The 57,671-nt window shown below is 65.9% G+C and carries 48 protein-coding genes and 2 tRNA genes (2 of these 50 running past the window's edge); 39 read left to right on the forward strand and 11 right to left on the reverse strand.

All coding sequences use genetic code 11. The features are described 5' to 3' along the window. The 3 genes from CK498_RS14755 to CK498_RS14765 all read right to left on the reverse strand — a co-directional run. Position 1: a 1-nt sliver of a hypothetical protein gene (locus tag CK498_RS14755; RefSeq protein WP_095621615.1), read on the reverse strand. The gene continues 266 nt to the left of window position 1, outside the view; a 1-nt sliver of its 267-nt coding sequence is all that appears in the window; the start codon is cut by the window's left edge — 1 of its three bases falls inside, at position 1; the stop codon falls past the left edge of the window. A gap of 116 nt (positions 2–117) precedes the next feature. Next, positions 118–1,953 carry a sensor domain-containing diguanylate cyclase gene (locus tag CK498_RS14760; RefSeq protein WP_229359089.1) on the reverse strand — a complete coding sequence of 612 codons (1,836 nt, stop codon included), beginning with the start codon at positions 1,951–1,953 and terminating at the stop codon, positions 118–120. 188 nt (positions 1,954–2,141) lie between these two features. Continuing rightward, on the reverse strand, positions 2,142–2,453 hold the full coding sequence (locus CK498_RS14765) for a hypothetical protein (RefSeq protein WP_095621616.1): 312 nt from the start codon (positions 2,451–2,453) through the stop codon (positions 2,142–2,144). 399 nt (positions 2,454–2,852) lie between these two features. Here CK498_RS14765 and dbpA point away from each other — a divergent pair, with 399 nt between their 5' ends. The 8 genes from dbpA (at position 2,853) to CK498_RS14805 (ending at position 11,309) form a co-directional block, all read left to right on the forward strand. After that, positions 2,853–4,253, forward strand: a complete 1,401-nt coding sequence (gene dbpA / locus CK498_RS14770) for an ATP-dependent RNA helicase DbpA (protein ID WP_229359090.1) — start codon at positions 2,853–2,855, stop codon at positions 4,251–4,253. A gap of 18 nt (positions 4,254–4,271) precedes the next feature. Continuing rightward, positions 4,272–5,132, forward strand: a complete 861-nt coding sequence (locus CK498_RS14775) for a PA4780 family RIO1-like protein kinase (protein ID WP_095621618.1) — start codon at positions 4,272–4,274, stop codon at positions 5,130–5,132. A gap of 259 nt (positions 5,133–5,391) precedes the next feature. After that, the gene (locus CK498_RS14780; RefSeq protein ID WP_229359091.1) at positions 5,392–7,341 is read left to right on the forward strand and encodes a methyl-accepting chemotaxis protein; all 1,950 of its coding nucleotides are present in this window, start codon (positions 5,392–5,394) and stop codon (positions 7,339–7,341) included. A 247-nt stretch (positions 7,342–7,588) separates the two neighbouring features. Continuing rightward, entirely contained in the window at positions 7,589–8,326 is a 738-nt protein-coding gene (locus CK498_RS14785) for a creatininase family protein (RefSeq protein ID WP_095621619.1), read from the forward strand. A 66-nt stretch (positions 8,327–8,392) separates the two neighbouring features. After that, positions 8,393–8,584, forward strand: coding sequence for a tautomerase family protein (locus CK498_RS14790; RefSeq protein WP_095621620.1), 192 nt, complete (start codon positions 8,393–8,395; stop codon positions 8,582–8,584). A 64-nt stretch (positions 8,585–8,648) separates the two neighbouring features. Continuing rightward, the gene (locus CK498_RS14795; RefSeq protein WP_095621621.1) at positions 8,649–9,230 is read left to right on the forward strand and encodes a rhomboid family intramembrane serine protease; all 582 of its coding nucleotides are present in this window, start codon (positions 8,649–8,651) and stop codon (positions 9,228–9,230) included. Beyond that, on the forward strand, positions 9,230–10,072 hold the full coding sequence (locus CK498_RS14800) for an alpha/beta hydrolase (protein WP_095621622.1): 843 nt from the start codon (positions 9,230–9,232) through the stop codon (positions 10,070–10,072). Before CK498_RS14795 ends, CK498_RS14800 begins: the two co-directional genes overlap by 1 nt. Before the next feature lie 49 nt (positions 10,073–10,121). Continuing rightward, the gene (locus CK498_RS14805) at positions 10,122–11,309 is read left to right on the forward strand and encodes a M24 family metallopeptidase (protein WP_095621623.1); all 1,188 of its coding nucleotides are present in this window, start codon (positions 10,122–10,124) and stop codon (positions 11,307–11,309) included. A gap of 31 nt (positions 11,310–11,340) precedes the next feature. Here CK498_RS14805 and CK498_RS14810 read toward each other — a convergent pair whose 3' ends face one another. Then, positions 11,341–12,069: a YebC/PmpR family DNA-binding transcriptional regulator gene (locus CK498_RS14810; protein WP_095621624.1), complete on the reverse strand. Its 729-nt coding sequence runs from the start codon at positions 12,067–12,069 to the stop codon at positions 11,341–11,343. Positions 12,070–12,233: 164 nt separating this feature from the next. Between CK498_RS14810 and CK498_RS14815 the strand changes: the two genes are divergently transcribed. Together CK498_RS14815 and CK498_RS14820 are read left to right on the forward strand one after the other, a co-directional pair. After that, a complete protein-coding gene (locus CK498_RS14815) occupies positions 12,234–13,115 on the forward strand; it encodes a bifunctional nuclease domain-containing protein (protein ID WP_095621625.1) in 882 nt (293 codons plus the stop codon). A 244-nt stretch (positions 13,116–13,359) separates the two neighbouring features. Then, positions 13,360–14,097 (forward strand): sulfite exporter TauE/SafE family protein, encoded by a 738-nt coding sequence (locus CK498_RS14820; protein WP_229359103.1) that lies wholly within the window; start codon positions 13,360–13,362, stop codon positions 14,095–14,097. Position 14,098: 1 nt separating this feature from the next. Here the strand turns inward: CK498_RS14820 and CK498_RS14825 are convergent, their stop codons facing one another. Then, complete coding sequence (locus CK498_RS14825; RefSeq protein ID WP_095621627.1) at positions 14,099–14,911, reverse strand: acyl-CoA thioesterase; 813 nt, start codon at positions 14,909–14,911, stop codon at positions 14,099–14,101. Positions 14,912–15,007: 96 nt separating this feature from the next. Between CK498_RS14825 and tadA the strand changes: the two genes are divergently transcribed. Beyond that, positions 15,008–15,475 carry a tRNA adenosine(34) deaminase TadA gene (gene tadA, locus CK498_RS14830; RefSeq protein ID WP_095621783.1) on the forward strand — a complete coding sequence of 156 codons (468 nt, stop codon included), beginning with the start codon at positions 15,008–15,010 and terminating at the stop codon, positions 15,473–15,475. Here the strand turns inward: tadA and CK498_RS14835 are convergent. Together CK498_RS14835 and mltF are read right to left on the reverse strand one after the other, a co-directional pair. After that, complete coding sequence (locus CK498_RS14835) at positions 15,472–17,445, reverse strand: GGDEF domain-containing protein (RefSeq protein ID WP_095621628.1); 1,974 nt, start codon at positions 17,443–17,445, stop codon at positions 15,472–15,474. The genes tadA and CK498_RS14835 overlap by 4 nt on opposite strands. Positions 17,446–17,469: 24 nt before the next feature. Further along, positions 17,470–18,939 carry a membrane-bound lytic murein transglycosylase MltF gene (gene mltF / locus CK498_RS14840; RefSeq protein ID WP_095621629.1) on the reverse strand — a complete coding sequence of 490 codons (1,470 nt, stop codon included), beginning with the start codon at positions 18,937–18,939 and terminating at the stop codon, positions 17,470–17,472. A gap of 157 nt (positions 18,940–19,096) precedes the next feature. Between mltF and purL the strand changes: the two genes are divergently transcribed. From purL to nadA, 12 genes are all read left to right on the forward strand, one after another. Then, positions 19,097–23,026, forward strand: coding sequence for a phosphoribosylformylglycinamidine synthase (gene purL / locus CK498_RS14845; RefSeq protein ID WP_095621630.1), 3,930 nt, complete (start codon positions 19,097–19,099; stop codon positions 23,024–23,026). 8 nt (positions 23,027–23,034) lie between these two features. Further along, the gene (locus CK498_RS14850) at positions 23,035–24,909 is read left to right on the forward strand and encodes a DEAD/DEAH box helicase family protein (RefSeq protein WP_407645858.1); all 1,875 of its coding nucleotides are present in this window, start codon (positions 23,035–23,037) and stop codon (positions 24,907–24,909) included. A 51-nt stretch (positions 24,910–24,960) separates the two neighbouring features. Then, positions 24,961–25,941, forward strand: coding sequence for a helix-turn-helix transcriptional regulator (locus CK498_RS14855; protein WP_095621631.1), 981 nt, complete (start codon positions 24,961–24,963; stop codon positions 25,939–25,941). Between the two features lie 124 nt (positions 25,942–26,065). Beyond that, positions 26,066–30,934 (forward strand): autotransporter domain-containing protein, encoded by a 4,869-nt coding sequence (locus CK498_RS14860; RefSeq protein WP_095621632.1) that lies wholly within the window; start codon positions 26,066–26,068, stop codon positions 30,932–30,934. Between the two features lie 111 nt (positions 30,935–31,045). Further along, positions 31,046–31,474 (forward strand): MarR family winged helix-turn-helix transcriptional regulator, encoded by a 429-nt coding sequence (locus CK498_RS14865; protein WP_095621633.1) that lies wholly within the window; start codon positions 31,046–31,048, stop codon positions 31,472–31,474. Beyond that, positions 31,474–32,790, forward strand: coding sequence for an MATE family efflux transporter (locus tag CK498_RS14870; RefSeq protein ID WP_095621634.1), 1,317 nt, complete (start codon positions 31,474–31,476; stop codon positions 32,788–32,790). The genes CK498_RS14865 and CK498_RS14870 overlap by 1 nt, the downstream gene beginning before the upstream one ends. An 80-nt stretch (positions 32,791–32,870) precedes the next feature. Continuing rightward, a complete protein-coding gene (locus tag CK498_RS14875; protein WP_095621635.1) occupies positions 32,871–33,785 on the forward strand; it encodes a segregation and condensation protein A in 915 nt (304 codons plus the stop codon). Continuing rightward, the gene (gene scpB, locus CK498_RS14880; protein ID WP_095621636.1) at positions 33,782–34,585 is read left to right on the forward strand and encodes an SMC-Scp complex subunit ScpB; all 804 of its coding nucleotides are present in this window, start codon (positions 33,782–33,784) and stop codon (positions 34,583–34,585) included. Before CK498_RS14875 ends, scpB begins: the two co-directional genes overlap by 4 nt. Beyond that, positions 34,582–35,439 (forward strand): 23S rRNA pseudouridine(2605) synthase RluB, encoded by an 858-nt coding sequence (rluB, locus tag CK498_RS14885; protein ID WP_095621637.1) that lies wholly within the window; start codon positions 34,582–34,584, stop codon positions 35,437–35,439. Before scpB ends, rluB begins: the two co-directional genes overlap by 4 nt. A 123-nt stretch (positions 35,440–35,562) precedes the next feature. Next, a tRNA-Lys gene (locus CK498_RS14890) sits at positions 35,563–35,638 on the forward strand. A gap of 38 nt (positions 35,639–35,676) precedes the next feature. Further along, positions 35,677–35,752, forward strand: a tRNA-Lys gene (locus CK498_RS14895). 235 nt (positions 35,753–35,987) lie between these two features. Beyond that, a complete protein-coding gene (gene nadA / locus CK498_RS14900) occupies positions 35,988–37,016 on the forward strand; it encodes a quinolinate synthase NadA (protein ID WP_095621638.1) in 1,029 nt (342 codons plus the stop codon). Between the two features lie 115 nt (positions 37,017–37,131). Here the strand turns inward: nadA and CK498_RS14905 are convergent, their stop codons facing one another. Beyond that, positions 37,132–38,583, reverse strand: coding sequence for a M48 family metalloprotease (locus CK498_RS14905; RefSeq protein WP_229359092.1), 1,452 nt, complete (start codon positions 38,581–38,583; stop codon positions 37,132–37,134). 108 nt (positions 38,584–38,691) lie between these two features. Here CK498_RS14905 and CK498_RS14910 point away from each other — a divergent pair, with 108 nt between their 5' ends. Continuing rightward, complete coding sequence (locus tag CK498_RS14910) at positions 38,692–38,943, forward strand: sulfurtransferase TusA family protein (RefSeq protein ID WP_095621640.1); 252 nt, start codon at positions 38,692–38,694, stop codon at positions 38,941–38,943. Then, positions 38,940–40,040, forward strand: a complete 1,101-nt coding sequence (locus CK498_RS14915; RefSeq protein ID WP_095621641.1) for an AI-2E family transporter — start codon at positions 38,940–38,942, stop codon at positions 40,038–40,040. The genes CK498_RS14910 and CK498_RS14915 overlap by 4 nt, the downstream gene beginning before the upstream one ends. A gap of 26 nt (positions 40,041–40,066) precedes the next feature. Here the strand turns inward: CK498_RS14915 and CK498_RS14920 are convergent, their stop codons facing one another. Further along, positions 40,067–40,540 carry a peroxiredoxin gene (locus CK498_RS14920; protein WP_095621642.1) on the reverse strand — a complete coding sequence of 158 codons (474 nt, stop codon included), beginning with the start codon at positions 40,538–40,540 and terminating at the stop codon, positions 40,067–40,069. 215 nt (positions 40,541–40,755) lie between these two features. Between CK498_RS14920 and dapA the strand changes: the two genes are divergently transcribed. The 12 genes from dapA to CK498_RS14980 all read left to right on the forward strand — a co-directional run bounded on the left by dapA (position 40,756) and on the right by CK498_RS14980 (position 54,477). Then, on the forward strand, positions 40,756–41,640 hold the full coding sequence (gene dapA / locus CK498_RS14925) for a 4-hydroxy-tetrahydrodipicolinate synthase (RefSeq protein ID WP_095621643.1): 885 nt from the start codon (positions 40,756–40,758) through the stop codon (positions 41,638–41,640). A gap of 47 nt (positions 41,641–41,687) precedes the next feature. Continuing rightward, positions 41,688–42,653, forward strand: coding sequence for a lipoprotein, NlpB (locus CK498_RS14930; protein ID WP_095621644.1), 966 nt, complete (start codon positions 41,688–41,690; stop codon positions 42,651–42,653). Positions 42,654–42,684: 31 nt separating this feature from the next. Then, positions 42,685–43,458: an MBL fold metallo-hydrolase gene (locus CK498_RS14935; protein WP_229359093.1), complete on the forward strand. Its 774-nt coding sequence runs from the start codon at positions 42,685–42,687 to the stop codon at positions 43,456–43,458. A gap of 43 nt (positions 43,459–43,501) precedes the next feature. Continuing rightward, a complete protein-coding gene (gene purC, locus CK498_RS14940) occupies positions 43,502–44,215 on the forward strand; it encodes a phosphoribosylaminoimidazolesuccinocarboxamide synthase (RefSeq protein ID WP_095621645.1) in 714 nt (237 codons plus the stop codon). Positions 44,216–44,464: 249 nt separating this feature from the next. Continuing rightward, positions 44,465–47,455: a xanthine dehydrogenase family protein molybdopterin-binding subunit gene (locus tag CK498_RS14945; protein WP_095621646.1), complete on the forward strand. Its 2,991-nt coding sequence runs from the start codon at positions 44,465–44,467 to the stop codon at positions 47,453–47,455. After that, positions 47,452–48,297, forward strand: coding sequence for an FAD binding domain-containing protein (locus CK498_RS14950; protein WP_095621647.1), 846 nt, complete (start codon positions 47,452–47,454; stop codon positions 48,295–48,297). Before CK498_RS14945 ends, CK498_RS14950 begins: the two co-directional genes overlap by 4 nt. Beyond that, positions 48,281–48,808 carry a (2Fe-2S)-binding protein gene (locus tag CK498_RS14955; RefSeq protein ID WP_095621648.1) on the forward strand — a complete coding sequence of 176 codons (528 nt, stop codon included), beginning with the start codon at positions 48,281–48,283 and terminating at the stop codon, positions 48,806–48,808. The genes CK498_RS14950 and CK498_RS14955 overlap by 17 nt, the downstream gene beginning before the upstream one ends. Then, positions 48,801–50,330: an AMP-binding protein gene (locus CK498_RS14960; RefSeq protein ID WP_095621649.1), complete on the forward strand. Its 1,530-nt coding sequence runs from the start codon at positions 48,801–48,803 to the stop codon at positions 50,328–50,330. The genes CK498_RS14955 and CK498_RS14960 overlap by 8 nt, the downstream gene beginning before the upstream one ends. Positions 50,331–50,356: 26 nt before the next feature. After that, positions 50,357–51,154: an enoyl-CoA hydratase/isomerase family protein gene (locus CK498_RS14965; protein WP_095621650.1), complete on the forward strand. Its 798-nt coding sequence runs from the start codon at positions 50,357–50,359 to the stop codon at positions 51,152–51,154. 42 nt (positions 51,155–51,196) lie between these two features. Next, complete coding sequence (locus CK498_RS14970; protein WP_095621651.1) at positions 51,197–52,474, forward strand: benzoate/H(+) symporter BenE family transporter; 1,278 nt, start codon at positions 51,197–51,199, stop codon at positions 52,472–52,474. 39 nt (positions 52,475–52,513) lie between these two features. After that, positions 52,514–53,488, forward strand: coding sequence for an XdhC family protein (locus tag CK498_RS14975; protein WP_095621652.1), 975 nt, complete (start codon positions 52,514–52,516; stop codon positions 53,486–53,488). 125 nt (positions 53,489–53,613) lie between these two features. Further along, entirely contained in the window at positions 53,614–54,477 is an 864-nt protein-coding gene (locus CK498_RS14980) for a helix-turn-helix transcriptional regulator (protein ID WP_095621653.1), read from the forward strand. Between the two features lie 28 nt (positions 54,478–54,505). On the opposite strand, the gene tsaA is transcribed toward CK498_RS14980, so the two are convergent. Continuing rightward, positions 54,506–55,225: a tRNA (N6-threonylcarbamoyladenosine(37)-N6)-methyltransferase TrmO gene (tsaA, locus tag CK498_RS14985; RefSeq protein ID WP_095621654.1), complete on the reverse strand. Its 720-nt coding sequence runs from the start codon at positions 55,223–55,225 to the stop codon at positions 54,506–54,508. A 1-nt stretch (position 55,226) separates the two neighbouring features. Beyond that, the gene (nadC, locus tag CK498_RS14990) at positions 55,227–56,081 is read right to left on the reverse strand and encodes a carboxylating nicotinate-nucleotide diphosphorylase (protein WP_095621655.1); all 855 of its coding nucleotides are present in this window, start codon (positions 56,079–56,081) and stop codon (positions 55,227–55,229) included. A gap of 87 nt (positions 56,082–56,168) precedes the next feature. Here nadC and ampD point away from each other — a divergent pair, with 87 nt between their 5' ends. Together ampD and aceE are read left to right on the forward strand one after the other, a co-directional pair. Next, the gene (gene ampD / locus CK498_RS14995; protein WP_229359094.1) at positions 56,169–56,747 is read left to right on the forward strand and encodes a 1,6-anhydro-N-acetylmuramyl-L-alanine amidase AmpD; all 579 of its coding nucleotides are present in this window, start codon (positions 56,169–56,171) and stop codon (positions 56,745–56,747) included. A gap of 306 nt (positions 56,748–57,053) precedes the next feature. Continuing rightward, positions 57,054–57,671: the 5' end (the start) of a pyruvate dehydrogenase (acetyl-transferring), homodimeric type gene (gene aceE, locus CK498_RS15000; RefSeq protein ID WP_095621656.1), read on the forward strand. Its footprint extends 2,055 nt past the window's final position; 618 of the gene's 2,673 nt are visible here — the first part of the coding sequence; the start codon lies at positions 57,054–57,056; its stop codon lies beyond the right edge, outside the window.

The raw sequence follows: 57,671 nt of genomic DNA on the forward strand, positions 1-57,671 counted from the left end.
TGGTTAAGTCACTCCTGAAAGTAACGGCGTTACAGTGGTAGTAGGTGAGGCGCAAGTCGTTACCTCAATCTTCACTATAGTGTGGTGTAGGGAGTTTCAATAGAGCCATCAGGGCGATTATTCAGCGCTATTTCCCGGGTTTTCAGGCGTCCCGGCCTGTTCTTGACGGCCATCGTTGGCCTGGCGCTTGGTGCGATACATGGCGATGTCGGCCTGACGCAGTAGCTCTTCGAAGTCCGGCGTGCCACCGTTATAGCAGCTACTGCCTATGCTCACGCCGACGCTGACGCGGCTGCCGTTGGGTAGCGCGATGGGCGCGGTGATGGCTTCGGTGAGACGCTGTCGGATCTCGGCCAAGTCGTCTTCATCACCGCAGTTTTCGGCAAGCACGATGAACTCGTCGCCGCCGAAGCGCGCGCAGTGGTCGCCGGCACGGGCCTGGACGGCGATTCGGCGCGCCACGCGCTGCAGCACTTGGTCGCCGACGGCGTGGCCAAAGCGGTCATTGATCGGCTTGAAGTCGTCGAGGTCGAGCATCAGTAGCGCCAGTGGCTGTTGCATGCGGCGGCTACGCTCTAGTGCCGAGGCCGCGCACTGTGCCAGGCCATTGCGATTCAGGAGTCCGGTGAGCATGTCGCGTGAAGCCATGGTCTCGAGCTCGGCGGTACGCTCGGCCACCTTCTGCTCGAGGGCGGCCTCATGGCGCTTGAGGGAGGCGAGCATCTCGGCCTGGGCCTGCTCCTTCTGTCGCTTGAGTTTGTTGAAGCGCGCCGCCAGGGCGAAGGAGAGCAGCAGCATCTCCAGTGCCGAGCCGATCTGGATGCCGTGAAGGGTGATGAAGTTGGACGGCAGGATGCCGAGATTGCGTAGCGCGAATACCGAAGCGCCGAGCAGGAATATCGACCAGGCCAGCACGAACAGCCGTGCGCCGGGAACCTTGCGCAGGCTGCTGCTGATGGCGCAGCTCAGTAACAATAGCGCCGCGCAGAACCCGGTGACGTCCATGACCTGCAGTGCGACTTGCATCGGCAGCAGCAGCGCCATGGCCACCGCCAGCCAGCACCACAGCCGGAACGCGCCGAGCACGCGATGCCAGCGCGGGCTGTAGTTAGCAGTGTCGAGGAAGCTTTGGGCGAACAGTGTGGCCATCGCCGAGGCCAGGGTGAAGCCCAGCGTGACCAGGCGGCCGCTGTGCTCGCCGAGCGCGCTCCAGAAGATCAGCGTGCCGGTGCCGTTGAAGGTGAGGATCGCCAGGGTAAAGCTACACACGAACAGCGCATAGTGCAGGAAGACCCGTTCTCTGAGGCCGAAGTACAGCAGCAGATTGTAGGATCCGAGTGCCAGCAGCATGCCGAAGTAGGTCGCCAGCCAGAAGTTCTGGCGGTCGTTGCTGGTGTAGAAGCGCTCGGGGCTGAGCAGGTTGGCGCTAAGCATCTTGCTGCCGTGAGACTCCACCCGCGCCAGCAGGGTGACGTCTTCTCCTGCTGCCAGCGTCAGTGGGAATACCGCTTGGCGGTGGGCCATGGCGCGCTGCCCAACGGGTACGGCGCTGCCACTCTTCAGCACCTCGGTGGTCTGGTGGCGTACGATGTGCAGCGTGACGTAGTCGAGGAAGGGGTACTCGAACTGCACGATCCACTGCTGCGCCGCGTCGCTCGCGTTACGCAGCTCGCTGCGCAGCCATACCGGTGCTTGGGTATAGCCGAGGTGCAGGTCGCTGCGCTGCTGGGCCAATGTGACGTCGATGGGCTCTGTGAGCAGGGCGTCGGGCGTCAGGTCGCCTTGGGCGTCGGCCACGAGCGCGGTATAGGGATCGAGCGCATAGCGGTCCTGCGCCTCGCTGAGGACAAGCGTCGGGACATCGGCCAGCGCTGCCTGGGTGAGCCAGCAGAGCCCCAATAGCACGCCGGCCAGCAGGCGTGAGGGCAGTCGAAAGCGCACGGCGGGCTTCAATAGGCAGTCTCGTGTTATGGGGATGCGGCATCCATACAGGGATTAACGGTCGCCGGCACGATACCTTTAGCACTTTTTGCACTGCCGGGATGCCGTGGAGCCGTTCGCCGGGGCCATAAACGAAACACCCCACGCTGCCGGGGCAGGGTGGGGTGATATCACCGCGTTACATCGGACAATGACAGAAGTCAGTGCTGGCAGTCTTCCTCGAACAGCTCCGCCTTGGCATCGCGCATGACGTCTTCACATGCCGCTTGATGGGCGAGTTGCATTAACAGGCTCTGCGTCACTTCGAAGCCCTTGCCGAGGCAGCTATCCACGTCCTGACGACTCACCCCGGGGGTGACGTCACAGTCAATCTTGATCGTTCTACCGCTTCCGTCCAGCCTGTCTGCGATATCTCGCATCAGCCAGGCGATGCGCTCTTTCCAGCTGGCGGATTGTTCTGCGCTCTCGTTTACGCTAAACGTACAGTGCCACTCAGGTTTATAGACCTTCATGAGAACCTCCGGTAGGGCTTGGAAAGAATGATCGATCGTGGTCTCTTCTCCGTGCATGACGATGTTACCGGGCCATCATAGCAGGCTTTGCGCACCCAGCGCTTGCCCGAGCGGTATCAGTCGAGATATTCACTCAGTGCATCGGTAGCGGCGCGCAGATGCTCGGCGTGATGGAGCCAGTGGTCGAAAACGTCCTGATCTGCGGGATGGGTAATGGTTGAAGTAACGTGCATGGCGTTGACCCTCCTGTGGGCTACACCCGTTATATTCTAGTTCTGATTTTGCTGCAATGCAGCAAAATCTTGTGTGCCAGACTAAATGAAGTCTGGTATGCCATGGGAGAGTGGATGCGCTTTCTGGTATTCTCGCCGCCCGCATTCTCGCTGCAGGTACTTCTCCGTGTCCGATGCCCCCGCCGACGCTGATTTCAGCGCGCTGCCGCTGGCCCCCGAACTGCTCGCCAACCTCGAGGCGCTGGGCTATCAGCGCATGACGCCGGTACAGGCCGAGGGCCTACCGCCGATGCTGGCCGGACGCGACCTGATCGCCCAGGCCCAGACCGGTTCTGGCAAGACCGCGGCGTTCGGCCTGGGGCTGCTATCGCGGCTCGAGGTGACGAGCTTTCGCGTGCAGGCGCTGGTGCTGTGCCCGACCCGCGAGCTGGCCGATCAGGTCGCCGAGGAGCTGCGCCGCCTGGCGCGGCTGCTGGCCAACGTCAAGGTGCTGACGCTGTGCGGCGGGGCGGCACTGGGCCCGCAGCTCAGTTCGCTGGCCCACGGCGCGCACATCGTGGTGGGTACCCCGGGGCGCGTCGAGGAGCATCTGCGCAAGGGCTCGCTGAACCTGCGCGGCCTCGAAACGCTGGTGCTGGACGAAGCCGACCGCATGCTCGACATGGGCTTTCAGACGTCGCTCGAGGCGATCGTTGCCGAGACCCCGCCGCGCCGCCAGACCTGGCTGTTCAGCGCCACCTACAGCGAGGCGGTCAAGGCGGTGGCCGAGGCGCTGCTGCGCGAGCCGGCCCGCGTCGAGATCGCCTCGACCCATGATGCCGGCAGCATCGACCAGCGTGTCTATCGTGTCGCCGATGAGGCGGCGCGCTTCGACGCCTTGCGACGCCTGCTGCTGGCGCTGCGCCCCACCTCGAGCGTGGTGTTCTGCAACACCAAGCGCGAGACCGATGAGGTGGCCGCGGCACTGTGCGACGCCGGGTTCAGCGCCCTGGCGCTGCACGGCGACCTCGAGCAGGCCGACCGCGACCGGCTGCTGGTGCTGTTTGCCAACCGCAGCGCCTCGATCCTGGTGGCCACCGACGTGGCGGCCCGCGGGCTGGATATCGCCGCGCTGGACGCGGTCTTCAACTACCAGATCGCCCGCGACCTGGAGGTGCATGTCCACCGGGTCGGGCGCACCGGGCGCGCAGGAGACTCCGGCGTCGCCTGCACGTTGGTCAGCGAGGCCGAAAGCTACCGTCTCGAGCGCCTCGTCGAGTTTCTCGGCGCGCCCCTCGAGGAGGCGACGTTGCCGCCGCGCAGCGTGCTCGAGCGCGAGCCGGCGGCGCCGCCAATGGCCACCCTGCAGCTCGGCAGTGGCAAGCAGCAAAAGCTGCGCCCCGGCGATATACTGGGTGCACTGACCGGGGAGGGCGGCATCAGCGGCGACCAGGTCGGCAAGATTAAGGTGCTGGCGCGCAGCGCCTATGTCGCGGTCAGCCGCGAGGTGGTCGAGCAGGCCCTGGTCAAGCTGAGCGCCGACCCGCTCAAGGGGCGTCGCGTTCGCGTACGCCGAATTCGCCACTGAATATGCCACACTAGGGCCATGAAAATACCCAAACGTCTACAGCCGCTGATCGAGGATGGGATGATCGATGAGGTCGTCACCCAGCTGATGAGCGGCAAGGAAGCCCAGGTCTACGTGGTGCGCTGCGGTGAGGCGCTGCGCTGTGCCAAGGTCTTCAAGGAAGCCAAGCAGCGCAGTTTCAAGCAGGCGGCGCAGTATCAGGAGGGGCGCCGCGATCGCAACAGCCGCCGCACGCGCGCCATGGCCAAGAAGACCCGCTACGGCCAGAAGGAGCAGGAGCAGGCCTGGCTGAACGCCGAGGTCGATGCACTCTACCGGCTGGCGGCGGCCGAGGTGCGCGTGCCGCAGCCGTTTGGCTTCGTCGACGGCGTGCTGCTGATGGAGATGATCCAGGACGCCGAAGGCTACGCCGCCCCGCGCCTGGACGATGTGAGCCTGAGCGCCGAGCAGGCCATCGACTATCATGCCCAGGTGATGCGCGACGTGGTACGCATGCTGTGTGCCGGCCTGGTGCACGGCGACCTCTCCGAGTTCAACGTACTGGTCGATGCCCACGGTCCGGTGATCATCGACCTGCCCCAGGCGGTAGACGCCGCTGGCAATAACAGCGCGGCGAGCATGCTCGAGCGTGACGTCGACAACATGCGCCGCTACTTCGGGCGCTTCGCGCCGGCGCTGCTCGACACCGACTACGGCAAGGAGATCTGGGCGCTGTATGCCGCCGGCGAGCTGCAACCGGACACGCCGCTGACCGGCTGTTTTACCCCCGATACCCGCGCGGTCGACGTCGACCAGTTGCTCGAGGTCATCGAAGACGCTCGCGAGGCCCACGCCGAGCGCATGGCGGCGCTGGCCGACGAGCAGCAAGACGAGCAGTGAGCCCTGCAATTAGATGCCGGATTAAGTGATATTCTAATATTTATAATAGTAATGTTTAATATGAGGCTTAATCGTTTGCGACGGCCGCTATAACGATTAAGCGTTATGCATATGACTCTTTCTGGTGTACGCCTAAAGTCTGCGCGGTGAGTGCCGATAATCAAAGAAGGCAAGATCATCATCACTCGATAATAACGACCCGGCAGCCTGACGCGCTCAGGCCTGCCGGCGCCTCGCCGACTCGCAGAGGAACTACGCCATGAATCAAATGCTGACGCCGTCTCCCGATGATTATCACCATGATCGGGGTAATCAGCACGCTGTTAATGAAAGAAAGTCTAATAAAGGCCGCCGCCTGGGGTTCAGCGGGCGCCTGACGTTGATGATCGTGTCACTGGTGCTGGTCTCGGTGATCGTAGTCGCCAGCCTGATATATCTTCAATATCGCCAGTCCTATACCCAGGCGACCATCAATCAGCTGCAGGGCACCGGCGAGATGATGAGCGAGTCGTTCAGCCAATGGCTCGATGCGCGTCAGGACGACATGCGCTATATCGCCGGTCTCGATCCGGTGCGCCAGGTCGAGGTCGAACAGATCGATCACCTGCTGGCACAGATCGCCGCCCAGGACGGCTTCTACGACACCATCTTCTTCGTCGGTCCGGACGGCCACGGGGTATCCGGGGTGAGCTATGACGACGGCGTCGAGGTAATGTCGCCGAGCGTTGCAGCCGAGTTCGCGGTGGCCGATCGCGCCTGGTTCCAGCAGGCGATACAGGGCGAGATGGTGTTCTCGCAGCCACTGGTGTCGCGGGCCACCGGCAATCAGGTCAGCAACGTGGTGGTGCCGGTCTACGACGGCGGTGAGGTGGTCGGCGTGGTGCGTGCCGCGGTGCGTCTCGGCGTACTGTTCGAGCGCATGGCCGAGATGTCGCTGGGTGGCAACTCGGACACCTTCCTGTTGGCCAGTGACGGCACCCCGGTGACACCGGTGGCGTCGCTGGGCGAGGGCGAGAGCACCCTTGCTACCCGCGCTGCCGAAGCGGTGGCCGCGGGCGAAGCAGGGGTTGGTCAGTATCGCGACGCCGCCGGCACGCCGGTGATCGGCAGCTTCAGCTATCTGCCACGGCTCGACTGGGGGCTGGTAGTCGAGATGCCCGAGCGCGAGGCGCTGGCCGAGGTGAACCGGGTGTTCTGGCTGCTGGTGGCGATGACCGCGGTGATTGCTGTAGTGGCGGTGCTGTTCAGCCTCGGTGTGGTGCGTTCGGTGGTCAGGACCCTGGGTGGTGACCCCCAGCAGGCCAGTGACGTGGTGCGCCGGGTGGTCGACGGCGACCTGACCATGCGGGTGCCGGTCAAGCCCGGCGATACCACCAGCCTGCTGGCGCATATCGATGAGATGCAGACCAACCTGCGGCGCATGATGCACGACATCAAGGGCACCGCCGAGTCGGTAAGTACCGCCAGTGGCGAGATCGCCCAGGGCAATGAGGACCTGGCCAGCCGCACCGAGGAGCAGTCCTCGTCGCTGGTCGAGACCGCCACCAGCATCGAGCAGATGACCGCCACCGTGCGCCAGACCGCCGATTCCGCCGCCCAGGCTGAGCGTTTGTCGCGGGAGCTCGACGACAAGGCACGCCAGGCCGGCAGCGTGGGCACCGAGGCGGCGGCCGCCATGCAGGCGATCAAGGATGCCAACCAGCGGGTGGTGAGCATTATCGAAGCGATCGATGCGATTGCCTTCCAGACCAACCTGCTGGCACTGAATGCCTCGGTAGAGGCGGCGCGTGCCGGCGAGCACGGCCGCGGCTTCGCGGTGGTGGCTTCCGAGGTGCGCCAGCTGGCCGGGCGCTGCGCCGACGAGGCCAACCAGATCCGCGCAGTGGTCAACGCCAGCGTCGAGAAGGTCGACGAGGGCGAGACACTGGTCGCCGACGCCAGCCAGCAGCTGTTGGCCATCGCCGACGGCGTCAAGCAGGTCACCAGCTTGGTTGGCGAGATCGCCACCGCGGCCACCGAGCAGTCCACCGGGATCGAGCAGATCAACCAGGCGGTCAGTCAGCTCGAGGAGGTCACCCAGCAGAATGCCGCGCTGGTCGAACAGGCCTCGACCTCGAGCCAGTCGCTCAAGGACCAGGCCCGCGAGCTGGCGCAGCTGATTCAGCGCTTCAAGGTCGAGGAGGGCCAGGCGGCACTGCCGAGCTACTGAGCGAGGCACGACGCGTGGCGGTTTGCTGCTAAGGTAGGGGTATCACCACAGTGCTATCGCAGTTGCCCCTGAGCGAAGGACGCCGGGGACAGGCCGAAGAGGAGGTTCTACGCCATGGATGGCGTAGGTAGCGCCCAGGGAGGGTTTACAGCGCCTCCTCGCAGGCCTGTCGACGGATCAGTTCCGAGCGATGCTGCCTATCTGCACTTGTCCTGATATTACTTGCCAACCTTGTCGAGGAGCCGCCATGCGACTGCAGCACGCCACCTGGCAGGAGGTCGAGGCCTACCTGAGCCGCCACACGGGGATCATCGTACCGATCGGCTCCACCGAGCAGCATGGCCCCAACGGCCTGATCGGCACCGATGCGATCTGCCCCGAGGCGATCGCCTGGGCCCTGGGGGAGCGCCACGACGTGCTGGTGGCGCCGACCCAGAATATCGGCATGGCCCAGCATCACCTGGCCTTTCCCGGTACGCTGAGCCTCACCCCCAGTACCCTGATCGCGGTGCTGCATGACACCATCGAGTCGCTTTCCCGCCACGGCTTCACCCATGTGTTCTTCCTCAATGGCCATGGCGGCAACATCGCCACCGTCAAGGCCGCCTTCGCCGAGGTCTATACCACGCGCAGCCTGGCCGGCGACGACCGGCCGCTGAACCTGTCGCTGTACAGCTGGTTCAGCGGGCGGCGTGGGCGCGATCTGGCGCAGTCGCTGTACGGCGATGCCGAGGGCAGCCACGCCACCGCTTCCGAGGTGGCGCTGTCGTGGTACGCCGCCGGGGTCGAGAAGTCGGTGGCGATGTCGCCGCGGCTGGCACCCAAGGGCAGCGCCGATTGCGATGCCGATACCTTTCGCAGGCGCTTCCCCGACGGGCGCATGGGCTCCGACCCCACACTGGCCAGGGTCGAGCACGGCAAGGATTTCCTCGACACCGGCGTGGAGGATGCCTGGGAGGCCTATCGGGCGTTCCTGGCCGAGTGAGCGGAGATTGCCAGGCGGCACCTTTTCGTCGGACCATGGCGTTTTGCCCGCCTCGAGGAGCCCCGCATGCCGATCGTCACCATCCAGCAATTTCCCCGCGACCTGGCGCAGAAGCGCGAACTCGCCCGGCGCGTTACCGAAGCCTTCGTCGAGGTCTATGACCTCAAGCCGGAGTCGGTGCAGGTGTTCTTCAATGAGATCGACGGCGAAGGATGGGCCAAGGGCGGGGTGATGGGCTGCGACCGTTCGCCTACTTGAGCGATTCGGCACCTAATGCGGCTGATGCGGTCACAGCGGTCATGGTTATCTTGCTAACAGACCCATGAACGTGACCCTGACGCTGGTCACCCTGACGGTGCTCGTCTCGGCGCTGGGTTGGATGCTGCCGGCACTCAAGCGGGCGCTGATCTACTGGCCGCCCGGCGTGGTGAGGGGGCAGTGGTGGCGCTTGGTCAGCCATGGGCTGATACACGCCGACCTCATGCACCTGGCCTTCAACATGATCACCCTCTACGTGTTCGGCACGGTGATGGAGCTGGTGCTGGTGCCGCATATCGGGGTGCTGGGGTTCGTGCTGTTTTATATCGCCGGGCTGCTGGTGGCGATCTTGCCGACCCACCTGCGCCACCGAGGTGATGCCAGCTACCTGAGCCTGGGCGCCTCCGGGGCGGTGGCGGCGATGCTGTTCGCCTACATTCTACTGCGGCCCTGGTCGCTGCTGTTCGTGTTCGTGGTGCCGGTGCCGGCGATCGCCTTCGCCGCGCTCTACGTGTTCTACTCACTGTGGGCGCAGCGTCATGTCGACGACAACGTTAATCACAGTGCCCATCTGTGGGGTGGTGCCTGGGGGGTAATCTTCATGCTCGGGCTGATGGCCTCGACCTATCCCGGTGAGCTGATCTGATGATACGTGTCCTGCTCTCGCTGGTAGCGGTCTATCTACTGGTGGTGGCACTGATGTGGGCCTTCCAGGAGCGCCTGCTGTATCTGCCCCACGCCGGCCGCGAGCATGTCGCCACCCCGGCCGAGCGCGGCCTGGCGTGGGAAGAGGTGACGCTGACCACCGAGGATGACCTGGCCCTCGATGCCTGGTGGATACCGGCAGCGGAGGCGCGCGGCAGCCTGCTGTTCTTCCATGGTAACGCCGGCAATATCTCCCATCGGCTGGAGAGCATCACCCAGTTTCAGCGCTTGGGGCTCTCGGTGCTGATCATCGACTACCGCGGCTACGGCCGCAGCGAGGGCCGGCCGTCCGAAGCCGGTACGGCGCTGGATGCCCGCGCCGCCTGGCAGTGGCTGCGCGATGCGGCGAGAGTGGCGCCCGATGAGGTCGTGGTGTTCGGCCGCTCACTGGGCGCGGCGGTGGCCGCCGAGCTCGCGGCGAGCCTGGAACAACAGCAGGCAGCCCCCGCAGCGGTGATCCTCGAGTCGCCATTTCGCTCGGTGCCGGAGCTTGCCCAGCGGCTCTATCCGTTCCTGCCGGCGCGCTGGCTGGCGCGCATCGACTACCCGGTAGAGCGCTACGTGACGCGTATCTCGGCGCCGCTGCTGGTGATCCACAGCCGCGACGACGAGGTAATCCCCTACGCAGAAGGTGAGGCGGTGTACCGCGCCGCCAACGCCCCCAAGCAGTTGCTGACGATCAGCGGCGGCCACAACACCGGCTTCGTGGATAGCGAGGCCGACTACCTGGAGGGCATCGACGCCTTCCTGGCCGGCGCCGCCGGCCTGTCACGCCCCCGCTGAGCTTCTACACTCTAGGTTCGTCTGAACAGATGGACCACCGGAGACCGCCATGGATTACACCGCCTATCGCCACACGCTTGCCGAAACCCTGGCGTGCAGCGAACTGCCCTTCAGCGCCGATGAGTATGAGGCGCGGCTAGGTAAGGTGCGCGCGGCGATGCAGCGCCAGGGCTTCGAGGCGCTGCTGCTCACCGACCCCGCCGATATCAACTACCTCACCGGCTACCACACCTTCGAGGTCTCGGTGCACGCCTGCCTGGTGTGTACCGCCCAGCGGCTGGTACTGCAGGTGGCCTCCATCGAGACCGGCGCGGCGGTGGTCTCGGCCCGCGCCGACGAGATTCTTGGCTACCGCTGGGAGAATCCCGACGAGGTCATCGGTCCGCTCTGCGACTTGTTGGCGCCGTGCGCGCGGGTGGGGATCGATGGCTGGCATGCGAGCTTGCGACAGGGCGTGATGGCGGCGCTGACGGCGCGGCTCGGGGCCGGGCGATTCCAGGAGGCGGGGGCGCTGCTCGACGAGATACGCCTGGTCAAGAGCGATGCCGAGCTTGCCTGCCTAAGGGAGAGTGCACGGATCACCTCGGCCGGGCTCGAGGCGGCCATGGCAGTGATTCGTCCCGGCGTGACCGACAACGAGGTGGCGGCAGAGGGCGCCCGGGCGCTACTCGCCGCGGGTAGCGAGTTCATGAGCCTGCAGCCGATCGTCACCAGCGCCGAACGCATCAGTGTGATCCACGTCAACCACAAGCGCCGGGCGATCGCGGCGGGGGACCCGGTGTTCCTCGAGTTCGGTGCCGCCTATCAGCGCTACACCGCGCCGATGATGCGTACCGCCATTGCCGGGCAAGCGAGTCATGAGATGCAGGCCGTGGCCGACCTGTGCCGTGAGCTGTACGAGGCGTTGTGTCGCCACATGCTGCCGGGAGAGACCTTCGATGCCGCGGCCCGGGCCGCCGAGGCGGTGCTGTCAGGGTGGCAGGAAACGCTCTTTCACTCCGGAGTGTTCGGCTATGCGGTGGGGGCGCAGTTTCCGCCCAGCTGGGTCGAAGGCAGCGGATATATCGCCAGCGGGCAGGCGCGTAGCTTCGAGGCCGGCATGGTCTTTCACCTGCCGCTCTGCCTGCGCCTACCCGGCCACTGGGGGATCGGCCTCAGCGATACGGTGATGGTCACCGAGCGCGGCGGGGTCGCGCTGACCGACAACGATTGGCGCCTGCGCGAACTGCCTGCCTGAGAGGCGGGCGGGCAGGGCCAGAGCGGCCTGCTCAGGCTTCGGCGGGCAGCTCGGCGTTGTGGAAGACGTTCTGCACGTCGTCGAGGTCGTTGAGCATATCGAGGAATTTCTCGAACAGCGCCACGTCGTCGCCCTCGATCGGCGTGGTGGTCTGGGGCACGAACTGGATCTCGTCGACCTCGAAGTCGAGCTCGCCGAAGACATCGAGCAGCGCCTGCTTGGCCTTGGCGTACTCGGTGTGCGGGGCGAACACGGTGATCTGGTCGTCCTCGTTCTCGATGTCGGAGACATCGACATCGGCCTCCATCAGCGCCTCGAGCGCTGCCTCTTCGTCGTCGCCGTGGTAGGCGAGGATGGCGCAGTGGTCAAACATGTGGCTGACGCTGCCGGGGGTGCCGATCTTGCACTTGGTCTTGGTGAAGCAGGCGCGCACGTCACCGAAGGTGCGGTTGGGATTGTCGGTCAGGCAGTCGACGATCACCATGCAGTTGCCCGGCCCGAAGCCCTCGTAGCGAGCCGGCGAGAAATCCTCGCCGCCGGTGCCGCTGGCCTTGTCGAGGGCCTTTTCGATCACGTGGCTGGGCACCTGGTCCTTCTTGGCGCGTTCGATCAGGCCGCGCAGGCTGAGATTGCCGGCGGGGTCGGTGCCGCCCTGCTTGGCGACCACGTAGATCTCGCGGCCGTACTTGCTGTAGACCTTGGTCTTGGCGGCGGCCGTCTTGGCCATGGATTCCTTGCGGTTCTGGAAGGCCCTGCCCATATCGTTGTCCTGTCAGCTCATCAATACGGCCAGAATGTTACTCAACAAGCCGCAGTGGGAACAGGGTTATTTGTCGCATGGCAGGCCCCGCCGATGAGTGCCATCCTGAACCGGAATACATCCCGTGTGGCTGCCTGGATCGTGCTGGCCGCCAAGGAGTGAGCATGTTGAGGTCATTATTGCGGCGCCTGCTGGCGCCACTGTTGCTGGGCCTGATACTGAGCACTGCCGCTGCTCAGGCGCTGGCTCGGGATCTGGCCGTCGAGCCCGCTGAGATGATCGAGGTGGAGATCGCCACGGTGGGGGTGGCGGGGGCCATGGGCCCGCCGGTGGTGCTGCTGCGTGAACCGGGCGGAGAGGACGTGATCCCGATCTTCATCGGCCCCAATGAAGCCGATGCCATCCTGCGCGCGCTGCGCGGTGACCGACCGCGGCGGCCGCTGACCCATGAACTGCTCAACGACGTGCTCGACGGTCTCGAGGTAAGACTGGCGCGGGTCTACGTCGATGCGCTGCAGGACAATACCTTCCTCGGCATGCTCGAACTCGAGGTCGAAGGGCGCGATGAGCCGGTGCGTATCGACAGCCGGCCCAGCGATGCCCTGGCGCTGGCGCTGCAGGCCGGGGCGACCATCCACGTGGCGCCCGAGGTGCGTGAGGCGGCGCGGCAGATCGAGTACGAGGGGCTGGAAGATAGCGTGGTGGCAGCGCTGGGGATTACCGTGACCCGGGTCAGCGACGACCTGCGCGATGCCCTCGGCCTGCCCGACGATGAGGGCCTGCTGGTCAGTGACGTCAGCGGTACCGCCGAAGAGGCGGGCATGGCCCCGGGCGCGCTGCTGCTGGCGGTCAACGACGAAGTGCCGGCGTCGCCGATGGGCTTCCTCGAGCTGGTGCGCGACACGCCCGCCGATGAAGAGGCCCAGCTGCGTTACTGGCAGGAGGGCGAGGTGCACGAGCTGTCGCTCTCCACCGACGTGCCGACACCGCGGCCGCGCGGGCGCGGTGCGCCGGGTAGCGACGAGGAGCCGGGCATCCGCCTCTGATCACCGGTATCGCGAAACATAGCACGCTAATATAAACTGTTAACGCTTAGGGAAGCGCTGAGCAAATCCCCGAGCGAGATGAAGCGCAAGGCGCACGGAGCGCAGGAACCGGAGCATATGAGGTATATGTGAGGATTCCGAGCACCGCGCAACGCAGCGATTCGCTCGTGTAGGCATTTGTGCAGTGTTTCCTCGGCGGCCGGCCTATGCCGGCCGCATAACGTTAACAGGAGTCGCCGTGTCGATGCTGGTTGGAGCGGTCTTCGTGGCCGTGGTGTTTCTCACTTCGATGCTGTCGGGCGTTTTCGGCATGGCCGGCGGCCTGGTGCTGCTGTGGTTTCTGCTGTTGCTGTTTCCGGCCACCACGGCGATCGCCGTACACGGGGTGATCCAGATGACCGCCAACGGCTCGCGGGCCTGGCTGTCGCGGCAGTTCATCGTGTGGCGGATAGTAGCGCTGATGACCCTCGGTGTGCTGGTGGCGGCGGGCTTGCTGCTGTGGATCGGCTACTCGCCCAACGCTGCGACGGTGTCGCTGTTGATCGGCCTGATGCCGATCCTGGTGTGGATGCCCCGCTACTGGTTCCAGCTCGATGCAGCGCGGCCCAGCCACGCGCTGACCTGCGGGATGGTGTCGGGGGGCTTGACCATCGCCGCCGGGGTGTCCGGGCCACTGATCGATATCTTCTTCGTGCGCTCGCGCATGGACCGGCGCCAGATCGTTGCCACCAAGGCGATGATCCAGGTGGTCTCGCATGCCATCAAGATCCTCTTCTATCTCGGCTCGGCGCTGGCGCTGAGCGCCGGCGAGTGGGGGATCATCCTGCTCGCTGCGCCCTTTGCGATGCTCGGCACCCATACCGGTAACCGTATCCTGGCGCGCCTCACCGATGCCAACTTCCGTGCCTGGACGCGCTGGATCGTCACCGCCATCGGCGCCTTCTACTTCATCCAGGGGCTGGTACTGATCATCCGCGGTTGAGTCAGTCGCGGATACGGGTCAGCCCCTCTTGGGCGCTGGAGGCGACCAACTGGCCACGCCGGTTGTAGATGCTGCCGCGCGCGAAGCCCCGCGCACCGCCGGCCCAGGGGCTGTCCATGTCGTAGAATAGCCAGTCGTTGACCTTGACGTCCTGATGGAACCACAGCGCGTGGTCGAGGCTGGCGATCTGCAGTCGCGGGTCGCCGAACTTGATGCCCTGCGGTACCAGGCTGGTGGTCAGCAGGTTGAAGTCCGAGCTGTAGGCGAGCAGGTAGCGATGCAGCGCGGCGTCGTCGGGCAGCTCGCCGGCGAGCCGGAACCACAGCTGCTTGCGCGCCGCCTGGCCGGGCTGGTACTGGTCGTCGAGGTGCAGGAATTCGATGGGGTGGCCGTCGAAGCTCAACACCTTGGCGCCGTTGGCGATCAGGGTGTCGGGGTCGTCGAGGGCGGGCATTTCGAGCTGGTGGGCGTGGCCCTGCTCCTCGCCATGGAAGGAGGCGCTGCAGAAGAAGATCGGCTTGCCGCGCTGGATGGCGGTGACCCGGCGAGTGGTGAAGCTGCCGCCGTCGCGCACTGCGTCGACCTGGTAGACCACCGGGCGCTTGGGGTCGCCGGGGCGCAGGAAGTAGCCGTGCTGGGAGTGCACCCGGCGCGTCGGCTCGAGGGTCTGGCTGGCCGCCGACAGCGCCTGGCCGAGGACCTGGCCGCCGAACAGCTGGGGAAAACCGAGGTCCTGACTGTGGCCTCGGAACAGGTTTTCCTCGATCATTTCCAGACCTAGCAGGGCAACCAGGTCATCCAGGGCGCGGGACATGTCAGACTCCTTAGGGTGGATCGGGACGAGTCGAGCGGCCGACGGCGGCGCTCATACGGTTGTTTCATTTTATCAGGATTCGAGTGGCCGATGGCGATGCGCAGCGACGATTTCTACATGCACCGAGCCCTGGACCAGGCGCGTCTGGCGCTGGCGGCGGGGGAGGTGCCGGTGGGCGCGGTGGTGGTGGACCCTGCCGGCGAGATCATCGGCGCCGGCTTCAATGCGCCGATCGCTGAGCATGACCCCAGCGCCCACGCCGAGGTGCAGGCGCTGCGGGCGGCCTGCGCCAGGCTCGGCAACTATCGCCTCGATGGCTGCACCATCTATGTGACCTTGGAGCCGTGCATGATGTGCAGCGGCGCATTGATTCACGCGCGCCTGGCACGGCTGGTATATGGTGCCGCCGAGCCCAAGACCGGAATGGTCGAATCGCGCGCCAATCTGTTCGCCCAGCCCTGGCACAACCACTGCGTCGAGGTTGAAGGCGGGCGGCTGGCGGCTCAGGCCAAGCGGCTGCTACGCGAGTTCTTCGCCGCGCGGCGCGACGCCGCGGATGGCTAGCGCGTTGATAGCGGGTCGCAGGTACCGTCGGATAGCGTCAACGGACGCCCGCTGACCACCCGGTTGCGGCCGCCTGCCTTGGCAACGTAGAGCGCTTCGTCGGCTACCTGCATCAGCTGGCCGATATCCAGCGCACCCTGGGTCTGGGTGGCAATGCCGATGCTGATGCTGAGCCGCTGGCCGTCGTGGTGGAGGAGGTCGGCCTGATGAACGGCCTGGCGCAGCCGCTCGGCGAGCTGCTTGGCCTGCGCGGTGTCGCTACCCGGCAGGCAGGCGACGAACTCCTCGCCACCGTAGCGGGCGAACAGACCATCCTGCTCGCAAATGACTCTGCGGCCGATTTCAGCGATGTGGCGCAGGTAGCGGTCTCCTGCGAGATGTCCCAGGTGGTCGTTGATACGCTTGAAGTGATCGACATCGCAGATCAGCACGCTCAGCGGCCGCCGTTCGGCGTTGGCGTCGAGGGTCTCCATGAACAGCCGGCGGTTGGGTAGCTCGGTGAGCTCGTCGTGGCGCGCCATCCACTCCACTTCGCGCTGTAGGATGCTGCGCGCCTGCACTTCGCGGCGCAGTTCCTGATTGGTGTGGTGGGCGGCACGATGCTGGCCGGCGAGGCGCTGATAGGCAAACAGCACCAGATACAGCAGATAGGCGAAGACCAGCCCCACCAGCAGCCCGACCTCCGGCAGCCGGGCGCGCTGCATCAGTAAGGCGCTGCGTCCGGGAAGGGCATCGAGCAGCAGCGGCTGGCCGCCAACGTCGATGCTGAAGCGGTGCCGCCAGTTGACGCGGTCGTCGAGACTGCCGACCTCGCCCAGCAGCTGCTCACCGGCGTAGAGGCGCAGCGCCTGGGCGCGGGTATCGATGCCGTCGAACAGGGTGTCGAGCAGTGCCGGCAGGCTGACCACCATGGCGGTAGCGCCGAGGACCTCGCCACTGGTGCGGCTGTGCACCGGCAGGTAGTGGATGATGCCGGGCACGCCCTGCAGCAAGTCGATGGCGCCAGTACTGCCCTCGCGGCCGTGAATCAAGGCCTCGCTCAGGGCAGGGCGTCCCGCGGGCTGGTCGTCGAACAGGCGTGCGCCGAGGGCGTTCTCGTTGCCGGCCAAGGGAAAGACACGGATGATTTCGCTGGAAGGCAGGATAAAGGCGATATTCAGGAAGTAGCGGTAGTCCTGATGATAGCGGCTGGCCTGGCGAGCCCAGTCGGCATCGCTGGGTGGTGCGTCGTAGAGCTCCCAGAAGCTGACGAAGCGGCGCATGGCGGCGAGGTGGTCGGCGTTCTCGCGCTCGAAGTCTGCGGCCAGGGCACGGCTCTGGACGGCGCTGGCGTGATATTGGCGACGATCCTCGAGGGTGGTCTGTTGGTGCCAGAACAGTAGTGCCGCCAGGCCCGGCGCCAGGCCTGCGAGCAGCGGGCGGCGCAGCCCGGGCAACTGCTCACGGCGATGCCGAATCAGCAGGCTGGCCTGAACCGTCAGCAGGCAGCCGGCGGCGGCCAGTAGCGACGGCGGTGCAGCGTGGTCGAGTACCCAGATATTGGTCGCCCACTGCTGGATGAGGGCCTGGCTGAGCAGCGCAAGGCCGGACAGGGTGAGCAGCAGCGGGGCGCCGAGGGCCAGGCGCAGGTTCAGCTGCAGGCTGGCGACGAGCAGCAGCAGGGCCAAGGTCATCAGCGCCGGCGGGCGCCAGCGGTAGGCGTCGCCCGGCAGCGCACTCAGCCAGGCGTTCCAGTGGGCGATACTCAGCCAGTACTCGGGCAGCAGGTAGCTTGCCATCACCAGTAGCATCACCAGCAACAGCGACCCCAGCAGCCAGGCGCGCAGCCGCCAGATGCGCTCGGGCTGCCAGTGGCTCACGGCCAGCACGATGAGCAGCACGGCGGTGCTATGCTGGGCCGGCTCGGCATCCTGTCGCAGTAGCGTCAGCAGCGCTAGCGTCAGGGCCAGCAGGGGGCCGATTCGCGTCATGCGCCTCCTCGTGGCGTGGCGGTATCAGAGCACCGGGGGGACGACGTCGAACAGGTGGCTGTCGTCATCGTCGTCCGGCAGGCGCTCGTTGAGCTGGTGGAACTGCTGCTGGCTGCGGTCGACGTAGTCGAGAATCTCGTAGTAGCGGCGTATGTTGCGCACATAGATGACCGGCTCGCCGCCGCGTGCATAGCCGTGGCGGGTCTGGCTGTACCACTCGCTGTTCTGCAGTAGCGGCAGCGCCTCGCGCACGTCGGCCCAGCGGTTGGGGTCGCCGCCGCGCTGCTCGGCGATATCGCGCGCGTCATACAAATGCCCCAAGCCGACATTATAGGCCGCCATGGCCATCCATAGGCGGTCGTCACCGTTGATTGAGTCGGGTAGACGTTCCTTCATTTGACGCAAATAGCGGGCGCCGCCGTCGATGCTCTGCGCCGGGTCGAGGCGGTCGCTGACGCCAAGCTCCTCGGCGGTGGGGTTGGTCAGCATCATCAGGCCGCGCACCCCGGTGGGTGAGGTGGCCTCGGGGTCCCAGTGCGACTCCTGGTAGCCCAGGGCGGCGAGCAGCTTCCAGTCGAAGCCGCTATCGCGTGCCGCCTGGCGGAACAGGTCGGCGTATTCGGGGAGTTTCTCGCGCACATGGCTAATGAAAATGCGTGCGCCGACATACTCCAGGTAGTCGTCATGGCCGAAGTAGTGGCCGATCAGCTCATCGAGGGTGCCGTCGCGCTGCAGGGCGTGGAGAAAGTCCTGGGCGCGCTGCTGAAGCGCCGCGCCCTGGCCGGCGGGAAAGGCCCAGGCCATCGACAGCGGCTCGCCGAGGGGAAAGCCCAGCTCGACCTCGGGAAAGAACAGCCGGTTGGTCTTGAACTGATGCTGGTAGACCACCGCCGCGTCGAGGCTGCCGTTCTCGATGCGCTGAAGCAGGTCGGCGATTTCCAGTTCATTGGACTCCTTCCAGCTCAGCTCCGGAAACTCCTGCTGCAGTTCGCGCAGCACCTGCCCGGTACCCGAACCGCGGATGCTGGCGATGCTCAGGCCGCGCAGGTCGTCGATATCGCGCACCGGTGGCAGGCCGCGGCGGTAGACCACCAGCGGTTGCAGGTTGAGGATCGGTCGGCTGTAGATCAACCCGGAGCGGCTCAGGTCGAGTGGCAGCGCTGCGGCACCGATGTCGGCGTTACCCTGGCGCACCGCCTCCAGCACCTGCTCGACGTTGGGTTCGCTATCCATCGACAGGCTCAACCCGAGATGCTCGGCGAAGCGCCGTGCCAGGTCGTATTCGAAGCCGGTGGGGCCGTGGCGGCCTTCGTAATACGTCGTCGGGGTGTTGCGGGTCTGCACGGCGAGGAAGGCGCGCGCCTGAATGGCATCCCACTGGGCGTTGTGTGGCGGCGGCTGCGGCAGCGCGAGCCACATCAGCGCGACACCGACGCACGTCAGCAGATAGCCGCGCGGGTGGCGGCGCAGATGGGTCACAACGGCCTTGGGCATGAAGGAGACGATTGGCAATGAGACCCCTCACGATAACGGCCGCGGCTCGGGCTGTCACCTGCGCGGATTTCGCGCCCCGGGTGCTTTCCAGTATCATGTGCGCTCATTGCCGCCGGCCGCGGCCCTCATTTCGCTTTCACCAGAGGCTCGATCGACCATGCTTGAACTGCGAGGTGCGCCCGCCCTTTCTGCTTTCCGACATGCCAAGCTGCTGGCCACCCTGCGCGCCCGGGTTCCCGACGTCGACGCGCTGCACGCCGAGTACGTTCACTTCGTCGACCACGACGGTGAGCTCGATGACGACCAGCGTCAGCTGCTCGAGCGCCTCCTCGATTACGGCAGCGAGGCCGGTGCGCCACAAGAGGGCCATCTGTTTCTGGTGGTGCCGCGTATCGGCACCCAGTCGCCGTGGTCATCCAAGGCCACCGATATCGCCCACAACTGCGGCCTGGCCAGGGTGCGCCGCGTCGAGCGCGGCGTGGCCTATCGGGTACGCTTGAGCGGCACCCTCTCGGAGGACGCCTTCGAGGCCATCGTCGCCACCCTCCACGACCGCATGACCGAGACCGTGCTGGCCAACTCCAGCGACGCGGCACGGCTGTTCGCCCACCATGAGCCGGCGCCACTGGGCCAGGTCGACATCCTCGAGGGCGGCCGCCAGGCGCTGGCCGAGGCCAACCGCCAGCTCGGCCTGGCGCTGGCCGAGGACGAGATCGACTATCTGCTCGAGGCCTTCCAGGGCCTGGGCCGCAATCCGGCCGATGTCGAGCTGATGATGTTCGCCCAGGCCAACTCCGAGCACTGCCGGCACAAGATCTTCAACGCCGACTGGGTAATCGACGGCGAGGCGCAGCCGCATTCGCTGTTCAAGATGATCAAGAACACCCACGCCTGTTCGCCGGACGACATCCTCTCCGCTTATAGCGACAACGCCGCGGTCATCCGGGGCACCACGGCGCCGCGCTTCTTCGCCGCGCCGCTGACCGGTGATGCCGGCGAGCGCGCCCGCTACGCCGCCGTCGAGGAACCGATCCAGATCCTCATGAAGGTGGAGACCCACAACCACCCCACGGCGATCGCCCCGCATCCGGGCGCGGCCACCGGCGCCGGTGGCGAGATCCGCGACGAGGGTGCTACCGGTATCGGCGGCAAGCCCAAGGCGGGCCTGACCGGCTTCAGCGTCTCCAACCTGCGCATCCCCGAGTTCGTGCAGCCCTGGGAAGCCTTCGACTACGGCAAGCCGGAACGCATCCAGTCGGCCCTCGAGATCATGCTCGAGGGACCGATCGGCGGCGCCGCCTTCAACAACGAGTTTGGCCGCCCCAACCTGGCCGGCTACTTCCGTACCTATGAGCAGGATGCGCTGGGCAATGACGGCGTCGAGCGGCGCGGCTACCACAAGCCGATCATGCTCGCCGGCGGCTACGGCAATATCCGCGATGGCCACGTGCAGAAGGGCGAGATCCCCGTTGGTGGCAAGCTGATCGTGATGGGCGGCCCGGCGATGCTGATTGGCCTGGGTGGCGGGGCGGCCTCGTCGATGACCTCGGGCAGCTCCAGCGAGGACCTCGACTTCGCCTCGGTGCAGCGCGACAACCCCGAGATCGAGCGCCGCGTCCAGGAGGTGATCGATCGCTGCTGGGCGCTGGGCGATGCCAATCCGATCCGCTTCATTCACGACGTGGGTGCCGGCGGGCTGTCCAATGCCCTGCCGGAGCTGGTCAAGGATGGCGAGCGCGGTGGCCGCTTCGAACTGCGCGCGATCCCCAACGCCGAGCCGGGCATGAGCCCGCTGGAGATCTGGTGCAACGAGGCCCAGGAGCGCTATGTGCTGGCGGTGGCGCCCGACGACCTCGAGACCTTCGAGGCGCTGTGCGCCCGCGAGCGCTGCCCTTACGCAGTGGTCGGCGAGGCCACCGAGGCGCATTACCTGACGGTGGCGGATGGTCACTTCGAGACCACGCCGGTCGACCTGCCGATGAGCGTGCTGTTCGGCAAGCCGCCCAAGATGACCCGCGAGTTCCAGCGCGAAGCGCGGGTGCTGTCCGGGGTGATGCTCGACAACCTCGACCTGCGCGAGGCGCTGGACCGGGTGCTGCGGCTGCCGGCGGTGGCCTCCAAGAGCTTCTTGATCACCATCGGCGACCGCTCGATCACCGGCCAGGTGGCCCGCGACCAGATGGTCGGTCCCTGGCAGGTGCCGGTGGCCGACGTGGCGGTGACCACGGCGAGCTTCGACACCCATGCCGGCGAAGCCATGGCGATGGGCGAGCGGCCGCCGGTGGCACTGATCGACCCCGCCGCCAGCGCGCGGCTGGCGGTGGCCGAGGCGATCACCAATCTGGCCGCCGCGCCGATCGCCAAGCTCGGCGATATCAAGCTCTCCGCCAACTGGATGAGCGCCGCCGACCATCCCGGCGAGAACCAGGCGCTGTACGACGCCGTCCACGCCGTGGGCATGGAACTCTGCCCGGCACTGGGCATCGCCATCCCGGTGGGCAAGGACTCGATGTCGATGCGCACCGCCTGGCAGGAGGAAAGCCCGCAAGGTGAGCTGGAGGAGAAGAGCGTCATCGCGCCGCTGTCGCTGGCCATTACCGGCTTCGCGCCGGTCAGCGATGCGCTGAAGACGCTCACCCCGCAGATCAATCTCGACCAGGACGAGTCCGACCTGATCCTGATCGACCTGGGCGCTGGCCAGAACCGCCTCGGCGGCTCGGCGCTGGCCCAGGTCTACGGCCAGGTCGGCGACGAGTGCCCCGACGTCGACGACCCGGAGGATCTCAAGGCGTTCTTCGAGGTCATCCAGGGCCTCAACCGTGACGGCAAGCTGCTCGCCTACCACGACCGCAGCGACGGCGGCCTGCTGGTGACCCTGCTGGAGATGGCCTTCGCCGCCCATGCCGGCCTCGAGATCAAGCTCGACTGGCTGATCGACGAGCCGGTGGACGCCTTCAATGCGCTGTTCGCCGAGGAGCTCGGCGCGGTGATCCAGGTCAACCGCCAGTTCACCGAGGAGGTGCTGGCGCAGTTCGCCGCCGCCGGCATCGAGACCTGCGGGGTGATCGCCCGGCCGCGCTACGACGACCAGGTGCGGGTGACGCTGTTCGAGGAGCCGCTGCTCGAGACCACCCGCCTGCTGACTCAGCGTACCTGGGCCGAGACCAGCTACCGCCTGCAGGCGCTGCGCGATAACCCCGACTGCGCCAAGAGCGAGTTCGACGGCCTGCTCGACGACCGCGACCCGGGCCTCTCGGCGCAGCCCAGCTTCGACGTCGACGAGGATATCGCCGCGCCCTTCGTCAACACCGCGCGGCCGGCCATGGCGGTGCTGCGCGAGCAGGGCGTCAACGGCCAGGTGGAGATGGCCTGGGCCTTCGACCGCGCCGGCTTCGAGGCGGTCGACGTGCATATGAGCGATATCCTCGCCGGGCGCGTGGCGCTGGACGACTTCAAGGGCCTGGTGGCCTGCGGCGGCTTCTCCTACGGCGACGTGCTCGGCGCCGGCGGTGGCTGGGCCAAGTCGGTGCTGTTCAATGAACGCGCCCGCCAGCAGTTCGCGGCCTTCTTCGAGCGCGACGACAGCTTCGCCCTCGGCGTCTGCAACGGCTGCCAGATGCTCTCCCAGCTCAAGGAACTGATCCCCGGTGCCGACAACTGGCCGCGCTTCGTGCGCAACGAGTCGGAGCAGTTTGAGGCGCGGGTGTCGATGGTGCAGGTCGAACAGAGCCCGTCGATCCTGCTGGCCGGGATGCAGGGTTCACGGCTGCCGATTGCCGTGGCCCACGGCGAGGGGCGCGCCGAGTTCCGCGACAGCGGCCACCTGCGCGCCATGCAGGGCAGCAGCCAGATCGTGCTGCGCTACGTCGACAACTACGGCCAGGTCACCAGCCGCTATCCGGCCAACCCCAACGGCTCGCCGTCGGGCATCACCGGCCTGACCACACCGGATGGCCGGGTCACCATCATGATGCCGCACCCCGAGCGGGTGGCGCGGACGGTGACCAACTCCTGGCGCCCTGCCGAGTGGACCCAGGACGGCGCCTGGCTGCGGCTGTTCCGCAATGCCCGGGTGTGGCTCGGCTGAGCCTGCGCGTGGCACAGCACGACCCGAACAAGGCGGCCCCCGGGCCGCCTTTGCCGTCTTCGCCGCCGGCGCTGCGCCCCTACCAGCAGCAGGCGGTGGCCCGGGTCGTCGAGCATTTCCGTGCCAGCGATGACCCGGCGCTGGTGGTACTGCCCACCGGCAGCGGCAAGTCGCTGGTGATCGCCGAGCTGGCGCGCCTGGCCAGGGGCCGGGTGCTGGTGCTGGCCCACGTCCGCGAGCTGGTCGAGCAGAACCACGCCAAGTATCTGGCCTATGGTCTCGAGGCGGATATCTTCAGCGCTGGGCTGGGGCGCAAGGAGAGCGGTCGCCAGGTGGTGTTCGGCTCGGTGCAGTCGGTGGTCCGGAACCTCGACGCCTTCGACGCAGAGAAGGCGGGGCAGGGGACCTTCACGCTGCTGGTGATCGACGAGTGCCACCGGGTCTCGCTGGACGACGATTCGAGCTACCGTCAGGTGATCGCGCATCTCCAGCGGCGCAATCCCCGCCTCAAGGTGCTGGGCCTCACCGCCACGCCCTTCCGGCTGGGCCAGGGCTTCATCTATCACCGCCACCATCACGGCATGGTGCGTGGCGACGAGACGTGCTTCTTTCGCGACTGCGTGTTCGAGCAGCCGCTGCGGCTGATGGTCAAGCAGGGCTACCTGGCGCCGCCGAGGCGCATCGACGCGGCGGTGGCCGGCTACGACTTCTCGACGCTTGCGCCGGCGGCCAGCGGCCTCTACCGCGAGGAGGAGCTCAACCGGGTCGTTGCCGGCCACCGTGCCACCCCGGGGATCATCGCCGACGTGGTCGAGCAGGCCGCCGAGCGCCAGGCGGTGATGATCTTCGCCGCGACGGTGGCCCACGCCGAGGAGATCCTCGGCTATCTGCCCGCCGGCGAGGCGGCGCTGATCACCGGCGCCACCCCGGGGCGCGAGCGCGAGGCGATCATTGCCGCCTTCAAGGGCCGCGCGATCAAGTACCTGGTCAACGTGGCGGTGCTGACCACCGGCTTCGATGCGCCTCACGTCGACCTGATCGCCATCCTGCGCCCCACCGAGTCGGTGGGCCTCTACCAGCAGATCGTCGGCCGCGGCCTGCGCCTGGCGCCGGGCAAGCAGGATTGCCTGATCCTCGACTACGCCGGTAATCCCTGGGATCTCTACGCCCCGGAGGTAGGCGCACCCAAGCCCGCCTCCGACGCCGAGCCGGTGCAGGTCGAGTGCCCCGAGTGCGGCCATGCCAACCTGTTCTGGGGCAAGCGTGACGGCGAGCTGGTCATCGAGCACTACGGCCGCCGCTGCCAGGGGCTTATCACCGACCCCAGTCCCGTCTCTGGAACAAGCAGAGGCCCGCGAGGCGCGGGGTCGGGCGCCCGTAGACAGTGCGATTTCCGCTTTCGCTTCAAGGTGTGCGGCGAGTGCGGCGCCGAGAACGATATCGCCGCGCGGCGCTGCCACGGCTGCCAGACCCTGCTGGTGGATGCCGACGACAAGCTCAAGGCGGCGCTGCGCCTCAAGGATGCCCGGGTGCTGCGGGTCTCCGGCATGCAGCTCGAGGCCACCGTCAACGGCCGCGGCATGCCGCGCCTCAAGGTCACCTACCACGATGAGGACGGCGCCACCCTGGCCGAGTGGTTCGCCCTCGAGACCCCGGCCCAGCGCGGCGCCTTCCATGCGGTCTTCCTGCGCGATCATCTGCGTGCGCCGGGGGCCGCCTGGCGTCCCACCAGCCCGCAAGAGGTGATCGACGAGCAGCGCCGCCTGCGTGCCCCGGACTTCGTGGTGGGGCGCAAGGTCGGCCGCCACTGGCAGGTGCGCGAGAAGCTGTTCGACTACAGCGGGCGCTATCGCCGCGCCGACAGTGAGCCGGTGCAACGCTGAGGCCCATCTTGTTAAGATACCGCTGATAAAAATAACACCGCTGGGGAACCCATGGCCCAGATTCAATTTACTACCCAAGATTATCCGAAGGCGGATCGCCTGGAAGTGGTGCGGGATGTCTATGCCCCCGTAGCACAAGTTGAACTCGGCGTGCCGCGCCGTGAAATACCCGATATCACGATTCGTATGTGCTTGCTGCCGGGGGTTACGGTTGCACTTGCCGAGTGCTCGACGTTGAAGGTGACGCGTGGTCAGGCTCAGCTGGCCGATGGTAACGACAACATATCCCTGCTGTTGAATCCCGGTGGCCCCGGGGGCTGGGAGAGCCATCAGCGTCACCTTCGTCAGCTGGCATGTCCGGCGGGCTTTGGCTGCGTTGGCTTCAAGGATCGTCCTGGTCTGATCGATTTCCATGGTCGGCCTGGGCAGCGGGCACGCTTCTTGAGCATAGATTTTCCCCGTGCGCTGCTGGGGCCACGGGTGGCCGATCTCGATCGCGTGGCCAAGGGTCTGCTCGTGCCTGGCGACGCGCTGCAGTTGTTGATGCGTCAAGCGCTTGCCCTGACCCGATCACCCGATGTTCAGGCGTCTGCAGCGGGGCCCTGCGAGATGGAGCAGCTGCTGGACATGGCGACCCTGGCGCTGGGGGGGACGCCGGATGCCACGGCCCGCGCTGCTAAGCGCGGTCTTAGCATGGCGCGGCTGCGTGCCATCAAGGCCGATATGGCTGCGTATGCTGGCCATGGAGAGCTGTCAGTGAAGTGGGTAGCCAAACGCTACGGTATCTCGCCCGGCTATGTGCGCGCCCTGTTCGATCGCCAAGGCACCAGCTTTACCGACTATCTGCTCGAGCTGCGCCTACAGCGGGCATATCGGCAGCTTTCCCGGCTGGCACCTGGCGAACGGTCTATTGCCGATGTCGCCTATGCGGCTGGCTTCAATAATCTTTCCTGGTTCTATCGTGCCTTCAGGCAACGCTTCGGCATGACACCGGGGGATGCCCGCTACGGCGTCGAGCTGCAAAAGGAGTAGCTCCCCCCGCTCCACTCGCCCGCCGCAGGCTGTGGCGCTGAGTGGAAGACGTCACCCTGCCACCTCGCTAGCGTATTGGCTCGCTGATAGATAAGCAGCTGATAACAAAGGCAGGGGACGCGGGATGAACCATATCTATAACAGCATATTCAATCGTAGCCTGGGCATATGGCTTGCCGTGGCGGAGACCGCTCGTGCGCGGGGCAAGGGTAGGCGACGGGCGCGGCGGCCATCGGCGACCAGCGGTTGGCATGGCTATCCGACGGCAGCGAGCTGGACCGTGATGCTGTCCTTGTTGATTCCTGGCGAAAGTCCTTTGGCTGATCCGACCGTCATACCTGAGGAGCAGGAGGTCATAGGCAGTGCTGGGGGGAGCAGCTCACGGAACAACGGCGGTACCGGCGGCTTGGCGCTTGACGTCTCGGGTGGCTCTCTGGTGAATGAAGGAACGATTGCCGGTGGAGAAGGCGGCGCCAGTACCCATGCGAACGGTGGTCGCGGTGGCCAAGGCGTGCGCTTTGATGGTGGTTCCCTCTCCAACATAGGCAGCATCGCCGGCGGGCGGGGCGGGGAGAGCGTTTTTGGGTATGGTCGCGACGGCGGTACAGCGTTGGTTTTTATCGGCAGTGATCTCTATAACGATGGCACCATACACGGAGGCAGAGGAGGGGAAAGTACTCATTCTAACGGCGGTCGCGGCGGCGAAGGCGTGCACTTTGATGGTGACTCCCTCTTCAACATGGGCAGCATCGCCGGCGGTCGGGGAGGAGAGAGCGTTCATGGGAATGCTAGCGACGGCGGTGCAGGGCTGAGTTTCTCGGGCACGAGGTTCATCAACCAAGGCACGGTGGCGGGAGCTGACGGTGGTGACAGTAGTTTTCTCAATGGGGGCGATGGTGGCATGGGCGCCATTCTGACCGATGATGGCGTGGTGTTCGACAATGCCGGATCGATATCGGGTGGCCGTGCAGGTAGGTCATTAGTGGGTCCCTCGGGCATCAGTGGCTTGGGCGGCATTGGCATGGTGGTTGAAGGGCGTGACGTCTGGGTAACCCATTCGGGGAGCATTGCCGGTGGCCAAGGTAGGGCAGGGCGAGCAGATGCCATGCACCTGAACGGTGAGGATACGACGCTTGAATTGCTTTCCGGCTTTAGCTTTCAAGGGGCTGTCAGGGCCTATGGCGCCGACGCCACACTGCTGATGAACGGAGACGGCGATGCCAATATCGATATTGGCCGATACCATGGATTCAGCCACCTGGAAAAGGATGGCTCGAGCTATTGGACGCTGACGGGAGGCAATAGCGCGGACGCTCTCAACGTTCATGCCGGGGCGTTATCGATCTCCGGCCCAAGTGCCGCGGCCAATATCGGCGTGTTCGATGTCGGTGGTAACGCTCAAGGCCGTCTGATCGTCGACGCCGGTGGCCGGCTTTCCGCCGTCGGCGGTCGTGTCGGTGGCGGTGCGGGGCAAGGTGTCCTCACAGTGGTCGGTGGCGGCAGCGTGGTCGATATCTCAGGCGATCTGCGGGTCGCTGGCGAAGGCGATGGGGCGAAGGGCTCGGTGATCCTGGCGAATGGCGGGGAACTCAGCGTATCCGGCGATCTGCTGATGGGGCCGGGTAGCGCCACTGGGTCCGCCCGCCTGGCTATCGGAGCGGACTCTATCGAGGAATCCGAGGCGGTGGCGCCGGGCTTGGTTAGCGCAAACGCGATTCGACTCGAACGAGAGGGCGCCAGCGTTGATTTCAACCATGACTCGGCAGACTACGGCTTCGATGCCGGACTAGTCAGCACCAGTGCCGGCTTTGGCAACCTCAATCACTATGCGGGCACCACGACACTCACCGGGGATAGTGCCGGTTTTTCCGGTACGACGACGGTCTTTGGTGGCACCCTGCGGGTCGGCGATGCACAAGGCAATGGCCGCCTCGGCGGGAACGTCGACATACGTAGCGGTGCAACGCTGGGTGGATCCGGCCGGATAGGCAATACGACCATCGCCGATGGCGCGACGCTCGCGCCGGGGAACTCGATGGGCACCCTGGTCGTGGACGGCGACCTGGCGTTGGCATCAGGCACGCTGCTTGACTTCGAATTAGGCAGCCCCGGTGTGACCGGCGATCCTGGCTCGGGGGCCAGCGACCGCGTTACGGTTACCGGAAATCTGACGCTGGACGGCTTGCTGAGCCTGTCGCAGGGAGAGGGGGCATACGACGGCAGTGCCGGGCTCGGCTATTACCGCTTGATGACCTATGGCGGCACCTTGACCGACAACGGACTGAGCATCGGCAATACGCCAAATATCGACAACGCCGGTGCGTTCGAGATCCAGGCGGGGAGCGGCAATGTCGATCTGTTCATCGCCGCACTGGGCGAGAATACCTTGCAGCATTGGCAAGGCGGCGACGGCATCTGGAACGACAGCAGCACGCAGTGGCTGAACCGCGACGGCGAGACGGCGGTTACCTGGGCCGGCCATCATGCCGTCTTCAGGAATGCACCAGGCGGTTTTCATGGCGGCACGCTATCGGTCGAGGGTATCCAGGCCTTCCAGGGGCTGCAATTCGTCGATGAGGCCTTCCTCCTGGCCGGTGACGGGCAGCTTGTCACCGGCCCCGACGGCTCGGAAATACGCGTGCTGGCCGATGATGCGGAGATCTCCACCGAGATCACTGGCGCCAACGGCATCGTCAAGCGCGAGGCGGGTACGCTGATCTTGTCAGGCCAGAATTCCTACGCAGGCGGGACAACGATTGCCGGAGGCACTGTGCGGGTGTCGGACGACGGTAACTTGGGCAGCGCCCAGGGCAATGTCACCTTCAAAGGTGGTGCCCTCGCCACTACCAGCAGCTTTAGCAGCAGCCGCGCGGTCATGTTCTCCGGCAATGGCGCCTTCGACGTCGCGGATACCGCGACATTGACGCTCTCCGGTGAGCTAGCCGGCGACGGCAATCTGACCAAGACCGGCCAGGGGACGCTGCACCTCAGCGGCGCCAATGCTTACGGCAACACCTTCGTCAATAGCGGAACGCTGATCGGTAGTGCCGCTTCCATCTCCGGCGATATCGCCAATGCCGGGGAGGTGGTGCTCGATCAGACGCATGACGCCGCCTTTACCGGCGACATTGCCGGACTTGCTGGTAACAGCGGTCAAATGGTGAAGCAGGGTAGCGGGAACCTGGCACTAGATGGTGATTCATCACTCGACTGGACCGTCACCGACGGTGGTCTCCACAGCGCAGCCGTGCGTTTCGGCGGTGATGCGCATCTCGCAGGGGCGTCAGCCGGATTGACGTTTAGCGATGAGGTGGACGCGCATTATGCCGGCGTGCTGTCGGGAGACGGTACTTTCCTTTATGACGGTACCGCTTCAGTGCTATTGACCGGTGACAGTTCGAGCTTTGACGGCACCACTACCGTTGCGGGTGGCACGTTGCTGGTGGGAGATGCCGAAGGTAATGGCAGCCTCGGTGGCGCGCTCCATATTGATGAAGGTGCCACGCTTGGCGGTTCCGGCTCGGTAGGCGTCACGAAGGTTTTTGGCGGAGGCACCATCGCGCCAGGCAATTCCATCGGCACGCTGACCGTGGAGGGGGATCTGCTGCTGGATACTGGCGCTCGATATCTGGCAGAGCTGAGTGCGAATGACCACGATGCAGTGATTGTGACCGGAACGGCGACAATTGAAGATGCGGCCATCATCCAGTTGACGCCCGCCGACGGCTGGGGCGCGAATGCGACCTTCGCGGATGGGTCGACCTACACCCTGTTCGAGGCAGGCACTCTGGTCGTGAACGGTGTGCCGGAGCTACGCAACGACTTTGCCTTTCTCGACTTCCACTTCGATGCCACCGCTAGTGCCTTCAATCTGATCAGCCGGCTATCATCTGCTGCAAGCAACTCGTTCTGTTTGCCGGGTATGAGCGCCAACGCTTGTGGTGCCGGCGATGGCACCTTCTCTCTGGGGGAGGGGCACGACCTCTACGATCGAGTCCTCAACATGAGCGCCCCACAGGCCGAGCAGGCGCTGAGCCAACTCTCCGGTGAACTGCACGCTTCCGTGCATGGCGCCTTGGTGTCCGATAGCCGGCTGGCAAGGGAGGCTGCCAATGACCGCCTGCAACGGGCTGGTGGTGGCCACACCACCGTCATGGATAACGTGGCAGTACAGGGCGGCCATACCTACTGGGCCCGTTCCCAGGGCAACTGGGGGCGTCAGGGCGGTGACGGCAATGCCGCAAGCATCAAGCGCGAGCTGGCTGGGGGCTTCGTGGGCGTGGATACCGAGATCGGCGAGCGGGCGCGCGCCGGTATGATGAGCGGCTATACCCGCAGTGATATCCGTGCCCGGGAGGGGCGTGGCAGTGCCAGCGTGGATAGCTTTCATCTCGGTGCTTATGCAGCGGGCTCGCTGGACCATGACGGCGCTGAGCTACGCGGCGGTGTGTTCTATGGCTATCACGAGATCGATAGCTCGCGCCAGGCGCTGGGGCAGTCGCTGGAGGACGAGCGTCGCGCCCAGACCCTGCACGGCTATGCCGAGTTGGCCACCCGCCTAGCGGCTGACCCGCTGATGCTGGAACCCTTCGTCAATATTGCGCAGATCCATCACCGCGCGGCGAATGGGGAAGAGCGCGGCGGCAGCGCTGCGCTCTCCAGCTCAAGTGAGCGCTATGACACCACCGTTGCTACCCTGGGCGTGCGGCCCGAGGCGACCTTCGACATGGACGACTCCAGTGTCAGCGTCTATGGCAGCATCGGTTGGCAGCACGCCCTGGGCGACACCACCTTCGAGCGCGAGCAGCGTTTCGACGGTGGCGATGCCTTTGGCGTGACCGGTACACCCATTGCCCGGGATAGCGCCGTCGTGAGCGCTGGGGTTCAGGTCACGCTGAGTGAGCATGCTGCCTTGGGAGTCTCTTATGCGGGGCAGTATGCGGATGGCAGCGAGGACCACAGGGCGCAGGTGAGTATGGAGTGGCGTTTCTGATAGTGAGTGCGGCGGAGCCTCGCCGCCACAGCTGGATTGGTGAGGTCGAGAGGTTTGCCACCACTATAAAGTTAGTTAGTATAACTAACTTTATAGTGGTGGAGATATACCATGACGCTCGAAGCGGACCTGAAGAACCTGGGCTGGGAGATATGGAACCGCTGGCGGGAGCATGGCCGGCGCAGCGGCAGCATGGAACTCACCGCTGCTGAGCTCGACTACCTCTATGCCCTGCTCTCGACGCCCGATGGGATGCGCCTGACGCAACTGGCCGCCTTGCTGCGGGTCAGCAAGGCCTCGGCAAGCACCATGGTCAGCAAGCTGGAGGCGCGTGGCTACCTCCATCGCTCGGCCTGTCCGGAAGATGGACGGGCCGTGCTTTTGCATGCGACGGACAAAGCGCGACACATTGAGAAGGAGGAGCACGACGTCTATGCGGAAACCGCCGCTGCGCTACGGCAGGGGCTGGATGAGCATGAACGGCGTGAGCTGGAGCGCTTGCTGGACAAGGCCTGCAAGGGATTCAGGAGGGACGACTGATGCATTCCGGCTCGATCACCCGTGCCTACTGGCGCTATACCCTGCCGGCCGTCATGGCGCTGATGGTCAGCGGCATGTATCAGGTGGTAGACGGTATCTTTATCGGCCATGCCATTGGCGAGCCGGGGTTGGCCGGCATCACCATGGCCGTGCCGGCAGTCATCGTGCTGCTGGCGGTAGGCATCATGCTGGGCGTCGGGGCCGGTGCCCAGTGCTCGATCGCCCAGGGGCGCGGTGACGAGCCGCGAGCGGCTGTGATGCTGGGGCAGGGTGGCTGGCTACTGGGTCTGCTCGGGGTGCCGGTGGGTGCGCTGATCCTGTTTGCTGGCGACGCCTTCCTGGCCTTCCAGGGGGCGACGGGGCAGGTCGCCCAGCTGGCGGGCGACTACCTGGCGGTGATGGCCTGGGGCTCACCGCTGGTGGTCGCCAGCCTGGCACTGCCGTTCTGGGTGCGTAACCTGGGCGCTCCGCGGTTGGCGACCCTGGCCATGGTGATAGGTGCCTTGACCAATATTGCCTTCGACTACGCCTTTATCCTGTGGCTTGGCTGGGGGCTCAAGGGGGCCGCCCTGGCCACGCTGCTGGCGGAGAGCCTCACCGCTCTGGTCTGCCTGGGCTATCTGGTCAGTCGCCAAGCCCCCATCCGCCTGCGTTTGCAGCCACTGCGTCTCGGTGCCTGTCGGTCGGTGCTGGGCACCGGGGTGTCGAGCATGCTGATGTATCTCTATCTCGGCGTGGTGACGATACTGCACAACATGCTGCTGATGAAGTATGGCGGGCCAGTGCAGGTCGCGGCCTATGCCATCACCGGCTACCTGTTGGCCTTCTACTACATGCTGGCCGAAGGGGTGGCCAACGGCATGCAGCCCCTGATCAGCTACTTCCATGGGGCGCGCCGGGGCAGCCATATCAAGCGGGTCTTTCGCCTGGGGCTGTATACCGCCATCGGGCTCGGCGCGGGGATGGTGGCGGCGCTGATGCTATGGCCCGAGAGCATCGCCGGTATCTTCATCTCCGACGACGCCAGGCTTCTGGCAGCGACTGCCCTGGGCGTTCGCCTGCACCTCTTCGCACTGTTCCTGGATGGCTTCATCGTGTTGGCGGCCTGCTTCTTCCAGTCGATGGGGCTGGGGCGCCAGGCAGTGCTGATCACCCTGGGGAACATCGTTATCCAGGTGCCCTTCCTGGCCCTGCTGCCCCTGGTGATGGGGCTGAACGGGGTGTGGCTGGCACTGCCGCTCTCCAATCTGCTGCTGGCATCCGTGGTGCTGGCGATGGTATTGCGGCGGTGGCGACGCCTGGAGGTGCCTGCATAGCGCGGCGCTGTCTGCCGCGGCACCATCTTGGTAGACTGTCCGATTACTGCATCGGGCAATATCGAGAGGCCAGGCCACGCGTGAGCGAGACGCCTACCACCGTCGTCGAAGAGAGCCAGGCGCCGCAGCAGGGCGAGCTGTTCGCGCGGGTGCTCGACGAGCCGGTCTATGCGCCGCCGGAGGATCTGTATATTCCGCCGGAGGCGCTGCGGGTGTTCCTCGAGACCTTCGAGGGGCCGCTGGATCTGCTGCTCTATCTGATCCGGCGCCAGAACCTGGATATCCTGACCATCGACGTGGCTGCCATCACCCATCAGTACATCGAGTACGTCGAGCTGATGAAGGCGATGGAGATCGAGCTGGCCGGCGAGTACCTGCTGATGGCGGCGATGCTGGCCGAGATCAAGTCGCGTACGCTGCTGCCGCGACCGCCCAAGGGTGATGACGAGGACGACGAGGGCGATCCGCGGGCCGAGCTGATCCGCCGCCTGCAGGAGTACGAGCGGCTCAAGCACGCTGCCGAGGCGCTGGGTGAGCTGCCGCGCTTGGGGCGTGACTGGTTTCCCGCCCAGGCCGGATTGCCGCCGCTGGAGTCGCGGGTCATTCATCCCGAGGTCGAACTCGACGAGCTATTGGCGGCGCTGTCGGGTATCCTGCGCCGCGCCGAGCTGACCCAGTCGCACCAGATCAGCCGCGAGGTGCTCTCGACCCGCGAGCGCATGCTGGCGATCATGGCGCGGCTCGAGCATCAGCACTACACCCCCTTCGAGGCGCTGTTCACCCTCGAGGAGGGGCGTGCAGGGGTGATCGTGACCTTTATGGCGATCCTCGAGCTCGCCAAGGAGGCGCTGATCGAGATCGTGCAAAATGTGCCGCTGTCGCCGATCCACGTGCGTGCGCGACTGGCCGGCGACGCCGGCGAGGCTCACGACGACGCAGAACACGAGGCGGGCGAGAGCCCGTTCGACCACGAGGAAGCGCTACCGCCATCATGAACAAGCGCATCAGCGACCCGGTGAGCCCCCTGGACGAGATTCTCGAGGCGGCGCTGCTGGCCGCCGGCGAGCCGCTCTCGCCGGAGCGGCTCGAGGCGCTGTTCGACGACCATGAGCGGCCGCCGCGTAGCGAGCTGCGCGCGGCGCTGGCGCGACTCGGTGAGCGCCTCGACCAGGGCGCCCTGGAGCTGATCGAAACCGCCTCGGGGTTTCAGCTGCGGATTCGCTCGCGGCTCTCGCCGTGGGTGTCGCGGCTGTGGGACGAGCGCCCGCAGCGCTACTCGCGGGCGCTACTCGAGACCCTGGCGCTGATCGCTTATCGCCAACCGGTGACCCGCGGCGATATCGAGGAGGTGCGCGGGGTGGCGGTGAGTAGCTCGATCATGCGTACCCTGGCCGAGCGTGGCTGGATCCGCGTGGTCGGCCAGCGCGACGTGCCGGGGCGGCCATCGGTGTATGCCACCACCCGGCAGTTCCTCGATGACTTCGGTCTCAAAACGCTGGATGCGTTGCCGCCGATGCACGAGCTCAAGGATTTCGAAGAGCGCCTGGTCGACTACGAGCAGGGCGAGGCGCGAGATGCCGAAGCGCGTGAGCGGATCGCGCGGGACGATAGTCAGCAGCAGGCGACGACCGGGACGGTCGACGCCGAATCACACGCCGGGACGGCGTCCACGCGGCCCAGGCTGAGCTTCGCCGATCTCGAAGCCCGCCTTGCCGAACGCGCCCCCGAGAGCGTCGCCGATGACGGACGCGGGGGCGTGGAACCCTCTACAGACGAGATGTCAGACGACTCATGACGACTACCACTGAAAAATTGCAGAAGGTCCTGGCGCGCGCCGGCCTGGGCTCGCGCCGCGAGATGGAAACCGCGATCAGCGCCGGGCGCGTCAAGGTCAACGGCAAGTTGGCGACCCTCGGCGATCGCATCGAGATGCGCGACAAGGTCACCTTCGACGACCGCCCGGTGACCCTGCGCGGCGCCGAGGAGACACCGCGACGGGTGATCATGTACAACAAGCCCGAGGGCGAGCTGTGCACGCGCAAGGACCCGGAAGGGCGGCGCACCGTATTCGAGCGCCTGCCGCGTCTCAAGGGCGAGCGCTGGATCGCCATCGGTCGTTTGGATATCAATACCAGCGGCCTGTTGCTGTTCACCACCGACGGTGAGCTGGCCAACAAGCTGATGCACCCCTCCACCGAAGTGGAGCGCGAATATGCGGTACGGGTGATGGGCGAGGTGCGCCGCGAGCAGGTGGTGGCAATGGTCGAGGGCGTGATGCTCGACGACGGCCCGGCGCGCTTCAGCGACGTCCAGGAGTTCGGTGGCGAGGGCATCAACACCTGGTTCCACGTGGTGATCCTGGAGGGCCGCAACCGCGAGGTGCGCCGGCTATGGGAATCCCAGGGGCTCACCGTCAGCCGCCTCAAGCGGGTGCGCTACGGCAATATCTTCCTCGACAAGCGTGCCAAAGCGGGCGAGTGGACCGAGCTGACCCAGGACGAGGTCGACGATCTCGCGACCCTGGCGGGGCTTGCCAGCCGCAAGGTGCCGGAGTTGACGCCGGACGAGAAGAACCGCTGGAGCCGCGACAAGAACAAGCGGCGCCCGGTGCAGGCAATGCGCAAGCCGAAGGGTACGCGTAAGTCCTGAGACGGGAACGAAACGCTCGGGAGTTGGCACGAAAAGGCTTGTCATCACCGGGCGCCATGGGTAATATGTGCGCCCTGTCGGGAGGGGAAACATGACGTAGCCCCTGTCGCCAGATGGCGCGGCGGGTCGTTAGCTCAGTTGGTAGAGCAGTTGGCTTTTAACCAATTGGTCGTAGGTTCGAATCCTACACGACCCACCATATCCGCCGCTGCGTAAGCGCCTGTTGCTTACGGTTGCGGGTCGTTAGCTCAGTTGGTAGAGCAGTTGGCTTTTAACCAATTGGTCGTAGGTTCGAATCCTACACGACCCACCAGAATGTGTTCGAAACGCCCCGGCGCTCCAAGCGTCGGGGCGTTTTCGTTTGTGGACACTTTTGTGCACCTTGGGGGAGCAATTCGGCGGCGTTGTGGTCTAGAATAGGGCAAGACAGACGCGGCGGGAGACGCCGAGGAATACTGTCTTCTGGCGTGTGCCGCCGGGCAGAGAGTCCGTCACGGTACACCTGGTACATGCAGGGGGAGCCCCTGCCAGTCACAGTGGTAGACACGATGACGATCATGACTTCCCGCGCCGAGGTGCAAGAGCACCTGGCCCGCGCCTACTGCCCGACGCGGATTCCCGCCGAGGATGAAGCGCGCGTCGATGAAATCAAGCGACTGCTGAAGGCGCATAACGCCGTGCTGGTCGCTCACTATTACACCGATGATGCCATCCAGCAGCTCGCCGAAGAGACCGGCGGCTGCGTGGCTGACTCCTTGGAGATGGCCCGCTTCGGCGCCCGCCACGAGGCCGAGACCCTGGTGGTGGCCGGGGTGCGCTTCATGGGCGAGACGGCCAAGATCCTGTCGCCGGAAAAACGCGTATTGATGCCGACCCTGGAGGCGACCTGCTCGCTGGATATCGGCTGCCCGGCCGATGAGTTCGCGGCCTTCTGCGACCAGCATCCGGAGCGCACCGTGGTGGTCTATGCCAATACTTCGGCGGCGGTCAAGGCACGCGCCGACTGGGTGGTGACCTCGTCCATCGCGGTGGACGTGATCGAGCACCTCCAGGCTCGCGGCGAAAAGATCCTGTGGGCACCGGACAAACACCTGGGCAGCTATATCCAGAAGCAGACCGGCGCCGACATGCTGCTGTGGGACGGCGCCTGCATCGTCCACGAGGAGTTCAAGGCCAAGGGCATCCAGGACCTCAAGGCGCTGTATCCTGACGCCGCGGTGCTGGTGCACCCCGAGTCCCCTGAGCCGGTGGTGGGCCTGGCCGACGTGGCTGGCTCCACCTCGCAGCTGATCAAGGCGGCCAAGGAGCTGCCCCAGGACAAGCTGATCGTCGCCACCGACCGCGGCATCTTCTTCAAGATGCAGCAGGCAGTGCCCGGCAAGACGCTGTTCGAAGCGCCCACCGCCGGCAACGGCGCGACCTGCAAGAGCTGTGCACACTGCCCGTGGATGGCGATGAACGCACTGGACAACCTGGCCGGCGCGCTGCGCCACGGCAGCGGCGAGATATTCGTCGACGACGCGCTGCGCTTAGCGGCCCTCAAGCCGCTGGAGCGGATGCTCAACTTCCAGCGCTAGGCTTCGCCTAGCGCTGGAGCTGGAAGAGCGCCCGCTTCGCGGGCTTGAGCTTGAAGCTGGAAGAAAACCCCCTGATTCGAGGGTGGGTGGAGGCAGGCTGTTTTTCAGCTTTCTGTCAGAACTTCTCCAGCGCCTCGCGGTACTCCATGAATGCCTCGCGGCGTTGCTCGATACGGCTCTCCAGGCTGGCGTCGCCGGCCTGGCGGGCGCTGTCGCGGGCGACCAGCAACTGGCGGATGGCGCTGTCTATGCGCCCGGTGAGCTGCAGGTGCTCGGCGCGCGCGAGGTGGCCCCAGCCGTCGCGTCCGCTGCGCCCGGCCGCCTCGGCCAGCAGCGCAAACACCTGCGGATCCTCCTGGCGGCGCTCGCTGAGATCGCGCAGCACCCGATAGGCTTCGTCCGGGTCACGTTGCAGCAGCGCTTCGCCGAGCACGCGGCTGGCCGGCGCGTAGTCGGGCATCAGCCGCAGCACCCGGCGGCTGCGCTCGATGGCGGCAGCGTAGTCGCCGGCGTCGTAGGCTACCTCGGCGGCGGTGACCGGCAGCATCGGCAGATCCGGCAGTTCATTGGCGAGGGCATCGAGGGTCTCGAGGGCTGCGCCATGATGGCCGCGCTCGGCGGCGATCAACGCCTCCAGATAGCGCCTGACCTGTGGCTCGGGATCGCTCTGGGCGAGGCGGGCTCCGGCCTGACCGAGGTTGTCGCGGTTGACCGAGACCAGCGCCCGGGCACGCACCAGGTCGTAGCGTGGGCCAGCCTCGCGACGCTCACGGGCGCTAAGCTGGCTGGCGCGAGCCTCGGTATCGGTAATCCGCGACTCGGTGACCGGGTGGGTGAGCAGAAACTCCGGCGGGTTGCCGCCCTGCAGCGAGGCCATGCGCTGCATCGAGCGGAACATGCGCACCATCGCCTGCGGGTCGTAGCCGGCCCGCGCCATGGCTTGCAGGCCGATGCGGTCGGCCTCCTGCTCGAAGCGCCGCGAATAGGCCAGTTGGTCCTGGATGAAGGCGGCCTGGGAGCCCATCGCCACGCCGATGCCGGCGTCGCCACCGCCACCGGCGGCGATCAGCATGCCGGCCAGCATCGCCGCCATGGCTGGCACCTGGGTCTGCTCGGCGCGGGACACCTGACGCGCATAGTGGCGCTGGGAGAGGTGGCCGAGTTCGTGGGCGACCACCGAAGCGAAGGCATCTTCCTCTTCGGCGAAGGCGAACAGCCCGGAGTTGACACCGATAACCCCGCCGGGCACGGCGAAGGCGTTGAGCAGGCGACTGTCGACCAGGGTCACCGTGGTACGGTTGTCGGCGAGGTCGCTGTGCGGCAGCAGGCGCGAGATCACCGACTCGACGTAATCCTGGGTGATGGGGTCCTGCCAGGCCGGCGCGCGGGCCCGAAACTGGCGCAGCCAGGCGCGCCCCAGGCGGTACTCTTCGGCACCAGCGGCGCCGGCCCCGCCGCTGCCGAGTTGTGGCAGGCCGTAGTCATCGACGGCGGTGGCGGGGCTCGGCAGCAGGCTGGCCAGTACCAGGCCAGCGACGGCAAGACAGGGCTTCAAGGCGTGCAACATGACCATCCTCGACATAGGGGGCGAGCGCAGTGCTGCTCATCCGACATTGATTCGCCAGGCAAAGTGCCTTTAAATCTCAGTGACTTCAGTCATTTTTCGGGAGATCGCATGGCCCTGCAACCAGATAATCAGCTCGACGCCCGTGGCCTGCCATGTCCCCTGCCGCTGCTCAAGGCCAAGCAGGCGCTGTCGCGCCTGGCACCGGGCCAGCTGCTCGAGGTCCAGGCCACCGATGCTGGCTCCTGGCAGGACTTCGAGACCTTCGCCAGTCATAGCGACCATGAGCTGGTGGCCCGCGAGACCCGCGACGAGGTCTACGTCTACTGGATTCGCAAAGGATCGGGAGCCGCGTCGGCATGACCATGCGTGCGCTGTTCAAGAGCTGGGTCGAGCGCTACTTCTCCGACGAGGAGGCGGTGGTCCTGCTGATCGTGCTGGTGCTCGGCTTTGCCGTGGTGATCTGGCTGGGCCGCATGCTGGCACCGTTCTTGACCGCGCTGGTGATCGCCTTTCTGCTGCAGGGGGCGGTCAATGCCCTGACTCGCCGCCGTGTGCCCCATCTGCTGGCGGTGTCGGTGGTGTTCCTGGGCTTCATTGGCCTGCTGCTGGCGATCGCCTTTATCCTGCTGCCGCTGATCTGGAACCAGCTGGTGGGGCTGGTGCAGGAGACGCCGCGTATGTTTGCCGCCGGCCAGCAACTGCTCGACAACCTCCAGGAGCGCTACCCGCAGCTGGTCACCCCCGATCAGATCCAGAACTGGATCGGTGTGGCCGGGCGCGAGATGACTCAGGTCGGCCAGCGTGCGCTGACCCTCTCCCTGGCCTCGCTGGGCAATGTGCTGTCGCTGATCATCTACCTGGTGCTGGTGCCGATCCTGGTGTTCTTCATGCTCAAGGACAAGGATCGCCTGGTCGGCTTCACGCTGTCGCTACTGCCGCAGAAGCGTTCGCTGATGACGCGCATCTGGAACGAGATGGACGACCAGATCGCCAACTACGTGCGTGGCAAGTTCATCGAGATCATCATCGTCGGCAGCGTGGCCTTCATGACCTTCGCCTACTTCGGGCTGCCCTATTCGGCGCTGCTGGCGGTACTGGTGGGGCTCTCGGTGCTGGTGCCCTACATCGGCGCGGCGGTGGCTACGCTGCCGGTAGCGGCGGTGGCCGGCTTCCATTTCGGGATGAGCGACCAGTTCGTCTACGTGCTGATCGCCTACGGCATCATCCAGGCGCTGGACGGCAATGTGCTGGTGCCGATCCTGTTTTCCGAGGCGGTCAATCTGCACCCGGTGTCGATCATCGTCGCAGTGCTGTTCTTCGGCGGAGTGTGGGGCTTCTGGGGAATCTTCTTCGCGATTCCGCTGGCGACGCTGCTCAAGGCGCTGGTGGTGGCTTGGCCGCGGGGGCTCGATAGCCGCGAGCACCACGTGGCGGTAGAGTCGCTCTCCGAGGAGTAGGCCCCGCCGCGGCGGGGCCGGCCGGCTCAGCCGGCGTGCAGCGCCTGGGCCGCCGCGAGCACCTCCTCGACGTGGCCCTTGACCTTGACCCCGCGCCACTCCCGGGCGAGTTTGCCGTCGGTATCGATCAGGAAGGTGCTGCGCTCGACGCCGAGATGCTCCTTGCCATACATCTTCTTGAGTTTGATGACGTCGAACAGCTGGCACACCGCCTCGTCCTTGTCGGAGATCAGCGCGAAGTTGAAGCCCTGCTTGGCCTTGAAGTTCTCCTGGGCGCGCAGGCCGTCGCGCGAGACGCCGATGATCACGGTGTTGGCGGCGTCGAAGGCCGCCTTGTGGTCGCGGAAGTCGCCGCCCTCGGTGGTGCAGCCCGGAGTGCTGGCCTTGGGGTAGAAGTAGATTACCACCTGCTGGCCCTGCAGCTCGGACAGGGTGATGGTGGTGTCGCCGGTGGCGGCGGCGGTGAAGTCGGGCACGGGCTGGCCGGGGCTGACGCTCATGGGAGGCTCCTCTAGGCTGAGTGAAACGATGCGCTACGATTACACGCAACCCGCCGCGCGCTGTAAAGCGCCGCGTCGGCAATCGTCACTGACTCGCATCGGGTTCTGTACAGACTTTCGCCGCCTGAGTACCATCTAGCCCCTGGATGCCTGTCCCCGAGGATTTCCGATCGGGAGAAGCGCTGGCAGGCCACGGTTTTCGAGAGGAACAGAGCATGATCACAGGCAGTATGGTTGCCCTGGCGACGCCAATGAAGGTGAGCGGCGAGATCGATTGGCCGGCGCTGCGCCGCCTGGTCAACTTCCACCTGGAGAACGGCACCGACGCCATCGTCGCCGCCGGCACTACCGGCGAGCCGACCACCATGTCCTTCGCCGAGCACTTCGACGTGATCCGCACGGTGGTGGAAGAGGTGGCGGGGCGGATTCCGGTGATTGCCGGGACCGGTGCCAATGCCACGTCGGAGGCGGTGGAGCTGGCGCGCTACGCCAAGGAAGTCGGCGCCGACTACTGCCTGTCGGTATGCCCCTACTATAACAAGCCGACCCAGGAAGGCTTGTACCAGCACTTCAAGGCGGTGGCCGAAGGCGCCAACCTACCGGTGATTCTCTATAACGTGCCGGGGCGCACCTGCTCGGATCTCTACAATGAGACCGTGCTGCGCCTGGCCGAGATCGACAATATCATCGGCCTCAAGGATGCCACCGGTAACCTGGAGCGCGCCGAGGACCTGATCGGCCGCCTCGAGGGCAGCGACTTCAAGCTCTACTCCGGCGACGACGCCACCGCCTGCGACTTCATGCTGATGGGCGGCCATGGCGATATCTCGGTGACCGCCAACGTCGCCCCCAAGGCGATGCACGAGCTGTGCGTCGCGGCGGTGGCCGGTGATACCGAGACCGCGCACTCGATCAACACCCGGCTGATGCCACTGCACACCAATCTGGGCATCGAGTCCAACCCGATCCCGGTCAAGTGGGCGCTGAACCGCATGGGCTATGCCGAGGCCGGCATTCGCCTGCCGATGACCTGGCTGTCCGAGAAATATCACTCCACGGTCAGCGAAGCGCTGCAGCTGGCCGGCGTCATCGACGACTGAACGGCGTACCGCTGACAGCTCCCGTGGACTCTCAACAAGGTGGATGCATGAACCCTGCGCTGAAATGGATGCCGCTCGTCGTATCGATCGCTCTGGTGACCGCCGGCTGCGCCCGCGATGGCTATTTTCACGACCGCAATATCGACTACGCCGAGGCGCAGCAGGGCCGGCCGCTGGTGCTGCCCGAGACCCGCGACCAGAGCCGCTATCGCGATATCATGCCGGTGCCCGAGGCGCGCGGCGAGTTCGTCGCCAGCGACGGCCGCTTCCGCGCGCCGCGCCCCGATGCGGTGGCCCGGGGCGGCCAGCGCGACTTCGTCGAGCGCCGTGAATCGGGTGGCGACCGCTGGCTGCTGGTCAACGCCGATGCCGGAGATGTGTGGCCGCGGATCGAGGATTTCAGCCGCCGCCAGGGCCTCAGCGTGACCGACAGCAGCCCCCAGCGCGGCGTGTTGGCCACCAGTGAGGCGACCTTTACCCTGCAGCCGGGGGTACGCAGCGGCGCCACCGAGGTGCGCTGCGAGCAGGGCGGTGCCGTGCACACCCAGTGTCTCGACGCCCTCAACGACTTCCTGACCGCCGAGAGCCGCACCGCCAGTGCCTCGGCGCTGGCGACCCAGCGTGCACAGCAGCAGCAGGAGACCGTGCGCCTGGAACGCAGCGACGATAGCTGGCAGCTGCTGCTGGCCGCCGAGATGGAGCGCGCCTGGGCCGAGATGGAGTATCAGCTGTCGCGCAACTTCACCCAGGAGAACCGCGAGCTGCTGCTCGAGAGCGATGAGGCCAACCGCGACTTCCTGCTCGAGTACATGACCGCCAGCGAGCGCAACCGCGGGGTGTTCTCCATCGTGTTCAGTCCCGATGTGCGCCAGACCGCCCAGTGGCTGCGCCTGAGCCTGGAGCAAGCGCCTGGCGGCGAGACCCGCGTGCAGGTGATCAACGAGAGCGACAAGGACCTCACCGCCGACGATACCCGCGAGTTGCTCGACCGCGTCGCCGCCCTGCTGCGTTGATGGCCGGGCTAGACGAGAGGAGGCCAACGCCGTGACGTCAGCACTGCGCTTTGCCTCGCTGGGCAGTGGCAGCAAGGGGAACGCCACCCTGGTGTGTGACGGTGAGACCCGGGTGCTGGTCGACTGCGGTTTCGGCATGCGCGAAGCCGAGAAGCGCCTGGCGCGCTTCGACCTGCACCCCGCGCAGCTCGATGCGATCCTGGTCAGTCACGAGCATGGCGACCATGTGCGTGGGGTCGGCGCGCTGGCGCGCCGTTATCGGCTGCCGGTCTATCTGACGCCGGGTACCATGCGCAGTGGCCGGCTCGGCACGCTACCCCACCACCACTGGGTCACGCCACAGCAGCGCTTCGTCATCAACGGCCTGGAGATCGATCCGGTCACGGTGCCCCACGATGCCTGCGAGCCGGTGCAGTTCCGCTTCCATGCCCATGGCCGCAGCCTCGGCGTGCTGACCGACCTGGGCCATCCCAGCGCCCACGTCGCCGAGGCCTTCCACGGTTGCGACGCGCTGGTCCTGGAGTGCAACCACGACGTGCAGATGCTCGCCGAGGGGCCCTATCCGGCGAGCCTAAAGCGTCGCGTCGGCGGCGACTGGGGGCACCTGGCCAACGTCCAGGCCGCGGCGCTGCTGCCGCGCCTGGGGCTCGACCGGCTGCAGCGCATCGTCTGCTCGCACCTGTCGGAACACAACAACTGCCCCGAGCGCGTGCTGGATACCCTGACGCCGCTGCTCGACGGCGACGATTCGCGGCTCTCGGTGGCCGCCCAGGATCACGGCCTGGCCTGGCAGCGCATCGCCTGATCGGCCGCTCGACTCAACAGTGATTTTTTGCGGAGACCGCCCCATGGAAAAGCGTCAACAGCTCTACGCCGGCAAGGCCAAGTCGGTCTACCATACCGACGATCCCGAGCGCATGATCCTGCACTTCCGCGACGACACCAGCGCCTTCGATGGCGAGCGCATGGAGTCGCTGGCGCGCAAGGGCATGGTCAACAACAAGTTCAACGCCTTTATCATGCAGACCCTCGAGGCGGCGGGCATTCCCACTCACTTCGACGGCCTGTTCTCGGACACCGAGTGCGTGGTCAAGAAGCTCGAGATGATCCCGGTGGAGTGCGTGGTGCGCAATATCGCTGCCGGCAGCCTGGTGCGGCGCCTGGGGGTCGAGGAGGGCATCGCGCTGAACCCGCCGACTTTCGAGCTGTTCCTCAAGAACGATGCCCAGCACGACCCGATGATCAACGAGTCGCTGGCCGAGAGCTTCGGCTGGGCGACGCCCGAGCAGCTCGCCGAGATGAAGGCGCTGACCTTCAAGGTCAACGATGTGCTCAAGGCGCTGTTCGCCGACGGCGGCCTGCTGCTGGTCGACTACAAGCTGGAGTTCGGGCTGTTCCACGGCCAGATCGTGCTCGGCGACGAGTTTTCCCCGGACGGCTGCCGGCTGTGGGACGCCGAGACCCGCGAGAAGCTCGACAAGGACCGCTTCCGCCAGGGCCTGGGCGGCGTGATCGAGGCCTACGAGGAAGTGGGCCGGCGCATCGGTGTCGACTTCGGCTGAGTCACTGCTGACGAAGGACTCAAGTGTCACGACTGGAAGGCGGCCCAAGGGCCGCCTTCCTGCGTTCGAAAGCCGTGTGTCTGCTCTGGCGACTGCTCCTTATTTTTTGGTCGCAATTCAGACTCTCGGGTAAATCTGCCGATGCCAGGGTCAAATTCCATCCCGCCGGGCAAGGTCGATCGGCGAGCGACTCCATAGACTCCTCTCCAGATGGCAACCGATTCCGACACGGCCATTGTGGAGAGGTGGATGAACGCTTTCGAGCCAACCATGCGGGAGGGGCAGTCGGGCCAAATTGGCCGCCGGCAGACGCGCATTGAAGACGATGCCCTGCTGCGGGGACGTGGTCGCTATGCCGATGACCTGGCGGTGGCGCCGGGCACTCTGCATGCCGCCGTGCTGCGTTCACCCCATGCCCATGCCCAGCTGGTCGACTTGGACGCCACGCCGGCGCTGGCCATGCCTGGCGTGCACGCCGTCCTGACCGGCGAGGATATCAAGCGCTGGGCGCGGCCCTTTCCGGTTGGCGTGCGCCAGCCCATGGAGCACTGGTGCCTGGCCGTCGACAAGGTGCGTTATGTTGGCGAGCCGGTGGCGGTGGTGATGGCTGAGAGTCGTTACCTTGCCGAAGATGCCCTTGACGCCATCCGAGTCGACTATCAGATGCTGCCCGTCGCGGTGGATACCGAAACGGCTATCACCGAAGACGCCCCGCTGCTTCACGAGGCGGTGGGCAGTAATGTGGTCAGCGAGCGCCACTTCCGCTACGGCGACCCGGAACAGGCCTTCGTCGAGGCCGAGAGACGCATCTCGCTCAAGGTGCGCGTGCCGCGTAGCTCCTGCACACCAATGGAGTGCTACGTGGTCATCGCCGACTACGACGCTGCCAGTGACGGCTACGACGTACTCTCCAACTTCCAGGGGCCCTATGCGCTGCACTCGGTGATGGCTCGCGCCCTTAAGGTCCCCGGCAACCGCCTGCGCCTTCGTACCCCACCGGAATCCGGTGGCAGCTTCGGCATCAAGCAGGGGGTCTTTCCCTATGTGGTGATGATGGGGTTGGCCGCCCGCAAGGCCGGCGCCCCGGTGAAGTGGGTAGAGGATCGCCTCGAGCACCTGCAGGGGGCCTCCTCGGCTACCAATCGCGTGACCGAGATCGAGGCCGCTGTTACTGATGATGGCCGGGTCACCGCCCTGCGCTGGGACCAGGTCGACGACTGCGGCGCTTACCTGCGTGCACCGGAGCCGGCCACCTTCTACCGCATGCACGGTAACCTGACCGGTGCCTACGCCATCGAGCATCTTTCGGTGCGGAACCGTGTCGCGCTCACCAACAAAACCCCCACGGGACTCAACCGTGGCTTCGGCGGCCCCCAGGTGTACTTCGCCCTCGAACGGCTGATGCAGCGCATCGCCGTGGAACTCGACCTCGACCCTCTCGAGGTGATACGCCGCAACCTGGTGCCGTCCGGGAGTTTCCCTTACCGCGCTGCGGCCGGGGCATTGCTCGACTCCGGTGATTATCCCGCCGCTGTGGAACAAGGCATTCGCGAAGGCGGCCTGGACGAGTTGTTGGCACGCCGCGAGGCGGCCCGCCGCGAGGGGCGGCTCTACGGCATCGGCTATACCGTGGCGGTGGAACCCTCGATCTCCAACATGGGCTATATCACCACCGCCATGACGCCCGAGGAGCGGCGCAAGGCCGGTCCCAAGAACGGGGCGGTGAGCACCGCCACGATCAGCGTCGGTCCGCTGGGCGACGTCAGCGCCCATGTCTCGTCGACGCCGCAAGGGCAGGGGCATCGCACGGTGGTCGCCCAGGTGATCGCCGAGGTGCTCGGGGTGTCGCTTGAGTCGATCAGCGTCAATGTCGAGCTCGATACCGGTAAGGACGCCTGGTCGATCGCCTCGGGCAACTACTCCAGCCGCTTCTCAGGGGCCGTGGCCGGGGCGGTCTACCAGGCGGCGGTGAAGGTGCGCGATCGCCTGGCCGGTATCGCCGCCGCTCAGTGGCAGGTGGAGGCCAGTCGCATCCGCTTCGCCGAGGGGCAGGTGATAGTGAACGACAGCGAGCTATCGATGCCCTTTGGCCGCCTGGCCGGCGCCACCCACTGGGCGCCGGGCACACTGCCCGAGGGCGAGCCGGGCGGGCTGCGCGAGACGGCCTTCTGGTCGCCGCCCCAGCTCGAGGCGCCGGACGATGACGATCGTATCAACAGCTCGCTCTGCTACGGCTTCATCTTCGACTACTGCGGGGTGGAGGTCGACCGCATCACCGGCCAGGTGAGACTCGACCGCTATGTCACCCTGCATGACGCTGGCCGCCTGCTCAATCCGGACCTTGTTGATGGCCAGGTGCGGGGAGCCTTCGCCCAGGGGCTCGGTGCGGCACTGATGGAGGAGTTTACCTACGGCGACGATGGCAGCTTCCAGTCCGGCACCTTCGCCGACTACCTGGTACCGACCAGTGTCGAGGTGCCTGAACCACTGATCCTGCACAGGGAGACGCCGTCGCCATTCACCCCGCTGGGTGCCAAGGGGGTCGGCGAGGGCAACAACATGAGCACCCCGGTGTGCATCGCCAATGCCGTGGCCGACGCGCTGGGCATTGCGGACATAGAGTTGCCGCTGACACCGTCGAAGGTGCGTACGCTGATCGGCATCGAGGAGCCACCGCGGCCCCAGGGCGTGGGCGAGGATCAGGCGGCTCACGCAGCCGGTGGCGGCTCGCGGCTCACTGCCAGCGACTCGGTGACGCTACCGGGCAGCTCTCAAGCAATCTTCGACACTCTGCTTGATCCCGAGACCCTGCAAGCGATCATCCCTGGCTGCCATGCCCTGGAACTCACCGGAGAGAACGCCTACCGCGCCGACGTCACCGTCGGCGTGGGGATGATCCGAGCGCGCTTCGATGCACGGGTGGCGCTCTCCGATCTCGACCCACCGCACGCTCTGCGCCTCTCCGGGGCCGGCACCAGTGCCATGGGCTCAGCGGAGGGCAGTGCGCGGATTCGGCTGACTGAGGTCGAGGGCGGCCAGACGCGACTCGACTACGACTACGACGCCGCCGTGGGCGGCAAGGTCGCCTCGGTGGGCGGGCGCATGCTGCAAAGCGCCTCGCGGATGATCATCGGCCAGATATTCGCGCGCCTGGCCCAGCGCATGGGTGGCGCCGCACCACGACTGTCGCTGTGGCAGCGCCTCAAGGGCCTGTTCGCCGGACGGGGAGGTTGCTCATGAAACCTGCTGCTTTCGATTATCTGCGCCCGTCGAGCCGTCGCGAGGCCTGCGAGCTGCTGCATGAGGCTGGAGACGATGCTCGACTGATCGCCGGGGGGCAATCGCTGATGGCGGTGCTCAACATGCGCCTGGCCCAGCCCAAGCGGCTGATCGATATCGCGGGCATCGAGGACCTGCACTATATCGAGCGTCGCGACGATCACCTGGCGGTGGGCGCCGGGGTGACCCAGGCCGAGCTGCTCGAGTACCCCGGTCTCGCCGAGGCGGTCCCGTTGCTGGCCCAGGCGATGCCCTGGATCGGCCATTGGCAGACCCGTAACCGCGGCACGGTATGCGGTTCGATCGCGCATGCCGATCCCAGCGCCGAGCTGCCGCTGTGTCTGGCCACCCTGGGAGGGCAGGTGGTACTCGAGAACCGCCGCGGCAAGTCGCGCCGGGTCATGGCGGAGGACTTCTTCCAGGGGGTACTGACTACCGACCGCCGTCAGGACGAGCTGATCACCGAAGTGCGCTTTCCCCTGGCGAGGCCGGGCGCGGAGTACCGCTTCCGCGAAGTGGCCATGCGCCACGGCGACTTCGCCATTGTCGCGCTGGCGGCGGTGATCGACAGCAACCGCGTCACCCTCGGCGTGGGTGGCGTCGCCGACCGCCCAGTGAGTCGCGAGCTCGCCCGCCACGCTGACCCGAGCGAGGCCCTCAACGCCCTCGCCTGGTCGTTGGGCGCCGAGGACGATGCCCATGCCACGGCGGCCTATCGCCGCCAGTTGATCCGCGAGCTCGGCCGGGAGTTGATCGCCGGCGGGCCAAGTGATGAGGAGAACGCCCATGCACGCCAGGGCTGACCAGCGCATTCGCGTGACCCTGACCCTCAATGGTCGCGAGCGCAGCGGCTACGCCGAGCCCCGCACCCAACTGTGTGACTTCCTGCGCCACGAGCTGGGGGCCACCGGCACGCACGTGGGCTGTGAGCATGGCGTGTGCGGTGCCTGCACGGTGCGCGTCGACGGTCGTGCCAGCCGCAGCTGCCTGATGCTCGCGGTACAGGCCGAGGGTCGGCGGCTCGACACCGTCGAGTCGCTGGCAGGAGAGGAGGGCCTTTCCGATCTGCAACAGGCTTTCCGGCGTCATCACGCCCTGCAGTGCGGCTTCTGCACCGCAGGCATTCTGATGTCCTGCGAGGAGTTCCTGGACCGTGTGGCCGACCCCAGCGAGGCCCAGGTGCGCGACATGTTGTCGGGTCATCTGTGCCGTTGCACCGGCTATACCGGCATGGTCCAGGCGGTACTCGACGTGGCCCGGACGCGCCGCGAGGCAACCGTGCCTGATAGTCAACAGGAGAACAACGATGTTTGATCTTGGTCGCAGTTTTCTTGCCTCGGTAGAGCGTCGCCCCCGGGCGATTGCCATTTCCGATGGCGAGCTACGCAAGACCTATGCCGAATGGTTCGCCGATATCCAGAGCGTGGCCAGGAGCCTCGAAGCGATGGGCCTGGCCAAGGGGGACCGTCTGCTGGTGGTGATGCAGAACCGCTGGCAGATGGCGACCCTGCACTGGGCCTGCCAATTCGCCGGGATCGTGGTCACCCCCCTCAACTGGCGATCCACGGCCCGGGATCTGAGTTACTGCATCGAGGATGCCGAGGTCAAGGCGCTCGCCTATGACGCTTCGGTGGCCGAAGCGGTGAACGGCTGTCCCGAGGCACAGCGGCTACCACGCATCACTGCCGGAGGGGGCGAGGACATCGGTGCCCAGGACTTCGACGCCCTGCTCGGTGTGGACGGTGAGCTGGTATTGCGTGCCGATGCCGAGGATGTCTCGTTGATGCTCTACACCTCGGGGACCAGCGGCAAGCCCAAGGGTGTGCCACGCCTGCATCGCGCCGAGCGTTCCGCAGCGCTGGCCCATGTGGCACAGAACCTCTATCGCCACGACGAGTGCACCCTCGGCGTGATGCCGCTCTATCACACCATGGGCGTGCGCTCGCTGCTGTCGATGGCACTGATCGACGGCCACTTCGTCTGCGTGCCGAAGTTCGATCCCGCGGCGACGCTGGATGCCATTGAGCGTGAGGGCGTCACCAACCTCTATCTGGTGCCGACCCTCTACCACATGCTCATCGAGCACCCCGAGTTCTCACCGCCGCGGGTGGTCAGCGTCGACAAGCTGGGCTTCGCCGGCGCGCCGATGAGTGCGGGGCTGATGGCACGGGTCCAGGAGGCCTTCCAGCCCAGCCTGTTCGTCAACCACTACGGCAGCTCCGAGATCTATACCTTCACCATCGACCAACGAGCCAGTGACAAGCCGGGCTCATCGGGTCGGCCTGCGCTCAACCAACGCATCCGGGTGGTCAGGGTGGGCGCCGAGTCGCCGGACGAGATCCTGGGCGTGGGGGAAGAGGGCGAGATCATCGCCGACATGGCCGGCGACGAGGCCTTCCAGGGCTACTGGCACCGCCCCGATGCCGACCGCAAGGCGCTCAAGGCGGGCTGGTACTTCACCAGTGATACCGGCTACTTCGACGCCGACGGCGACCTGTTCGTCACCGGCCGGGTCGACGACCTGATCATCACCGGTGGCGAGAACGTCAGCCCGGTGGAGATCGAGAATGTGCTCTCGGTGCATCCCCAGGTGGAAGAGGTCGTGGTGGTGGGGCTGGCCGACGAGCAGTGGGGCGAGGTAGTCACCGCCTTCGTCAAGGCCCGACAGGCCACCGACGAGGGCGAACTCGACCGGCACTGCATCGACTCCGGGCTGGCCCGCTTCAAGCGCCCGCGGCGCTACGTCTTCGTCGACGAGATTCCCAAGTCCCCGGTGGGCAAGATCCTGCGCCGCGTGCTGCGCGAGCAGGACAGCCCCAGCGCACAACCCCATTGACCAGCAGACCGACAAGGAACCAAGACATGACTACCACCGACGTGAATACCATTCTGGCCAGCGACTTCGACGGCTTCAGGGTCCAGGTCGATGCCGAGCGTGCCGACATCATCCTCGACCGTCCGCCACTCAACGTGATCTCGATGCCCCAACGCGACGAGCTGCGTCGCGTGTTTGAGGCGCTGGACGCCCATGACGGCGTGCGCGTCATCGTGCTGCGCGCCGAGGGCGAACATTTCTCCAGTGGTGGCGACATCAAGGGGTTCCTCGAGGCCTCACCCGAACATGTCTCGAAACTCGCCGACAACGTGGCTGCCCCGGCGCGCTGCTCGAAGCCGGTGATCGCTGCCAACCGTGGCTACACCTTCGGCGTCGGCTTCGAGCTGTCATTGGCCTGCGATTTCCGCATCGCCTCCGAGACGACCCTCTATGCCCTGCCGGAGCAGAAACTGGGGCAGATCCCGGGCTCCGGAGGCTCTGCCCGCCTGCAGAAGATCATCGGCATCGCCCGGACCAAGCACATGGTGATGCGTGCCAAGCGCATCGGCGGTGCCCAGGCGCTGGCGTGGGGTATCGCCACCGAGTGCGTGCCCGACGATCAACTGGAAAGCGCCACCCAGGCCTTGGTGGACGAACTGCGTGGCTTTTCACCGCTCGCCCAGCGCACCGCCAAGCGCCTGATCAACGACAACGAGGATGCCCCGCTGTCGGTGGCCATCGAGATGGAAGGCCACTGCTACAGCCGGCTGCGTACCTCCAGCGACTTTCGCGAGGGTGTCGAGGCCTTCCATGGCAAACGCCGAGCCGTCTTCACCGGTGAATGACCCGTACCCCAATGACATAACAACAACCCCCGGAGAGATACCATGCAAGCACACGACAATAATGGGGTCAGCCCCACGCCAGCTGCAGTCGTGGACGCCAAGCGTCCGCTGCTCAAGGACCTGACCCGGGTCTTCACGGCCAAGTCGATCAGTGCAGGCACCGTCGCCGCACTGTTCGGTTGCTCGGGGCCGGCGCTGATCGTGATCAGCGCCGCCGAGGCCGGCAACCTGAGCAATGGCCAGACCGTGGCCTGGCTGTTTGCCATCTATTTCCTGGGCGGTCTGATCAGTCTGATCATGGCCTCGCGCTATCGTATGCCGATCACCGGGGCCTACTCGATCCCGGGGGCGGCAATCATGATCGCCGCCCTGTCGACCATTCCCTTCAACGAGGCGGTCGGCGCCTTCATCATGAGCGGCGCTATCGTTCTCCTGCTGGGTGTCAGCGGAGTAGTGGGGCGTATCATGCGTTGGCTACCGATGCCGATCGTCATGGCGATGATCGCCGGCGCCTTGATCCGCTTCGGCATCGGTGCGGTGAACGCGGTGGGGGCCGCACCCTGGATCGCCGGCACGGCAGTGGTGGCCTTCTTCCTCAGTTCACGCTTCATCAAGGCGGTGCCCCCAGTGCTGGTGGCCGCGGTAGTGGGGCTCATCGTGGCTTTCACCATGGGGGCTGTTCAGCCCGCCGATGTGGACATCGCCTTCGTCGCACCGCAGTTCACCGCACCGAGCTTCACCCTGGGGGCCTTCCTGGCCATCTCCGTGCCGCTGGCGGCACTGGTGATCGGGGCCGAGAATGCCCAGGCCACCGGGGTGCTGCTGGCCGAAGAGTACCGCCCACCGGTCAATGCCATGACCATCGTCAGCGGCATCGGTGGCATGCTCGCCGGCCTCCTCGGCGGCCACAATGCCAACATCGCCGGGCCGATGACCGCCATCTGCTCCTCCGAGCAGGCAGGCGACGACAAGAGCACCCGCTATGGTGCCACCCTGGTGAATGGCGTGCTGTTCTGTGCCTTCGGGCTCTTTGCCGGTGCGGCGGTGCCCTTCATCCTGGCGTTGCCCAGCGCCCTGATCGGTAGCGTGGCCGGCCTGGCGATGATCGGCGTGCTGCTGGCAGCCTTCCAGCACGCCTTCTCCCGCCATCGTGGCCACCAGATCGGTGCCTTCGTGGCGCTGGTGGTGGCGATGAGCAACATCAGCCTGCTGGGGATCAGCGCTCCCTTCTGGGCACTGGTCTGCGGTATCGCGGTCTCCTTGCTGCTGGGTGAGAAGACGCTGGATCCCGACACCGAGACGACCCAGGTGGCCGATTGAACGCGGCTGCACCATCGGTGGCCATGAGAGGGCGGAGCGATGCGTGACCTCGATCATCAGGTAATCACCCGGGCGCTGGCCTGGGTCCGCGAGGGCCATCCCATCTGGCTGTGCACCGTGCTGTCGACCTATGGCTCGTCGCCCCGGGTGCCGGGCGCCATGCTGGTGGCGCGTCGCGACGGTCGGTATGTCGGCTCGCTGTCCGGTGGCTGTGTCGAGGAGGACTTCCTCGAGGAACTCATCGCCGGCGCCTTCGACCGGATGGTGACCCTGCGTCGCTACGGTGAAAGTCGCGAGGAGAGCCGACGCCTCGCCTTGCCTTGTGGCGGCGTGCTCGAGGTATTGATCGAGCACCGTGCCCCCGACACCGCCTGGCTGGCGCACCTCGAGGCGCTGTACCGGGCCCTGCAGGGGCAGCACCGACTGGTGCGGCGTGTCGATGTCGAGGCCGGCGCCTTTCAGGCCTTTAACGATGACGCTGCCGAGGGGCCATGCGTGGTGCGCCGGCCAGCGTCCGTCGACATCCGCATCGGGCCCGTGCTGCGCCTGCTGCTGGCCGGCCTCTCGCCGGTGGCCGACGTCTGTGCTCGCTTCTCCCAGGCGTTGGGCCACGAGGTGATTGTCTGCGACCCTCGCCCGGAGATGCGCGAAGGGTTCAGTGTCGACGGGGTGACGGTGGTGCCGCTGTTGCCGTCGGCCTTCATCGCCGCCGGGGGCTGTCATGCGGCAACCGCGGTGGTGGCCCTGACCCATGATCCGCGCATCGATGATCTGGCCATGATCGAGGCAGTGCGTACCGAGGCCTTCTATATCGGCGTGATGGGGTCGCGCCGGACCTCGGATGCCCGCGCCACACGGCTGCTGCGTTCCGGGGGGCTGTCCCAGGCCGATATCGATCGCATCCACATGCCGATCGGCCTCGATCTCGGCAGCAAGACCCCGGCCGAGATAGCCCTGGCAGTCATGGCTGATATCGTGCGGGCTTACCATTGGCGTTCGCGTAATGCGCGCTGAGACCGAGACGACCCTACATGGCGAGCGGCCATTCCCCTTTAGTTTGAGTCTCGGTGATGTGTTGACGAAGAGTGGTATGCTGATAGAGATCAGCATGTTGTCACGATGCCAATGATGAGAACGTCATGTCGAGCGCACACCGCATCTTGCATGGCGGGTTTGGTCGCATCGCCCTGTTGGACATGGACGAGTCACTGGTGCCCCATGCCCATTCCGAATGCCATGTACTGCTCAAGGTTTCCGGAGAGGATACCTACTTCTCGGTGCGCGATCGCCGGTTGCCGCTGACCGACAGGACGGCGGTGCTGATTAATGCCTGGGAGCCGCATTTCTACGACCATCAGAGCGGTGCCGCCGATACCCTGATCCTGGCGCTCTACATCGAGCCGAGCTGGCTGGCGGCTCTGCAGCGTGGCTTGTCGCTGAGCGGTCGACCCGACTTCTTCTCCAGCCCCTGCATCGAACTCACATCCCGCATGCGGCATCATGCCGACCTGTTGATCGATGCCATGCTCTCCTTCGGATTGGTGCCTCAGGATAGGCTGGAAGAGCTGCTGTTTGATTTGTTGATCGGTATCACCGAGAAACATTCCGACTGGCGCCACTTGGCCAAGTTGCGAGTGGGTGTCGCCAGTGACTTCTATGATGCCCGCATTCGCCAGGCGAGCCAGTTTATTCTCGACCATCCACAGGGTGAACTGGACATGGAAGGCATCGCGCGGCAGTGCGGCCTGTCCCGGGCGCACTTCTTTACCCTGTTCAAGAAGAACACCGGCATGACGCCGCAGATGTTTGCCAATATCGGCAAGATGCAGATGGCGTTTCGCTGTTTGTCCGACAATCGCTCCGGTACTCTGGGTAATCTGTCGGAGTCCCTGGGGTTCTCTGAACAGGGCCACTTCACGCGCTTCTTCCGCCGCCATATCGGTGCCGCGCCCAGCCAGTACCAGAAGGTGACCGACAGCTATACGGATAGGCTTATTTCGTAACTGTAACCGGTCACTCCAGTCTGGCCCGTTAGCCGAGAGTTACCAGCTCGATCACGTGCATCCATGTTGGCTCGCCGGCCTGCTCCACCCGAAAGCGCACGTCCACATCTCGTAGCCGTACGCCGTAGATACGCTCGGCGTCGCCCTTGTCGCGGTGGTAGGCGGGACGAGGGTCCTGGGCCAGCACCTGCTCGATCAGGGCGCGTAGCGAGACGCTGTCGCTGCGCTGCTCGATGGCGTCCACCGCGTCCTGGCAGAAGCGCACCGCATAGCGTGGTGGGGCGTCCGGGGCGATGCCGGCCTGGGCGTTGGGCAGCGCCTCGGCCCACGGCAGGTAGGGCTTGATATCCAGCACCGGGGTACCGTCGACCAGGTCACAGCCGTGCAGCTCGAGGGCCACGCCGTGGCGGGTGTCGATGGCACCGAGGGTGGCCAGCGACAGCCCCAGGCGATTGGGGCGGTGGGTGCTGCGGGTGGCGAAGACGCCGAGCTTGGCATTGCCGCCCAGCCGCGGCGGGCGCACCAGCGGCGTCCAGCGCTCGGGGCTGTGGTGGAAGATGAAGGTCAGCCACACATGGCTGCAGGTATCGAGGCCGCGCACCGCCAGCGGGTCGGCGTAGTCGCCGTGCAGGACCAGCCGGGCGCGGGCGGCGGGGGCCAGCCCCGGCTGGCGGGGCACGCCGAACTTGTCGCGGAAGTCACTTTCGATATGGCCGATGGCCTCGAGGACGAAACTCGCCGGTTCCACCTCAGGTGGTCCGCGTCTCGAGGATACGCATCGACAGGTCGATGGCCTTGATGTCCTTGGTCAAGGCGCCGCTGGAGATGCAGTCGACGCCGGTCTCGGCGATGGCGCGCAGGGTGGTCTCGTCGACGTTGCCCGAGGCCTCCAGGGTGGCCCGCCCTGCGGTGCGTGCGACTGCCTCGCGCATTGCCTCTAAGGTGAAATTGTCGAGCATGATCACGTCGGCACCGGCGTCCAGTGCCTGGTCGAGCTCATCGAAGGTCTCGACCTCGACTTCCACTGGCAGCTCGCGGGCGATATCGCGGGCCTCTCTGACCGCCGCGGCGATCCCGCCGCAGGCGGCGATATGATTCTCCTTGATCAGGAAGGCGTCATACAGGCCGATGCGATGATTGTGGCCACCGCCGCAGGTCACCGCGTACTTCTGCGCCAGGCGCAGGTTGGGCAGCGTCTTGCGGGTGTCGAGCAGGCGCACGCCGGTGCCCTCGAGCAGGTCGACGTAGTGGCGGGTGCGGGTGGCAGTGGCCGACAGCGTCTGCAGCAGGTTGAGCGCGGCACGTTCGCCGGTGAGCAGGCTGCGCGCCGGCCCCTCCAGCTCGAGAAATGGCTGGCCGGCGCTGAGGCGATCGCCGTCGGCGGCCAGCCACTTCAGGCTGACCTTGGCGTCGAGGCGGCGGAACACCTCGTCGGCCCAGGCCACGCCGCACAGCACGGCGTCTTCGCGGCTGATCACGCTGGCCTTGGCCCACTGGTTGGCGGGGATCAACTGGGCGGTGATGTCGCCCGGGCCGACGTCTTCGGCGAGCAGCCGGGCGGCGGCTTGGCGGATCTCTTCGGCGAGGGCTTGCTGATAGTGCATGACGGGCCTTGATGCAGGGTGAACGTGGGCGGTCGTGGTGTGCGACAATGCCCGTCAGTATAGGCAATTCAGCCATAGGAATCAGCCGTGACGCGAGCTGCCGACATTCGCGAGGGCTGGCTCGACGCCGCCCGACGCCTGCCTTCGCCCAATCGCAATGCACGCCCCACAGGGGAAATCTCGGCGCTGGTGCTGCATTCGATCAGCCTGCCGCCGGGAGAGTTCGGCGGTGGCGATATCGAGCGGCTGTTCACCAATCGCCTCGATCCCGCGGCACACCCCTATTTTGCCGGTATTGCCGCCCTGCGGGTCTCGGCGCACCTGCTGATTCGCCGCGACGGCGAGTGTGTGCAGTTCGTGCCCTTCGACGAGCGTGCCTGGCACGCCGGCCGTTCACGCTGGTTCGATCCCCGGCAGCGCTGCGAGCGAGTCGAGCTCAACGACTTCAGCATCGGCATCGAGCTCGAGGGCGATGAGGTGTCGGCCTACCGCGAGGCCCAGTATCGCGTGCTGGCGCGGATCGTCACGGCACTCTGCGAGCACTATCCGGCGCTGACGCCGGGCCGCATCACTGGCCATGCGCAGATCGCCCCGCTGCGCAAGAGCGACCCGGGGCCGGCCTTCGATTGGGCCTTCATGCGCCGCTGCCTGCTGGATTGCATGTAGTAACACTACACGTTGGCACTTTTCGTCTAGGCTTGGGGTAGGGGGCGCAAGGCCTTGTGCTGCGGCGCAATATTTTATGTGGAAGCAATTTCCATGACGGTTACAATTGGCAGGAGCCAGGCTTTGCGGTATCTTCATCGGCCTACGACGGGCTTTCTACGCGCCCCGCTGTAACCAAATTACAGCACGATTTTCCGGAGATATGACCCATAGAAGGTCATGCCCGCACTGAAGAGCGCCACATGCCCCTCCACATCACTGCGGTGAGGGCAGACCGACACAATATCTTCATTCGGAGAGACGTCTATGAGTCTGGAGGCAAGAGAAGATCTCGATCCGGTCGAAACCACGGAATGGATGGAATCCCTGGAATCGGTCCTGGATCGCGAGGGCGAAGATCGCGCCCAATACCTGTTGAGCCGTCTGGCCGACCGCCTGCGTCGTGACGGCATGCAGGTGCCCTTCTCGGTGACGACCCCTCATCGCAACAGCATCCCGGTGCATCGAGAAGCGCGCATGCCCGGCGACCTGTTCATGGAGCGCAAGATCCGCTCGCTGATTCGCTATAACGCCATCGCCCAGGTGATCCGCAACAACAGCGCCAACCCGGGGCTGGGTGGCCACATCGCCAGCTTCATGTCGGCGGCGACGCTGTATGACGTGGGCTTCAACCACTTCTTCCGCGCACCCAACGGCGACTTCGAGGGCGATCTGGTCTACATCCAGGGCCACGTGGCGCCGGGCATCTACGCGCGTGCCTTCCTCGAGGGGCGCCTCACCCAGGACCAGATGGACAAGTTCCGGCAGGAAGTCGACGGTGACGGCCTGTCGTCCTACCCGCACCCGTGGCTGATGCCGGACTTCTGGCAGTTCCCCACCGTGTCGATGGGGCTGGGGCCGATCCAAGCGATCTATCAGGCCCAC

Source organism: Halomonas salipaludis (genome assembly GCF_002286975.1).
In the GTDB taxonomy this organism is placed as follows: Bacteria; Pseudomonadota; Gammaproteobacteria; order Pseudomonadales; family Halomonadaceae; genus Franzmannia; species Franzmannia salipaludis.

Excerpts from the sequence above, each read along its gene's own strand:
- CK498_RS14765 (WP_095621616.1), bottom strand. The coding sequence starts at position 2,453 with ATGAAGGTCTATAAACCTGAGTGGCACTGTACGTTTAGCGTAAACGAG.
- CK498_RS14775 (WP_095621618.1), top strand. The coding sequence starts at position 4,272 with ATGAAAATACCCAAACGTCTACAGCCGCTGATCGAGGATGGGATGATC.
- CK498_RS14780 (WP_229359091.1), top strand. The coding sequence starts at position 5,392 with ATGAATCAAATGCTGACGCCGTCTCCCGATGATTATCACCATGATCGG.
- CK498_RS14785 (WP_095621619.1), top strand. The coding sequence starts at position 7,589 with ATGCGACTGCAGCACGCCACCTGGCAGGAGGTCGAGGCCTACCTGAGC.
- CK498_RS14790 (WP_095621620.1), top strand. The coding sequence starts at position 8,393 with ATGCCGATCGTCACCATCCAGCAATTTCCCCGCGACCTGGCGCAGAAG.
- CK498_RS14795 (WP_095621621.1), top strand. The coding sequence starts at position 8,649 with ATGAACGTGACCCTGACGCTGGTCACCCTGACGGTGCTCGTCTCGGCG.
- CK498_RS14800 (WP_095621622.1), top strand. The coding sequence starts at position 9,230 with ATGATACGTGTCCTGCTCTCGCTGGTAGCGGTCTATCTACTGGTGGTG.
- CK498_RS14805 (WP_095621623.1), top strand. The coding sequence starts at position 10,122 with ATGGATTACACCGCCTATCGCCACACGCTTGCCGAAACCCTGGCGTGC.
- CK498_RS14810 (WP_095621624.1), bottom strand. The coding sequence starts at position 12,069 with ATGGGCAGGGCCTTCCAGAACCGCAAGGAATCCATGGCCAAGACGGCC.
- CK498_RS14815 (WP_095621625.1), top strand. The coding sequence starts at position 12,234 with ATGTTGAGGTCATTATTGCGGCGCCTGCTGGCGCCACTGTTGCTGGGC.
- CK498_RS14820 (WP_229359103.1), top strand. The coding sequence starts at position 13,360 with ATGCTGGTTGGAGCGGTCTTCGTGGCCGTGGTGTTTCTCACTTCGATG.
- CK498_RS14825 (WP_095621627.1), bottom strand. The coding sequence starts at position 14,911 with ATGTCCCGCGCCCTGGATGACCTGGTTGCCCTGCTAGGTCTGGAAATG.
- tadA (WP_095621783.1), top strand. The coding sequence starts at position 15,008 with ATGCGCAGCGACGATTTCTACATGCACCGAGCCCTGGACCAGGCGCGT.
- CK498_RS14835 (WP_095621628.1), bottom strand. The coding sequence starts at position 17,445 with ATGACGCGAATCGGCCCCCTGCTGGCCCTGACGCTAGCGCTGCTGACG.
- mltF (WP_095621629.1), bottom strand. The coding sequence starts at position 18,939 with ATGCCCAAGGCCGTTGTGACCCATCTGCGCCGCCACCCGCGCGGCTAT.
- purL (WP_095621630.1), top strand. The coding sequence starts at position 19,097 with ATGCTTGAACTGCGAGGTGCGCCCGCCCTTTCTGCTTTCCGACATGCC.
- CK498_RS14855 (WP_095621631.1), top strand. The coding sequence starts at position 24,961 with ATGGCCCAGATTCAATTTACTACCCAAGATTATCCGAAGGCGGATCGC.
- CK498_RS14860 (WP_095621632.1), top strand. The coding sequence starts at position 26,066 with ATGAACCATATCTATAACAGCATATTCAATCGTAGCCTGGGCATATGG.
- CK498_RS14865 (WP_095621633.1), top strand. The coding sequence starts at position 31,046 with ATGACGCTCGAAGCGGACCTGAAGAACCTGGGCTGGGAGATATGGAAC.
- CK498_RS14870 (WP_095621634.1), top strand. The coding sequence starts at position 31,474 with ATGCATTCCGGCTCGATCACCCGTGCCTACTGGCGCTATACCCTGCCG.
- scpB (WP_095621636.1), top strand. The coding sequence starts at position 33,782 with ATGAACAAGCGCATCAGCGACCCGGTGAGCCCCCTGGACGAGATTCTC.
- rluB (WP_095621637.1), top strand. The coding sequence starts at position 34,582 with ATGACGACTACCACTGAAAAATTGCAGAAGGTCCTGGCGCGCGCCGGC.
- nadA (WP_095621638.1), top strand. The coding sequence starts at position 35,988 with ATGACGATCATGACTTCCCGCGCCGAGGTGCAAGAGCACCTGGCCCGC.
- CK498_RS14905 (WP_229359092.1), bottom strand. The coding sequence starts at position 38,583 with ATGTTGCACGCCTTGAAGCCCTGTCTTGCCGTCGCTGGCCTGGTACTG.
- CK498_RS14910 (WP_095621640.1), top strand. The coding sequence starts at position 38,692 with ATGGCCCTGCAACCAGATAATCAGCTCGACGCCCGTGGCCTGCCATGT.
- CK498_RS14915 (WP_095621641.1), top strand. The coding sequence starts at position 38,940 with ATGACCATGCGTGCGCTGTTCAAGAGCTGGGTCGAGCGCTACTTCTCC.
- CK498_RS14920 (WP_095621642.1), bottom strand. The coding sequence starts at position 40,540 with ATGAGCGTCAGCCCCGGCCAGCCCGTGCCCGACTTCACCGCCGCCGCC.
- dapA (WP_095621643.1), top strand. The coding sequence starts at position 40,756 with ATGATCACAGGCAGTATGGTTGCCCTGGCGACGCCAATGAAGGTGAGC.
- CK498_RS14930 (WP_095621644.1), top strand. The coding sequence starts at position 41,688 with ATGAACCCTGCGCTGAAATGGATGCCGCTCGTCGTATCGATCGCTCTG.
- purC (WP_095621645.1), top strand. The coding sequence starts at position 43,502 with ATGGAAAAGCGTCAACAGCTCTACGCCGGCAAGGCCAAGTCGGTCTAC.
- CK498_RS14945 (WP_095621646.1), top strand. The coding sequence starts at position 44,465 with ATGAACGCTTTCGAGCCAACCATGCGGGAGGGGCAGTCGGGCCAAATT.
- CK498_RS14950 (WP_095621647.1), top strand. The coding sequence starts at position 47,452 with ATGAAACCTGCTGCTTTCGATTATCTGCGCCCGTCGAGCCGTCGCGAG.
- CK498_RS14955 (WP_095621648.1), top strand. The coding sequence starts at position 48,281 with ATGCACGCCAGGGCTGACCAGCGCATTCGCGTGACCCTGACCCTCAAT.
- CK498_RS14960 (WP_095621649.1), top strand. The coding sequence starts at position 48,801 with ATGTTTGATCTTGGTCGCAGTTTTCTTGCCTCGGTAGAGCGTCGCCCC.
- CK498_RS14965 (WP_095621650.1), top strand. The coding sequence starts at position 50,357 with ATGACTACCACCGACGTGAATACCATTCTGGCCAGCGACTTCGACGGC.
- CK498_RS14970 (WP_095621651.1), top strand. The coding sequence starts at position 51,197 with ATGCAAGCACACGACAATAATGGGGTCAGCCCCACGCCAGCTGCAGTC.
- CK498_RS14975 (WP_095621652.1), top strand. The coding sequence starts at position 52,514 with ATGCGTGACCTCGATCATCAGGTAATCACCCGGGCGCTGGCCTGGGTC.
- CK498_RS14980 (WP_095621653.1), top strand. The coding sequence starts at position 53,614 with ATGTCGAGCGCACACCGCATCTTGCATGGCGGGTTTGGTCGCATCGCC.
- nadC (WP_095621655.1), bottom strand. The coding sequence starts at position 56,081 with ATGCACTATCAGCAAGCCCTCGCCGAAGAGATCCGCCAAGCCGCCGCC.